The following is a 57,671-nucleotide window of genomic DNA, read 5'->3' on the forward strand; positions in this document are numbered from 1 at the left end:
TGTGCATTAGGGAAATTAAAGTGTGTAATAGAGAAAGCAGTGTGCAGTAGAGAAAGTGTGCATTAGGGAAAGTAAAGTGTGCAATAGAGAAAGTGAAGTGTGCAATAGAGAAAGTGAAGTGTGCGTTAGAGAATAAAGTGCGCAAGTGAGCCAGTTAGCGTGCGATAGAGCCAGTAGAAGAAAGGTGGGCAAGTGAGCTGATAAAGGTGGCGGCGATGGAGCAGGTAAAGGGAAAGAATGTCGAAGGAGCCGCCATTGGAGAAATAGCTCGCAGCATAGTCGTGCAGCCGCCAATGGAGATATAGCTCGGAGCATAGCCGTGCAGCATAGCTTGAAGTTCCTTTGTGAATGTGCGAAAGTGGAAGGCAGGAGGTGGGCAGTCGTGGAATTGACAAATAAAGAGGATGCGGAGCGGCTTCTCGCAGAGCATAAAGCGTATTTCCATTCCAGAGCAACGTCATCGCTGGCATTCCGGAAGGAGCAGCTCGCCAAGCTGCGCGGGGCGATTCTCGCGCATGAGAAGGAACTGGTGCAGGCGCTGCACAAGGATCTGCGCAAGAGTGAGACGGAGGCCTACGCCACCGAGATTGGCCTCGTGCTGCACAGCATTAGCCATACGATGAAGAGGCTAAGCCGCTGGATGAAGCCGGAGCGTGTGAGGACGCCCATTCACATGGCAGGGACGAAGAGCTGGATGATGCATGAGCCATATGGCACGGTGCTCATCATAGGACCGTTCAACTACCCGGTTCAGCTTGTATTGGAGCCGTTGCTAGGTGCAATTGCGGCAGGTAATTGCGCAGTCGTGAAGCCATCCGAAAGCACGCCGCATGTATCCGCCGTTATCCGCCAACTGATCGAGCAAGCATTCGAACGGAAGTATATCCGCGTCGTGGAAGGAGAGAAGGAGACGACCTCCCTGCTCGTCAATACGCGATTCGATTACATATTTTTCACAGGCAGTGTAGCCGTTGGTCGCATTGTTATGGAGGCGGCCGCGCGTCATCTCGTACCCGTCACGCTGGAGCTGGGAGGGAAGAGCCCGGTCATCGTAGACTGTACAGCTAACGTCGAGCTGGCTGCGAAGCGCATTATATGGGGGAAGCTGATGAATGCGGGACAGACCTGCATCGCCCCGGATTACTTGCTTGTGCATCACGACGTGAAGGATAAGCTGAAGGAGGAGATGCGAAGGGCAGTTGCTGCGTTCTACGGGGACAATCCCGCTGTCAGCGAGGATTATGGGAGGATTGTTAACGAGCGGCAATTCGACCGGTTGGCCGCCATTGTAGAAGAGGATCGGGAACGCATCATATGGGGAGGCCGAGTAGCACGGGAGGATCTGTATATCGAGCCCGTACTTCTGGATGCAGGCGAAGCAATTGGCAGAGGGGAGGGAGTGGAGGCGATGAAGGACGAACTGTTCGGGCCAGTGCTTCCTGTAATCACCTATTCACGGTTGGAGGATGCGATTGAACTGGTGCTGGATCGTCCCAAGCCGCTTGCCCTCTACCTGTTCACGGAGGATAGCGATGTGGAGCGCCAGGTGCTGGGGTGGATTTCATTCGGCGGCGGCTGCGTTAACGATACCATATCCCATGTTATTAACGGTGGCTTGCCGTTCGGCGGGGTCGGGGAATCCGGCATAGGCGGCTATCATGGCAAGCACAGCTTCGAGACGTTCTCCCATCGCAAGAGTCTGGTGAAGCGCAGCACGCGCATACGCTACGATTTCATGTTCCCGCCGTACAAGGGCAAGCTGAAGTGGCTGCGGAAAGTGCTGAAATGAGCAAAAGTATGAAAAATATGAAACTTTTTGGCCAGTAAAAACGTTATAGAGATTGGTACATATTGGATAGATTGGGAGAGGGGTTAGAGGCAATGTGGAAACAAACGAAAAAAATTGTACCCGCTGCCGTATTGGCTTCAATGGTTGCGGTAACGGGCTGCAGCACCGGGGGGAACAGTGAAAGCGGTAACGAGCAGGCTACTGTAAAAGTCATGTACTATGATGAGGGAAGCTTCTTCAGGGAGTACGGCATGTTGTTCAGCGCTTTGTTCCCCGAGATTGAGATTGAAGTTGTCTCGACGCAGAGCCTCTATCGCAGCCGTGGCGAAGGAGACGAAGAATTTGATTACGAGAAGGCGCAGCAGGAGTTCATCGAGCGGGAGCAGCCGGATATCCTCATGCTGGATAGCGGCCAATTCGAGAAGATGGCCCAAGATGGCAAGCTGTACGATATCGAAGCCTTAATGACCAAGGATAAGTTCGATACGGAAGGACTTGTGCCCGGCATGGTTGATTACATGAAGGAAATGGGCGGCGGTCAGCTCTACGGCTTGCCTACCTCGTTCACCAGCCAGGTTATTTATTATAACAAGGACTTGTTCGACAAATATAACCTGCAGCCTCCGACAGACGGCATGACATGGGAGCAGGTCATCCAGCTTGCCCAGCTGTTCCCGACTGACGGCGAAGGAGAAGACCGCGTCTATGGCTTGAACTTGGGTTATCGGAGCAGTCTGAACGATCTCGCGATGATGTTGGGCACATCGGAAGGACTGAAGTTTGTCATTCCGGCGACCAAGCAGGTTACGTTCAATACGGACGCCTGGAAGAATGTCGTGAACAAAGCTCATTCCGTTATCCAGTCGGGAGCTCTCTATGATGAAAGCAAGGATACTTTATTGCAAAATCAAGAAAACGACATGATGTACAGGCACTATGCGCTGCGCAATCCTTTCGTATCCGGCCGGGCGGCTATGACGCTTGAAGGTTCTCACTTCATTCGAGAGATGAAGGATGCGAAGGAATACGGCGGCGAAGATGCGAAGGTCGTGGAGAACTGGGATATCGTCACGATGCCGGTCAGCGTGCAGAATCCGGAGAGCAGCGACTCTACCTGGTACTCCAACATCCTGTCGATTGCGAAGGATTCTCCGAATGCGGATGCGGCGTGGAAGCTAATCTCGTATATATCCAGCGATGAGTACGCCAGGGTGAAATCGAAGGTGATCGATTACGGCGGCTTCCCGATTCGTACGAAGTATATCAAGGATGAGGAAGGGCGCAATTTCGCTGCATTCTATAAGCTGAAGCCGTCTCGTCAGGACATGTACAAGGATTACGACAAGCTTCCGCAGCAGTTCACCATGATGTTCTATGACCATATAAGAACGGAGTTCCAGGCGATTACCGACGGCACGAAGACGGTAGACGAAGCGTTGGAGCTGCTTCAGGTGAAGGGCGAGGAATTGATGGCCCAAGAGGATATGACGGAGGAAGAGATCCAGAAGTATTATGATGAGAAGTATAAAGATGAAAGGAACGCCATGAGGGAAGCGGCCGGAGAAGTTATTGTAGAAGAAGAAGCCGCAGATACGGACACAGCAGAATAGTTGTCATGAAGCAAAGCGCCTTGCTCGTTCATTTTGAATGGCAAGGCGTTATTGTTTTATTCGCTTCGAGCAGTCTCGCTATTCACTGTTATTAATGTAATATATTAACAGTTAACGCGGGGCCGAGTCATCGTTTCCGATATTCAGCAAATAAAGCAAGGATGATGCAACTTTTTGAAAAATTAGAACGTCTTAATAATGGTGCAAATTGGTTTATACAGAGAGAACATAGGATAAGGGAGAGAAATGTATGAGAAAATGGTACACGAAGGCAGCATCGGTCGCCGTTGCAGCGGCGCTTGTGACGGGCTGCAGCATGGGTGGAGAGAAGAATGATACGGCAGGGGAAGCCACATCTCTAAAGGTTATGTATTATGACGAGAGCAGCTTCTTCCAGGATTATGGCATGTTGTTCAGCGCATTGTATCCCAAAGTGGAGATTGATGTCGTCACGACGCAATCGCTGTATCGCGGCCAGGAGACGGAAGGCGAGGAATTCGATCGGGACAAGGCGATGCAGGACTTGATTGACGCCGAGAAGCCGGACGTGCTGCTGCTCAATACGAATGAATACGAGAAGATGGCTCAGGACGGCAAGCTTCAGGATCTGGAAGCGTTCATGACGAAGGATAAATTCGATACGGAAGGTCTCATTCCGGGCATGGTAGACCATATGAAGAAGCTTAGCGGCGGACAGCTCTATGGCTTGCCTACAAGCTTCTATAGCCAGGTCATTTATTATAACAAGGACTTGTTCGATAAATTCAATATTTCATATCCGACGGACAAGATGACTTGGGATCAGGTCATCAACCTGGCAAGGATGTTCCCGGTGGAAGGGGAGAAGGACGAACGAGTATATGGATTGAAAGCAGGCTACAGCGGAAATCTGTCCGATCTTACCCAGATGCTGGCGCAGTCCGAAGGACTGAAATATGTCAATCCGGCGACAAAGGAGATGTCGATTAATACCGACGGCTGGAAGAAGGCTGTGCAAACGGCTAAAGATGCGCTCGATTCGAATGCGTTATATTTTGAGGATGGGAACAATTGGTTCGGCGGCGGCAGCTATGAAGATTATATTATGAGGAAGCCGTTCATCTCCGGCAAGCTGGCGATGACGATTGAAAGCAGCTACTTCATGAACGAAATCGAAGAGGCGGCGAACTATGTGAAGGACCCCGAATCCATCGTAAGCAATTGGGATATGGTGACGGTGCCTGTCAGCACGCAATACCCGGATCAGAGCGGCAGCATCAACTATAACAACATTATAGCCATTAGCAAGGATTCGCCGAATACGGATATGGCCTGGAAGTTCGTCTCCTACATCTCCGGCGACGAATATGCGCGCGTGAAGGCGAAGGTAAGCGGATATAACGGCTTCCCGATCCGTACGAAGTACATTGAAGACGAGAATAACCGCAATGTTGCGGCATTCTATGCGCTGAAGCCAAGCGATGTTGATCCTTACAAGGACTACGACAAGCTTCCTATGCAGTTCGGCATGATGTTCAACGACTACATGCAGCAGGAATTTAACGCGATTAAGGAAGGCACGAAGTCGGTTGACGAAGCGCTTGAGCTGCTTCAAGTGAAAGGCGAAGAGCTTCTGGCGCAGGAGGAAATGACGGAAGAAGAGTTCAACAAAATGATTGACGACAAAATGCGCGAAGAGATGGGCGAGATGTCCGGCGAAGCGGGTTCTTCAGCGGGTGTAGAGGTATCGACCGAAACGGCTGAATAAGTCATCGTTGCATAAAGGGGGAGGGGGGCGCGAACGGTCTGCAAAACCGGGTGATGCCCCCTTTCTTTGTATGGTAAAATAAGCATAATTGACGAGAGAGGGTGGAAGAGGGATGAGTAGCAAGTTGGAGCTTATCATTGATGCGGGAGCCATGCTGGGAGAAGGACCATGCTGGGACAAGAGGAAGGGATTGCTATATTGGGTGGATATCATCGGGGAATGCATCCATATATACAATCCGCATGATGGCAGTGATCGCGTAATTCCTGTCGGCATGATGCCCGGGGCGGTCGTGCTTCGAGAGTCGGGCGGACTTGTCATGGCGGCGGGAAGAGGCTTGTATGGATTGGAAGCGGAAGGAGGGGAGCCGAAGGAGCTTGCGCTTCTGCAGGACGAGCCTGCAGGCAATCGATTCAATGACGGCAAGTGCGATCCTGCTGGCCGATTCTGGGCAGGCACGATGCCGATGGCGGAGTCGGAGCCGACTGGCAGTCTGTACTGTCTGGATACGGAGCATAATGTCGCCCGGCATGCCGAAGCAATCTATTGCTCGAACGGATTAGCGTGGAGCGCTGATCATGCAACTATGTATTATATCGATTCTCCCACCAAGAAAGTAGTGGCATATGAGTACCATAAGCAAGCCGGTACGATTGCCAATCCCAGGACGGCCGTTGTCATCCCTGAAGGCGAAGGGGTGCCTGACGGCATGACGATCGATGCTGAAGGCATGCTGTGGATTGCGCAGTGGGACGGCTGGAAGGTTAGCCGATGGAATCCGTCCGATGGCACGAAGATCGGAGAGGTGGCGGTGCCGGCGTCGCAGGTGTCATCTTGTACATTCGGCGGAGACAGGATGGACGAGCTGTATATTACGACTGCGAGAGTAGGGCTTGATGAGGCAGCACTGGCAGAACAACCCCATGCGGGAGGGCTGTTCCGCATCAAGCTTGGTGCGACAGGGACGGAGAGTTATCTTTATAAAGGGTAACTGGGGAGATCCGGAAGGAGGATGGCTCATCGCTTGAAGCTCCAGCCGAACACCTTCACATGAACGAGCAGCTTGGTTACCCAATGCGTCGCGACATACAACGCTAGGAACAGAAGGATGAGCGGCTTGAACAGAAACCATGCCAGCAGCCAGCCAAGAAGGATCTGCCAAGGCTTGAACCGCTTGATGGCATTGGCGGGGGCGAGCACGATGCGGTACAGCTTGTAGCTCTTCTGCAGCGCGCTCAAATATTCATCCCGAATCTGCTTGTCTGTCGGTTCGAGCCGAATGGCATTGGCCAGCATCTGCAGTTGTTCATCGTAATCGCCGCGTTGCTCCGCCGCCCAACCCAAATACATAAACACCGTATAGGATTCCACTTCAAGTCGCAGCGCTTGCCGGGTGCATTGCTTGGACAGCTCCCGCTCTCCGAGCAATGCTTCTGTATAGCTTAAAGCCGCAAGCAGCAAGGCGTGGTCAGGCGATATCGCCAATCCTTCCGACAAGCGCTGCTTCGCCTGCTGGAACTTGCCATCCTTGTTGTACAGATTGGCATGAAGGAAATAGTAATAGGGCTCGTAAGGGTCGATCCGCTGCGCATCGACGAGTGCCTCCTCAAGTTCTTTCCACCGTTTGCTTTCATAGAAAACGACGCTTCTCACGAACCAGGCGAGATGATTGTCGGGATCTTTCCGCAGCGCTTCCTCGGTCCATTGCTTCGCTTCGTCATGTCTGTCCATTCGCAGACAGATCTGAGCAAGCACAGCGTAGCCGTTGGCGTCCTCCGGTTCTTCGCGAATGACAGCCATCGCTTCCTCCGAAGCTTCTTGATATTTTCTCCACTCCAGCAGCTTATAGATGCGTTCATACCGCACTTCCGAGGCTTCTTTGTACATGGAGCATCCAATCCTCTTCTATGATTTCACTTCAAGCCGTTGTTCTTCATATAGTCGAGCACATGCTGATAGTCATTGTTCATATCGCTGAAGGTGGCGTAGTTCTTCGCAGTGGCGAACCACTCCAGCGTGGTAGCCTTCCGCTTGCGGGCGGCGGTCCGCAGATCGTCTTGCGTGATGGGCTCGATATTGCCGGATTGCAGCGACCGTTCCAGCGCCTGCTCTACGGCATCCTTGACCGTCTGCTCCAGGTCCGCTCCCGAGAAGTGGCGTGTCTCCTTGGCAATCTTGGGCAATTGGAGCCGATCGACAGGCTTGTTCGCGAGCTTAAGCTGCAAGATCGCCTCACGCTCCAGCTCCTCCGGCGGAGGAACGAATACGAGATGGTTGAAGCGGCCGGGACGGCGCAAGGCGGAGTCCAGATACCACGGCGTATTGGTGGCGCCGATGACGAATACGCCCTCGTTCAGCGACTGCAGACCGTCCAGCTCAAGGAGCAACTGGTTGACCAGCATGCGGTCATGGTGCTGGCGCATACTGTTGCGGCTTCCGCCCATCGCATCCAGCTCATCGATGAAGATGACGCAAGGCTTGTTTTGCCGCGCCTGCTGGAACAGGTCGTGCAGGTTGCTCTCGCTTTGGCCTACATACATGGATAGAATCGCCTGAAGCTCGATATGAATGAAGTTCGCGTCTATTTCCCCGGCAATAGCGCGGGCCAGGAAGGTTTTGCCGCAGCCTGGAGGTCCGAACAGGAGCAGGCTGCCGCCGGCATCCTTGCCGTATGCCGCGAACAACTCCGGCTGCTGCAGAGGGAAGATGAAGTTCATGCGGATTTTCTTCTTCACGTCCTCCAATCCGCCGACGTCTTCCAATGTCTCCTTCGGTTTCTCCGTCTCTACCAGCTCATTGCCGTCCTTGCCATCGAAATGCAGCACTCTCAGCTTGTTTCTACGCCGTTCCGCCAGTTCGTCGCGATCATTGTAATCAGACACCGCTATCACCCTTTGGCTTACAGTATTTTGTTTTATTATAGCAGAAAGTGACAATTGGGGGCAGTGAAGCGATAGATTGATAGGAATGAAGGTTAGCGGGGGAGAGGTCGGATCGTTCATCAGAATCCGGAACGGATAGCGGAGTAATACATGACCGGGCTGACATGGGATGATTCACGCCGATACGATTGTTCGCTTCAAGGAGAAAATGCGGGACAAGTGCATGGAAGCGGCACTCGCCCCGCATTTCAACGTGGTTGTATGGCATTTCTTAGCGGTTACTTGGCACGACAGTTTCCGATTCCACGACTTCCGGCTCGACGGTAATCGGGGATAATTTAATGTTTCCTTTGATTGTCGGTTTGGACAGTGACGGAGCAGGATAGATGACCGATCCTCGATCGTCGAGCTCACTCATCGTGCTGGCTTTCACTTGCGATTCGGACAACGTATACAGCGTATCTCCGGAATAGAGAATCCGCTTCACTTTCTTCCTGTAATCATATCCGTATTGCCCGCTCTTCTTGTAGTCATCGTCAGTCATGTGGGTGATGCGTCCCTGCAGCTGGAAGCCGCTATCCAGATCGACGCTATAAATATATGCGCCTTGATAAGTGAAGTCGCCGTATGCGGGGAAGCCGCCTGCAGCGGCCTCATCCTTGCTCTGCAATTCGTGCAGTTCCACCGGGAAAGCCATCAGCCCCTTCTGCCGCGAGAAGAGCAACGCCTTGTGATCATTCAGCAGATCGGAGTGCGTACCTCTATCGCCAATAATCTCCTTGAATTTCTCTTTCGGATTGTTCACGTCCGTAATATCGAATAAGGCGATCTTCATGCCTTGGTAATAAGCTACCGTATCATCCGGCGACATGCCCTTGGAAGGCACTTCAATTGTATCCTTGCCGAATCCGATCAGATGATTCTCGTCATAGGGATGCAGGTAATCGCTGTATCCCGGAATTTTCAGCTTGCCCAGCAATGTCGGATTGTCCGGCTGTGTCAGGTCGATAGCGAATAAGGGATCGACATTGCGGAAGGTGACCATATAGGCACGGTCTCCCATGAAGCGGGCGGAATAGATTCTCTCGCCGGGAGCGAGTCCCTCCAGCTTGCCAACCGTCTTCATCCGTTCGTCCAGCACATACAGATTGTTGGTCGACTGTGCTTCACCCGTTGCCCACATATTGCCATTGGTTATGGCTGCTCGGAAGAATCCGCGGTGCTCATCCATGGAAAATTGATTGAGCAGCGCTCCCGGTACAGTCCCCTCTCCGATATAGACCACTTGTCCCTGATCCAGACGGAATTTATGGAATTGGGTTTGCTGCACATAAGCTTCGCCATTGAATTCGTGCCTCGACTGAGCGACGTACAGATTTTTCTTGGAGGCATAGATGTTCTCTCCTGCGCCCAGATAAGACGAAATTTGCATACCGGTATCCGTATCGTCCAGATTAACGGCACCGACAAGCAGCATGCTCTGTTCGACGGGGTTCGGGAAGTAACGGATCTGATCAAGCGGAATAGTCTGCACTTTCTTCGCGATGGCGGTATCGCCATAGACCGGCTGAAAGCTTAAGGCTAGTTGTTCCATATCGGTGGGTTCTTGAGACCGCTTCTTGTTCACATTCGCTTCCGGTTGGACAACCATTGTATCGAAGGTGCGGTAATAGTGCGCATATTTGTTCGTGATGACATACAGGGCGCTGTCCACCTTCCGCGAGGAGAGATAGCTGCCTTCCTGGAACAGCTCGCGCTTCAATGTGGGCCGCCCATTATCGTCCAGCTCGTACTGCAGCGTTTTGACCGTGCTGCGGCTGTCGCCCATAGGTGGAGGCAAGCTAACCTCGGGCGATGGAGCCACATCTGTTGCAGCGGGTGTGCTCTGATTATCGCTATTCGAATCGGCTAATGGATAGGGGACGAATGTATGACTCTCGCCAAGGACGATTAACGTATTTCCGTCCACATACAACGCCACGGGAGTGAATCCGTCCTCACTGTCATATTGCAAGGTGGCGGCCAACTGAGGCTTCTCTTCATCCGAGATGCTGGAGATGTAGACGTTTCTGCCGGATATTTGATAAATAAAATTGCCGTCCGTTTTCGCCCAATCCCCTTCATCTACACCGGCAACCTGCACGTTAGTCGTCGAATAGTCGTCTCCGGCCGTCGCTTCGGTAGTTATGTCGACGGATTCTTTGGCAGCTACCGATTCAAATTCTCCTGCAACGCTTATTATTCGCGTCTTGTACTCCAATGCCGGCGATTGCTGCAGCAGCTCTTGCAGCTTATCTACAGAGCCTATTGTGGGCAGCTGAAGAGGCTCATCGATGAAAATGGTACGCGTGGCGTTGTCCCAAGCGACGATAGAGCCGAACGACTCCGTGATCGCTCGCAGCGGTACCATTGTTACCCCGTTCACGAGGCGCGGCGCTGCTTCAAGCCGAATCGACGTATCTCTTGCCGTCATAACCGTGGAGCCGATCGTAAGGATAGCTTCTCTGTCGCCACGGATCAGACGGACTTGCTTCGTACCGCCATTGATGGATTCCTCGAACGTGACTTCTGCGCCAAGCGCTTCTGCGATATCGCGGGCAGGTGCGAGCGTGACGCCGTCTTCAATGAATGCGGGCTCGGATAACGCCAATTCGGTGCCATTCACTTGAATTTGGATCGGTCTCTGCGCTGCTTCACTCTGTTGTGGCGGGCTTGCCACCAGCGGGATGATGGATAGCAGAATGGCCAGTGCGACAGCTACCATTCCTTTCTTCTTCACAATCGTCTTCCTCCTTCTCGATATGGATTGAACTATGGATTGAACATCTCCATAGGGTTGAGACTTGGTTATTACGTTAGACGAAGCAGAATTGGAATAGGTTGCGCTTTCACAAGTTCTTAACAACGTGTCGAAAGTGTGCGCTATCGCTCAAAGTGATCACATAGTCCCATCATGTGTGCCTCGTCCCGCCGAAAGTCGCCGTCTATCGCTCAAAATGCTCACATAGCGACCGGAAATAAGCCGAAAGTGTCCGCTATCGCTCAAAATGCTCACATAGCCCCATCATAAGTGCCTCGCCCCGCTGAAAGTCGCCGTCTATCGCTCATATTGCTCACATAGCGACCGGAAATAAGCCGAAAGTGTGCGCTATCGCTCAAAATGCTCACATAGCCCCATCATAAGTGCCTCGCCCCGCCGAAAGTCGCCGTCTATCGCTCATATTGCTCACATAGCGACCGGAAATAAGCCGAAAGTGTCCGCTATCGCTCAAAATGCTCACATAGCCCCATCATAAGTGCCTCGTCCCGCCGAAAGTCGCCGTCTATCGCTCATATTGCTCACATAGCGACCGGAAATAAGCCGAAAGTGTGCGCTATCGCTCATATTGCTCACATAGCCCCATCATAAGTGCCTCGCCCCGCCGAAAGTCGCCGTCTATCGCTCAAAATGCTCACATAGCGACCGGAAATAAGCCGAAAGTGTGCGCTATCGCTCAAAGTGCTCACATAGCCCCATCATAAGTGCCTCGCCCCGCCGAAAGTCGCCGTCTATCGCTCATATTGCTCACATAGCCGCCGGAAATGAGCCGAAAGTGTGCGCTATCGCTCAAAATGCTCACATAGCCCCATCATAAGTGCCTCGCCCCGCCGAAAGTTGCCGTCTATCGCTCATATTGCTCACATAACCGCTGGAAATGAGCCGAAAGTGTCCGCTATCGCTCAAAATGCTCACATAGCCCCATCATAAGTGCCTCGCCCCGCCGAAAGTCGCCGTCTATCGCTCATATTGCTCACATAGCCGCCGGAAATGAGCCGAAAGTGTCCGCTATCGCTCAAAATGCTCACATAGCCCCATCATAAGTGCCTCGCCCCGCCGAAGTCGCCGTCTATCGCTCATATTGCTCACATAGCCGCCGGAAATGAGCCGAAAGTGTGCGCTATCGCTCAAAATGCTCACATAGCCCATCATAAGTGCCTCGTCCCGCCGAAAGTTGCCGTCTATCGCTCATATTGCTCACATAACCGCTGGAAATGAGCCGAAAGTGTCCGCTATCGCTCAAAATGCTCACATAGCCCCATCATAAGTGCCTCGCCCCGCCGAAAGTTGCCGTCTATCGCTCATATTGCTCACATAGCCGCTGGAAATGAGCCGAAAGTGTCCGCTATCGCTCAAAATGCTCACATAGCTCCATCATAAGTGCCTCGTCCCGCCGAAAGTCGCCGTCTATCGCTCATATTGCTCACATAGCGACCGGAAATAAGCCGAAAGTGTGCGCTATCGCTCAAAATGCTCACATAGCCGTCCCGGAGGAAATAGAGGCTATCCATTGGTATGTCTAGTGAAGCTGCAGTCGTGCCCCACGCACAGTCAGACGGTATCGCCGAATATAAGCTGCTTGTGTAGCAGAAGCTCCTTCTAATAAACCGACAGAAACAAGTTGTTTCATATTTCGACGAACGGTAGAAGGGTGCAGGCTTAATGATGTTGCAATTTGCATAGGTGAGCAAATTTGGTTCCCAGTTTGTCTGCTAATAAAGCGCAGAATTTCTCGCTGAACAGGAAGAATATGCCCCATAATGGGGTCGGATTTATTGGATCCATATAATTTGCCAAGCAATTGCTGAACATACTGTTGACACAGTCGGGGGTTGTCTTTCACATCATCGTACGAGAATCGGATCATAATCCAACCGTCCATAATCAGATCGTTTTGTCTGAAAAGATCGTCAGAAAACTGCCTGCGGGAAATATTGCGATTGTGCCAGCTATATCCGTCAATTTCAATGCATATGCGATATGGCGGGCGAATGTAAGCAAAGTCCAGGAATCTGCTGCGATCGCGATAGTCGCATACTTCGTATTCAGGATGCAAATAACTAAAATCTTCAACGGCTTCCAGCCATATCTTCTTGGCGAAATCTGACTCTGCATGACCGTGTCCTTCCTTCAATCTTCTCCAACGTTCGCTGGTTTTAGCTCGCTGCTGCAAATGTTCGTTGATCCAATTACCATACATCTCCTCATACTTCATCACCATCATAATCTCCTCCTTAAAAAATAACACCGCTCGTTCCTGAACGATAATCGTTCAAAAACAAGCGGTGTGCTTCACCGATACAATTATTGTACAGAACTTGCAAACAACTGTCACTCTCTTGATGCTGTACGCTCAGGTCTGAATATATAAGGTTGAGCTGACAGGCTAAAGTCTTCTAAGGATGAGACACCAGAAACCCCACTTCAACCGAGGCAATTGCATCGATAAGTGGTGGGAGTATTCATGTACTTCGGCCCGATTCACATCCACTCTGAATGTGAACGACAGTAGGCAAGTCAGCGGGAGCCCATTCCAATTCATGAAGCCGCTCGGCTGGCAGCCACAACAATTGCTCGTGTTCATTAGCCCGAGGCTTACCTTCCACGACGACCGCCCAATAGGTAAGCAGCCTGACCCGAACAGAGGGATAGTCGTGTACGACATCCTCAATCATTTCCCCTACGTTAATTGTACATCCCAACTCTTCACGAATCTCTCTTACAAGCGTCTCTTCCGGGGATTCCCCAGCCTCCAGTTTTCCGCCCGGGAACTCCCATAGACCCGGCATGGACATGCTTCCGGAACGCAGCGCGCAGAGCACCAACTGCTCATTATTCCTGATTACCGCTCCAGCCACCGTTATTGCCTTCATATCGTAGCTCCTCGTAAACTTGTCTGTTCTTGTCATCTATCGTACAAAAAGCCCGGCATGCATGCAAATCTGCTGAAAAAGGTGGCAGAAGTCGTAATGGAAGGTGTGGATAAGTAGGCTAGAAGTGGAAGTGTGGATAAGTAGGATAGAAGTGGAAGAGTGCAGAAGTGTGGATAAGTAGGATAGAAGTGGAAGAGTGCAGAAGTGTGGATAAGTAGGCTAGAAGTGGAAGAGTCCAGAAGTTAGATGGTGACAACAATCGCAGATAGAGGAGGGGATAAAGGGAGGGAGAATTCAAAGAACCGAAGACGGCTACGTGGCAAGTCGGCAGTTGAGGCAGTCATGTTGCGCCATCGAATTTGCAAAGTAAAGGTTTGACAGCACACGTACCGGTCATGCGATTTTATAAATTAAGCTTGACGGAAAAATGTGAATGTTATATGGTTAGTTACATAAGTAATGAACCATGTAAGTGATGAGGTGATGAAATGTTTCATGACCAGAGCCCGATATACCAGCAGATTGCTGAAGGAATTAAAAACGATATCGTAAGCGGAGCTTTGAAGGAAGAGGAACAGGTCATGTCGACGAACCAATATGCGGCGTTCTACCGGATTAATCCCGCCACTGCGGCGAAGGGATTCCAATTACTGACGGATGAAGGGATCTTGTACAAGAAAAGAGGGATTGGCATGTTTGTAAGTCCGAACGCAAGAGAAACCTTGCTGGAGCAGCGGCGAGAGCGATTTTTCGAGGAAGTGGTGGATCGGATGCTGACGGAGGCGAATCAGATCGGCATTCCGCTCGAGGATATTGTGTTACGCATTCAGAATCGCAGGGGGGATCGGCCATGACATTGGACATTGAGGTACGCAGGCTGACGTTGAAGTACGGGAGACAGAGAGCGCTGGAGGACATTTCGTTCAAGCTGCAAGGCGGCAAAATATATGGGCTTCTGGGACGCAACGGCTCAGGCAAGACGAGTCTGCTCTCCGTTCTGGCGTCTCTGCGCAAGCAATCGGGCGGCGAAGTGTTCATAGGCGGACAGCATCCTTATGAAAATGCGGCTATTACCAGTCAGGTATGCATGGTGGGAGAAAGCGTCCATTTCGCAGACTCTTCTTCTATTAAAGACGTTCTTAGATTGGCCGAGATTTGCTGGCCGAATTGGGATGGCGAATATGCAAGCCGGTTGCTGGATACGTACGAGCTACCCTTGAAGAAACGAATTGATGGATTGTCGCGCGGAATGAAGTCGGCGCTGAGTGTTACGATCGGGCTTTCCAGCCGGGCTCCGGTTACGATTTTCGACGAAGCTTATATCGGTATGGATGCCCCGTCCCGATACGCATTCTACGATGAGGTGCTGAAGGATTACATGGAGCATCCGCGTACGATCATCTTGTCCTCTCATCTGATTGAAGAGATTGAGAATCTATTTGAAGAAGTGCTTATACTGGATCGGGGCAAGCTGCTCATTCATGAGGAGTCGGAGGCCTTCCGCACTCGGGGGGCGTCAATAACCGGTCCTGAGCATCAGATTGACGCTATAGCCTCGGAGCTGCAAGTGCTGAACGAACAGAAGCTGGGAAGTACGAAGTCGGTAACGGTGTACGGAGAGCTTCCGGCCCGGCTGTTGGAGCGGATCGAAAGGGAGGGGCTGGCTGTTGGCCCGGTGTCCCTGCAGGACTTGTTCGTTCATATGACGAAGAAAGGAGCGAAGGAACGATGAATCGAAAAGGTCAATCTCCGGTTTCCCGTGTCGCAAAACATCTATGCGCTTCGCATATACGGATAATGCTGTGGTACTGGGCCATATTTATAATCGCTTTCGTCATTGTCAGCATATTGCTGAATAACTTCGGTGTTATTGATGCAGAGGAAGATATGCTTCAGAGCATTAGCTATTCCCCCAAGATTTTTCTGCTTGTATTGGGAATTCTGTTGATAGCCTTATCGATGCCTTCCTATGTAACCAACGGCATTACGCGCAAGCACTTTGCTATGGGAACCATGCTCACCATATTGATTCTGTCCGTAGTCTGTGCGATTATTCAAAGTGTCGGAGTATACGCAGGAGCGTGGATCTATGATCTTTTGAACATGGAGCAGAATTGGGCGGAAACGGCTTTATTTCCGTCGCTCATCAATAGTATACTGATGTATGTGTTGTACTTTACTTATGGCTGGTTGATCGGCTCCAGTTACTATCGATTCGGATGGATGCCCGGGACGGGGATTACCATTGTTGCCGGAATAGTCGTCATTGCCATGGAGAAGCTGCTGGAGGCATCCTATGCAGGCGGTCAGCAAGCCAATATTACGATTGCGGGACTCGGGAAGATGAGCTTCTATATTGCGGACTTGGGCTTCGCGGTCGTGCATGTTATTATTCTGGTAGCGGCGTTGCTGCTTGGAGCTGCGAACTATTATGTGCTTCGCAATGCGGCGATTCGACGCAAGATTATTTAGAGTCAATATTCGACAATATCCAACAATCATATAATGTAGAAAAAGCTGTAGCGAAAAGGTTTTTTAACCTTTGCTGCAGCTTTTTTGATATTTCGATAGTAATCTACAAAGACTGGTATTATGATAAGAGTTAAGGGAGAAGTTTCTAGGGATTCATGACGAATAATGTCGAATTATGGATAATGATGATAGATGAAAATAAAGATGAATAAAAGGATGGTTTGAGAAGGATATGGGACGAATCGGTATCAAAATGGTCGTATGGATGATGGCTTATCTGTTCCTGGCTTCGGGAGCGCTTGCTTATGCCCAGCCCGGGGATCAGAAGGAATCCGTCATCATCAGTCAGTGGGAAATGCTGTGGGAAGCACCAGGACAGAAGCAGACGATTGAAGAAGTGATGCAATTGGAGGACGAGCATTGGTTCGACGTTATGGCAGATGAGGAGTATCCGACGGTGCCTGACGAAGTTTCTTCCGCTTGGCTCAAGATTCAGCTGCCGGAGCTGACTGACATGCGCCCCGCGATTTTGTTCGAGAAGCTATACGCCAAAGATGTGGTGATGTATATAGATGGTGAAGTGGTGTTTGAGAGGTATAAAGATTATAAATACAATTTGAATGAGATTGTAATTCCATTGTTTGAAACGGAAAGTAATCAGGAAATCTATATTAACATTAATAAAGGCGGATATAAATTAGGATTATTTAAAGAAGTGAACGTTGGGTATTTCGATAGTATATTTAAAAAATTCACAAAAACTGATTTGGTAGATGTCATATTGGGAGCAGCACTTATTATTATTTCTTTCTTTATGCTTATAAGTGCATTGTTTGTGAATAGGAATTTCTTACCAGGATGGAATTCTCTTTTTACAATCATGTTTTGTATTGGAATAATGATATTAACTTATTCTACATTGATTGAAAAAATCTATCCTCAACTTGGGTTAATTTCTTACTATGCATTCGATGTGGCATCAACTATATTAATACCGGCATTCTTCTTCTTTTTTGAAAAAGTATTCGGTAACGGTCCGTATCGATTGATTTCTATGTTTAAAAAAGTCCAGTTTGCGGTGGCATTTTTTTCGATATTTTTGTTGTCAGGAAGTTTTATTTTTGATTCTATGTTAAACATCTATAGTTCAGTGGGGATGTTCGTTTTTTCATCGGCTGCACTAATAGGTAATGTAATTCTGTTAGGCGCACTTGTTTATCAGTGCTGGTATGGGAATAAGGATGCCATTATTTTGAGTAGTGGTCTTGGCATATTTTTAGTGGTCGGTATAGGGGAAATGGTTTGGTATTATGTAAAGGACAGGCAGTATGAAATGTTTTATTGGAAGATTAGTCTATTATTTTTTCTCGCAGGGTTAATTATTATTATGGTTCGAAAAGTAATGAGAAATTATGAGCAAGCTATATTGTATTCGAAACAGATTGAAGTTTTCAATAACGAATTGCAGAGAGCAGAAAGAATAGAAACGATCAGTCAATTAGCAGCTTCTGTTGCGCACGAAGTGAGGAACCCATTGCAGGTAACCAGAGGGTTCCTACAGTTACTTGGCGGGCGAATGAACGATAGTCATCAAAAATATATGCATTTGGCTATTAATGAACTTGATCGAGCATCGGAAATCATAACAGATTTTTTAACATTCGCTAAACCAGATTTAGGGGAAGAACAATATTTAAATATCGGAGAAGAAGTTCGTCAAATTGAAGTCATTCTTGGGCCTTTAGCCACATTACATGGTGGTGTGTTACAATTAAATATTATTGACGATGTGTATATTCAAGGGAACTCATCTAAGTTCAAACAGGCACTGATCAATTTAATAAAAAATAGTATTGAAGCATTTAACGAAGAAGGAATTGTCTCAATTACCGTTAAACTGAGTAAGGAACCAGATGAAATTATCATCTCAATTAAAGATAATGGGGAAGGAATAGCTGAGGAAGATATTGCTCGTCTTGGTGAGCCCTACTATTCTAAAAAGACAAAAGGTACGGGACTTGGTTTGATGGTTACCTATAGAATAATTGAAGCAATGCAAGGAAAGCTACATTTTAAAAGCAAGGTTGGGGTGGGAACGGAAGTGTTGTTAATATTTCCTTGTATGCAAAAAGCCGATGAAGGTTAGGTCTCATCGGCTAATTTTTTTAATCCCACATAGGCCCTTTAACACTTCCGTCATCGACAGAAGCCGGGTTTTGAGGAAGTACCAAATAGTAGGAATCTTCTGTCTCTTCTAGTACTTGAAGATTGATGTTTGCTGGTACATCGACATTGAAAGCGTCTTTAATTGCGGCTTTTGGATCAGCCAAGAGCTGCTGTTTGAATTGTGCGTCAGCCCAGGCTTTCTCGATAATTTGCTGACCTAGTTCTTGTTTAGTAGGCACACTAATCATCCTCTCAAATATGTATAATGTTACCATGACTAGTGTACCATTCAATTTCGACAAAATCTACAAAATGTTTCGTTTTTCCTACAAATTTATACATTACTTCACTTGTGAGTGGAAATGATAGTTCAAACCGCCTAGTAGCAAAGCCGACTTTTTGGAAGCTATATGATCGGCCGTCTCCGTCAAACATGCCACCATATAGGACTGGAAGCCAATAAGAGGAGACGGTATGCCTTCCAAGAGCAGAAGCTTCTCATAGTTGTCTTTAGCAAATGCGGCATATCGGTTCATGCAGCAGTGGACGTAGATGGCCGTCTCTACTTGCTCCTTCGTTAAGCGGGTTATCGAACCTTCTTCAGATGAACGTCCATTGACTCCGCCTGCTTGAGAAGCAAAGTCGGATGCAATCATCGCCAGCAGCCCGTTATAGCTGCCCTCTTTCATGTCCTCCTCCCAATCGGCCCAGTCGTCCAGCATTTGCAAGGTCATGAGTGCGATATCGACGGCTTGTTCTGATTTTGCGATGTTATGCGGCTGTCCCGCCAGCAGCCAGGCGGCTACGCATGAGACTTTGACGGGACCGGCCTTTCCCGCGGTACGCAACGGGTCGTTCAGGAAGTAGTTCGCATCGCCCTCATTCACGACACAATCCGCCCATACGCTTACATACTGTTCATAATGCTGCCAGAACGGGCTGTCGGATGGGAATAAGGAACGGAATACGGCGAACATCTCCAAATAAAAAAGATTGCCCAGGGCAAGCTGCTGCTTCAAGCCGGAAGCGTCCATGGGACCATCGTCCATGACATCATCCTGAATAAAAAAGTACAGCATGCCATATACATTGGCTAATGACAGTTGTCCGCATTGCTCGTTCGTCAGTCCGGCTTGATCTTGCAGCCAGTAGGGGAGCAATGTGCATATATAATCTTTGCCTTTGTCCTGCTTGACGGGATTGAACTTCTCTGCATATTGCAGGCCGATCTCGTTGAGCGGAGGCGGAAACTTTGCAATACGTTCTGACGCAGCACGATAAACTTCAGTCAATTGCTCGATGTAGCTTTCATACCAGATCATAGCCTATTCCCCTTTTTTAGCGTGTAACCTATGTCTTTGCTACTAATCATAATATAGCATGAAAGAGCATCCGGAATAGAAGAAGTTTACAGGAATTGAAATATGTTTGAAGCTCAGGAGACAACAATAGGTTGAGTAAAGGAGAAAAATCCAGTAGAATGGAGGGAGATTGATAGACGTTCAAGTTTTGTACACAATTTCGCCTGAGAGGCGAATCCGAAAAACTAGACTTAAGTCGGGGGATCATCTATACCTGCAGCAGGTTAAAATTATCCGTCTCCTGCATTAAAGTTAATACTTAGACGAGAGTTCTTTAATGTGGAGGTATACGCATGAATAGAGATAAAGATATATACATTTTGTTGACAGATACAGGAACAGTGCTTACGAAAATTATAAGATCTTTTACCAAGGACCCTCTCAATCATGCGTCCATTGCCTTCGATGCGGATTTGAATGAAGTCTACAGCTTCGGGCGCAAAAATCCAAGCAATCCTTTCATAGCCGGATTTGTTCGGGAGGATGTCCGCAATACGTTCTTCGAGGACTCTATGTGCGCGATCTACCGAATTCGGGTAGGCTACAACACCTATAACAGCATCAGAGCCGAGATTCAGCATTTCATGCGCAATCAAGAGAAATACCGTTATAATTTGATCGGCATGCTTGGCGTCGTATTCAATGTCGAATGGGAAAGAAAGAATCGCTACTTCTGTTCCCAATTCGTAACGACCGTCTTCGCGCGCAGCGGAGTGAATCTGGTGAGCAAATCGCCGCTGCTCGTGACCCCGGGCGATCTGCAGAAGACTTCGGTAATGGAGCTAGTATACCACGGAAGACTGCATGCTTATGCAGGATGCGACCAGCTTTCCTCCTCAACCAGCTCGTTCCGAACCGCATAAGGAAGAAGACCTCCATTGCAAAGATCAATGCAGAGGTCTTTTTTTTGTTCAGGCGGATTTGTCGACCCGTGGTGGAGGAGCGGATGTATCGGTTGCCATAGCGCTTAATCGGCTTGGAATGGGTGATGAGCAGGTTAATCCACTGCTTCTTCCATCATGCTTTTCAACAGCAAGACGGCTTTCGTCCGATCGTTGGTGCCGATTTTGGCATATATATCGCTTAAATAGTTTTTCACCGTGCCTTGCGTCAACCGTAGTTTTTCGGCGATTTCCCGGGTGTCATCCCCCTCCACAAGCAGCCTCGCCAAGTCGAGCTCGCGTGGGGTGAAGTCCAATTTTTCGCCCGCTTTTTCATAGCGGTTGTTCGTATTCCGAATATTGAGGGCGAGCTTGCGCGCCACTTTGCCGGTTAACATCAAATTGCCGGATAGCGCCTCGTGAATGGACTGCGCCAGCTTCTCCCCATCGATGTCTTTGAGCAAATAACCGGAAGCTCCGTTGCTCAAAGCTTCTATGATATACTCATCATCGTCGAAGGTAGTCAGGATGAGGATGACCGCCTGCGGGTGGCGTTCTTTGATGGCCCCGGTAGCCTTGACGCCTCCCATTCCCGGCATCCGGATATCCATCAGGATGATGTCAGGCGTAACCGAGCGAAGCTGTTCGAGTGCTTCTTCGCCGCTTTGCGCTGTCCCGACGACCACAATATCCGGCCTTATCGACAGCAATGTTTCCAGACCTTCCAGCATGATCTTCTGATCGTCAACAAGCATGACGCCGATCGTGCGATCGTTATTCATTCGGTAACCCCCTTGCGACAGGCATTCGGATCTCGACAACAAATCCCTTCCCGGATTCGCTGCTCACGCTGAATTGTCCGCCGATCGCTTCGATTCGGTTCGCCATCGTATTCAGGCCGAACCCATACACGATGGGATCGCTGCCTTCGCCATTGTCTTTAACCGTCATATGAATCGTCTCTTCGCGCTCACGGATCGAGATCTCGATCCGGGTTGCTATGCCGTGCTTCAGCGCATTGGTTATGGATTCCTTGATCGCGCTTGACATCACGTACTCCTGCAGCGATATGAGCGGAGCAGCCACCTCGTAATAAAATGCGAATTGAACGCCCGTCTGCTTCGACGTATCGGCGATAAGCAGTTTAATTCCTTCCTCTAGCCCCAATCCGCTACCGCCGATTCCTTTCTCGGCTTTCAATGCTTTGACAACTTGCCGGATATCTCCGAGTCCCTGCTTCATCTGCTGGCGAGCGACCAGAATTTTCCAATAGACCTCTTCCGGCTTCTTATCGAACAGCAATTGGGCTCCCTCCAGGGCGACGATCGCTGTCGTCAGCGTATGGCCCACCGTATCGTGCACCTCTTCTGCGATTCTGCTTCGCTCTTTCAACGCCGCCATCTCTTCTCTCATTCTTGCCTCCTGCACCAAGGCTTCGTTCAAGCGCAGGCTCATCTCTCTCTGATTCAGCAGCAGCTTGGTGGCCCAGATCGGAACGACCAGACACGAGAAGCTCAATATATCGAATACGTTGCCCCATATTTCTCCGTCTGCCGACCAGATGAAAATATAGGTTAAATAGCCGCCGTAGACAAGGGGCAAAGCATACCACGCCTTATAATGCAGAATAATGTCCGCGGCAAAAATAATCAGCGCAATGCCTTCGATCTCGGTACCGCTTTGCAGGAACAGCATAAAGAGCAGCACGATTTCCGTGACTGGCGATACGGCGGCAACGAGACGGTATTTGGGCTGGCTTAACACCGGTTTCGAATGCCTGAAAAAATAAAGTCCGATCAAAAGCGCGACAATCGCCAGGCCTTTAAAATGAGAGAGAACGTTGAAGAGCAGCAACAGAATCACGTAGGAGCATGCCAGCCCATAGAAAAAGAGTCTGGATACTTTCGTATTGCTTAGCGTATTGACGGTGGAAATCGACATGAGACGCACTTCCCCTGAAAATTAATCACTTCAAGCAAGTCCCAGTATGCCAATAAAAACGCCCAATAGCAACGGGATGGCTTCGACGCCATGAATAATGACGGACGGCCAAAAGCTGCGATACTTGGCATTCAAAAAGCCATAAAAAAGCGAGCCAATGACAAGCAGCGGCATTTCCGCTATTTTATGCAGGTGATAGGCCCCGAACAAAATGCCGTTCACGGCCCAATCCCAGTTGCCGAAGGCTCCCCGCATCTTCGGCAGCAGAACTCCCCGGAAGAACAGCTCCTCCCCCAATACATAATTGAAAATGCAGCTGACCAGCGCAATGCCGAGCAGATACCAATCGCCGACAAACTCGGGGCTCACCAGATTCTGGATCATTGTGTAATCTTCAGGTGCCATGAACGGGAAAAGCCGTATCATCGCTTCGCTCATGAATTCAAACCATCCCGAGCTTTCAAAGAAAAAGGCATACATGATGATTGGGACCGTGAATGCGTATGCGAGCTTGTAGACTCGGTGCGATCTGGGATGAAGCGGGTGGTTCAGCCACAATCTCGTCTTCAGCTTCTGCCAGCTCAGATCGCCCAGTTCCCGTTTCAAAACAATGACGGAGAGGACAAACTGCCAGATCATGCCGACAATCATAAGCAGCCAATACAGGATGCCGGGGTGCAAATCGACGACAGGCGCCAATACCGGCATCACTCCGAATCGAAGAATGAACATCGGCACCGCCACCAACGCCCATAATCCCATTATTTTGCTCACGCTGTACTGCTTTATTTCCATTTCGTTGCGCAATCTTTCCACTCCTTCTTCGAAGACGATTTAAGTTCCCAATTAACGATATAAAAAAAGGGCGTCATATGATAAGTGACGATCGTCATACAGAACCGGATCGATTCAATCGTCTTCGTTGAAGGCTATGTCGAGCTAGGCGTTTCCGCCTAGCAGCTGCTCCGCTTGGCTCAGAAGCACAGCCGCGGCGTTCTCTGTAATGTGCTTGCCGCTTTGAGCGCGTACCTGGTTCATAAACGCCCGCAGCTCGCCATGCTCTACTTTTGTCCGCAATGCGTTCGCTATGCCATGATTGCCTATACCGCCTTGAGAGGCGAAGATGTCCAGGTGGGTCAGGAGAGACTGCTCGCTGGCCGGCGGCGTATACTTCCATAAGTCCGAACTGTTGTCGGAGAAGTAGAGATTGCCGAATGCATCGCTGGTCAAGTAATTGCCGTAGGTGCCGTTAAGGACGACGAACTCCATCGTATCCGGCTTCACCATGAACAACTGTCCGCGTGAAGTGCCGTACATGTTGCCGTCCGCTCCGATCGCCATGAAGCCGTATGTCCATGTTGTGCCTGTCGTCTTGTACCGCCGCAGCTTGGATGCCTTGTATGGGTAAGTAAAGGTATCCGGATCGAATTTGAACAGATAGTCTTCGGCGATGCCCCATATCATCCCGTCCGGACCGATGCTAAGTCCCGTTACCCCTTTCCGTCCGGATGCCGGAATACCTTCGTACACCTTTTGCTTCGTGGCCAGATCGAATACGAACAGCTTGGCATGCTGCTCTGTCGGGCCATCCGTTCCCAAGCCTCCGTATACGGTCGTTCCTACATAGGCGAATCCATCCTTATAGACGACGGAGATGATGCTTTGATTCGGTACGATATTTTTGAACACGTCCAGCTGCTCCGTCTGAAAGTCATACAGCGCAAGAGCGCCTTCCAGAGAATCCGGGCTTGGCACCGTGCCTACGATAAGCGTATCCCGGTCTTCAGCATAAGCCATAGCGAAAGGCCGGTCTTGCCCATGAGCCCGCAGGTCGAACAACTGCTTCGGATTCTGGCTGGACCATGGGAGAGCGGGATCGTATTCCAGAATGCGCGAGCCTGCGTATGCTCCGATAATCATTTTCCCGTTGCGGTTAACGGAAGCTTCCACCTGACCGAGCGTATGCGTGTCCGAGACTGCTCCGGTAACCGGATCATAGGACGTGAATCCCGACATATAACCTGCTGCATATATCTTGCCGTCCGGGCCTTGATGAATGCTCTGGATGAGGATAGGAGCGCCGCTATAAAGCGACGGGAGCACTTCCGCACGGTCTAATGCGGGATTGTAGTACAAGATATGGCCGTACCGGCCGACTGCCACGAAGGTATGTCCGGGCCATGCAGGATCGTTCAAGCTCACGAAGGCGCCGGAGTAGAAGTTCATGCCATCTTGTACACCTTTCAACAAAGATGAGCTCTGCGTAGCGGAATCGTACACGTAGTAATCGCCGCTGTACGTGAAGAGCGCTTTCCCCGGTTCGCCCGGAATCGGCGATACCTTCTCGGAGTGGATGTCCATGCCGCTTGGGTCGTAATACTCCACCGTATCGTCCTCCGCCCGCATAACAAGCAGATCCCCGTTCGAAAATTTCACAAACAGCCGGTCGTTGGCGAAATCCAATCCGTACGTGAACGTATACTGGTCGCCGCCTCCGGGAATGCGGGATGCCAACAACTCGGTGAAAGAGCCGTCCTGTTCCAGGTATTTGAATACGCGGGCTTTCGTCCCGCTTAATCCCACGTAGAGTACGCCGCGTGTCGCATCGTAAGCCAGTGAACGAACATATCTCTGAGTAGGATCGAATTGCCCTATTTCCAAGATGGAGTCGGAAACGGGATCGAATTTATACAGCTTGCCGCTAGGATAAGTGCCGGTATACATCTCACCGTTCGATCCGGCCACAAGCGAGAACACATGCGTCTCTTCACCGAATCGCCCCAGATACTGGAACGAATTGTCGGCCGGCGTATAGCGGTACAGTCCGCCATCGTAATGAGTGCCGATATATACTCTGCCGTCGGTTGCGATCTTGACGCCCCAGGCGGCTTCGACGCCCGGCATAGGATGAGTGCGAAGCACTTCCCGGGTAAGCACGTCGATTACGGCGAAGGCAGTAGGCACTTCTCCGCGCCCCTTGAATACCGTGTACATGACCGTACGGCCATTCTCCGTGCCGATTGCTCCGTCCTCGTTAATCATGCCTTTCACAATACCGCCGATTCGCTCGAACGTGCCGATGGGATTGAGGGCGATGCGTACATCGTCTGCATAACCGCGAGTAATGCCTGCTCCCGAGGAATAGATGAGCACGGTGGCGTTGGAGGCGTTCGCAGGCACGATGGAAGAAGTGCCATTCTTGACCCATTGTCCGTTCGTAGGAGTCAGCCAGTTGCTGGACTCTCCGACCTTGGTCCCCGTACTGTCAAAATACCGCATATAGAGCGCCATGGAACCGTTTTCAATATTCATCATGGAAGTGAGGGAGTAGCTCGCTCCCGGCGTCACCGGGAAGGGATCGCTCTCGATGCCCAGCGGACGCACTGCATTCTGGTCATCCAGCAATAAGCTGTGTGTGCCTTCCTCTGCTTGAGCGGGAGTGACTTCATAGAACAGACTGTCGTATCCATTGCCGAACGTCTGGCTCCAGCCGGGGATGCCGCTGCTTGCTACAGGGTCTTCGAACCCTGCGTTGAGGACGGTTGGAGGCGGAGCTGCTGCTTCGAGCGCTTCAGGCGCTGTTCCCGCCGCGGCGACGGCATGTGGTGCGGAACCGGCCGACCACAGCAAGGTTGAAGTTAAGGCGGCAGCGAGCAGAATTTTCGTCATGTGTTGAGCATGCTTCAATGCACATCATCTCCTTTAATTGGCATACATCGCATTTGTTGACTCACAACTGACTCACAAATGCAATATCATCGTAATAATAGATAGCGCATCTGTCAATAGGTCTACTGTAGCGGTCAGGCTATTGCCTGAGCAGAGGGATTCGGTTATGCTGTGAGCAAGCAGTGGTGAAGGCGTGAAAGCGTCACTAAAATTGATGCCAAAGGTGTTTTTATGTCATTAAATGAACAAAACGAGAATGGTCGTAAGCATTTTCGAAAAAAATTGGAGCATATGATTCATACGCTGCGCGATGATATGCTGGCGGGACGGAGGCGGCCTGGCGAATTTCTGCCTTCGGAACGGGAGTTGGTCAAGCAGTTCCATCTGAGCAACAAGCTGGTTCGTGTCGGGCTGGAGAAGCTGGTGGAGGAGCAATTGCTGGAGAAAATCCCGCGCGTTGGCAATCGGGTCGCCGATCCGCTTCCGCGCCTGCCTGTTACGTTGAAGCTCGGCTATCATGCTTCCCTTCAGCGGGAGGCGTGCTTGCTGGATGCGATTGAGGCCTTCCAGCAAGAATATCCGCATATAAGGGTACAATCCGTGCCGATTGCTTTCGACCGATATTCTGAATACGCTCAGGAATATTTGGAGTCCGGCATGCTTGATATCGTTTCCATGAACTACAATAATTTTTATGACTTTCAATCCCGCGGGCAGTTGGAACGGCTGGAGCCTCTTCAGCAGCGGGGCGGGCTGTATCCCGGATTGAGCGAGCTGTTCCAGGCCGATGGCCGGCAGTATGTCCTTCCGCTTGTCTTCTCTCCGCTTGTGCTCTGCTACAATCGCGATCATCTGGCGGAAGCGGGCATTGCGGAGCCCTTTCGTCCTCAGAGCTGGGACGAGTTGATCGCTGCCGCCGCTTCCCTGACGATTGAGAATGTCCGGTTCGGTTTCTACTTCTTCCTGCATTCCAAAAATCGGTGGCCGGTATTTCTTCTGCAGAACGGAAGCGGCCAAGCCGAGGGGGAAGACGAGATTCACTTGAAGGTGGAGAGGATCGTACGTGCTCTGAGCAAGTTAAGGGAAATGATTTATGCCCCGCAATCGTTCCCGACTTTCCTGGCGGAAAGTGAAGCGGATGCGGAAGCGTTGTTCAAGCAAGGCAAGCTGTCGATCATTATGACGTCATATTTGGCCATGAACGCTCTTGTATCGGAGGAGAGAGAGGGCGGCCAGCGATTTGCCATTGCGCCGCTGCCGACTTTAAGCGTCCCGGCCAATATTCTGATGTCGGTAGGATTGGCCATATCCCGTGCGTCTGAGCAGAAGGCGGCCGCTGGGTTGTTCCTGGACTTTATGACGTCGAGCCGTATGCAGATGATGATCCGGCAGCGTACGACGAGCATCCCTGCCTTGCAGGAAGCGGCAGAATGGCAAGGGGAGGTTGAGCAGTCGCCTGTTGGATATGCGCTTTTCCGGCAAGCTGCGCCTTTTATGAAGGCCTTTACGGAGACGGGACTGAGCGTGGATGAGCTGGATATTATTTTCCAGGAGGCGCGCATTTACTGGTCCAAGCTTCAGAGCGAAGATGATATGCGGGACAAGCTGTATCGGATATTGGACAATGGGTCAACGCAGAGTAGAGGGCTGTGAATCTGAAGTTGGGAGGCGAGAAGCATGTTGAAAGGGAAGAGTCCGGCTCAAAATGTGAACACTCTGCTGGTCTTATCCAGTGTGTATCAATCGTTGACGAAGACGGAGAAGAAGATTGCCGATGTCATCTTGAAGGACCCTGAAGCCACAGTCTATGTCACGCTGACCGATCTGGCGGTGCTGGCGGGAGTAGGCGAGACATCGGTGCTGCGATTGTGCCGGAAGATCGGCTTGGGCGGCTATCAGGAGTTCAAGCTGGCGCTTGCGCAGGATCTTGTCGTACCGGTCAGGAATGTCCATAGCGAGATTAGTGAAGGCGACAGTCTTCCGGATATCGCGGCGAAAATTACGGCGGAGAATACGAAGTCGATTGAAAATACGTTGAACTTGTTGGACATGGATCAGATGGAGCGGATAATGGATGTGCTGGGCAAGTCGCGGAAAATCATCTTTTTCGGAGTCGGCTCCTCCGCTTTCACTGCAATGGATGGGCATTATCGCTTTATGCGCATGGGATTCAATTCGATTATCGTAACCGATGCGCATCTGATGGCGATGCAGGCGTCATTGATGAGCGAAGGGGATGTGCTGTTCGCAATCTCCACCTCCGGCAGCACGAAGGATGTCGTAGATGCGGTTCAGCTTGCGAAGCAGAACAATGTCTTCTCCGTCTGCCTCACGAGCCATCTCCGTTCGCCGTTGACGCAGCATGCGGATGCCGTACTGTTGTTCAAGTCGCGCGAGACGCCGCTGCAAGGCGGAGCCTTCTCATCCAAGCTGTCGCAGATTCATGTGCTGGACATTCTGTCCACGGCGACGGCGCTCAAGTTCCGCGAGCAATCCTATCAGGCGCTGGAGCAGACTTCCAAGTCGGTGCTGGATAAAATTTATTGATCTTCACTTGTCTGTTGGAACTGTAGGCCGGCCGTTTTTTCGCTCTTCGTTGTCCCGGTAGAAGACGAATGTGCATTGTTGCGCTTTGCATTTGTTTCGTAGCGTGTACTCTTTACGTTGTTTTGGAACATTACTCCTTATTATGTTTGTTAATTGGAGTAAATGTTTACACGATGCATCCGGGAAGGGTATAATGACAGCGAATAGTGGTTCATTACGGGGAAACGGAGTGGTGGGGATGAACGGTATGCTGAAAGCATTGAAAGGCGGAATCATCGTATCTTGTCAGGCTTACGAGGGAGAACCGCTATATGGAGCCGACATTATGGCCAGATTGGCCATTGCGGCAAAAGAGGGAGGAGCTGTGGGCATCCGTGCGAATTCGCCAGCGGACGTCAGAGCGATCAAGCAGGCGGTCTCGCTTCCGGTAATCGGGATATGGAAGGCACAGTACGAAGGCTCGGACGTCTACATTACGCCGACTATGAAGGAAGCTGCGGCAGTTGCCGAGGCAGGTGCAGATATTATAGCGCTGGATGCGACATCTCGTCCGCGGCCTCATGGGGAGCAGCTGGAAGAGATGGTGAAGCGCCTGAAGAAGGAATACGGCTGTCTGTTAATGGCGGATGTATCCACGGTGGAGGAAGGGCTGCAAGCGGAAGCAATCGGCTTCGATATGATATCGACTACCCTGTCGGGATATACTTCCTATACGCATAAGCAAGAAGGGCCGGATCTGAAGCTGGTGCAAGAGCTGGCGGTCCAATTGAGCGTTCCGGTGCTGGCGGAAGGAAGAATCGGCACGCCGGATGAAGCGATGCAGTGCGTGCGGCATGGCGCATATGCCATCGTGGTCGGCGGAGCGATTACGAGACCGGAATATATCACGAAGAAGTTCGTTGACGCTCTCGGCGCTGCGGTGGCAACGGGTGCAGACGACGGTCATGCCGTGCCGGGAGGACATCACTCATGAATCGGGCAGCGCTGGGAATCGATCTGGGCGGTACCAATATTAAGGTAGGCATTGTCACAGAGCAAGGAGAACTGCTCCATGAGGCGAAGGTAGCTACGGAATCCTGGCAAGGTCCGGATGCGCTGCTGGCGAAGCTGGCAGGAATAGCATCGGAAAGCGTTCCATTGGCTGGTACGCTGGGTGTGCGACTGGACGGTGTCGGAATTGGAACTGCGGGTCAGGTTCACCGCGCCAGCGGTCAGGTGCTTGGAGCTACAGCAACGCTTCCGGGATGGGCCGGCATGCCATTAGGTGCTAAAATTCGTGAAGAGACGGGCTTGCCGGTTGCTGTGGATAATGACGTGAATATGATTGCGCTGGGCGAAGCCTGGCATGGTGCAGGGCGGGAATGGGCTGACTTCCTGTGCATCGCGCTTGGAACAGGCGTAGGCGGCTGCTGGATTGCGGACCGCTCTGTCTACGGAGGAAGGGACGGGTATGCCGGAGAGTTCGGTCATGGGATCATCCATATGGACGGAAAACTCTGCAGCTGCGGCAACAAGGGCTGCTGGGAGGCTTATGCCTCCGTTACGGCGTTGCAGTCGCTTGCCCGGGAGAGAGGGATGCAAGAGCAGCAGCTAAGCCCGGAGGAATTGTTCCGAAGCGCCCGTGCGAACGATATGGAAGCATTAGAGGTTGTAGATCGATATTGCGGTTATATCGCAGCAGGGCTGACCGGTCTTGTTCATACGTTTAATCCCGCCGCCATTGTGCTGGGAGGAGCTATCGTGGCAGGGCAAGGCGATTTCTTGCTGGATAAAGTAAGGAGCGCGCTGGAGCATAGTGTCATGCCCGCGTTCCGCTCGCCGGAACCGATCCGCCTGGTGGCCGCTGAATTGGGCGGGCATGCCGGGGTGATTGGTGCGGCGATGGCTGCGTTAAAGACAGCGGAGTGAATTCAGATATGACAAGATTGGCTATATGGGACAGATGTGAGGGGAACAGATAATCAAAGAGAGGAATGTGAAGCTGCAATGCCGGATATGCTGGTGAAGTTATATGATCTCCCGGAACATGAGAATGCGCGGGAATACGAACGGAGAACAGGAGTTGCCGTACGCCGCGCCATAGCGCCGGAGAAGCATGTCATAACGGAGTGGGTGCGGAATCATTTCAACGCAGCGTGGGCCAGCGAATGCGAAGCCGGCATGGCCAGATGTCCCGTTACATGCCTGGTCGCTGTTGAAGACGGGAAGCTGCTTGGCTTTTCGTGCTACGATGCCACGATGCGGGGCTTTTTCGGCCCTACCGGGGTGGCTGAAGGAGAACGGGGCAGAGGTGTAGGGAAAATGCTGTTCTTGCATGCAATGGAGCTTATGCGTCTTGACGGCTACGGCTACGCCATTATAGGCGCAGCCGGACCTACTGCGTTCTATGAGGGAGTTGCCGGGGCAACCGTTATCGAAGGATCGGTGCCCGGCATTTACCGGGGGATGCTGAGGCAGCAATAGCAACTGAGCACAAGACATTTGATCGTTCAGGTTTGAGGGGCTAACCAAAGACAAAATCAGGATTTCGCCATGGGCATCTCGCAATCGCCGGGATGTCCTATCTGTGTTGGCAGTATTGCGGTGATTAATTTCCAATAGAAATTTTGACTTCGTTTCACCTAAATTGAAAACGCTTAATTTTATCATTTTCCACTAGTTTATCATTTTCCCTATGGTAAAAATCCTTGTCACATAAGGGTTTTTGAGGTTTTGAAAACGATTGCAAAGAAATATAAAACAAGAATGAAAAAGCAGCCTATACAAATTCGTTTCACTGGATTATCGTAAATTTGTGCTTTGGAGGAAGCCGTTCTCACTCACCTCTTCTTTGCGGGGTTGCCACGAGAGAGAAAGGTCAGGGCGCACGAGCAAGCGATATATAAAAGAGGAGGAAAAAACAATGTCTCGAAAACTGGTACCGCTTCTTCTCGCTTTGACGCTGATCGTCGGAATACTGGCGGCATGCAGCGGCGGCAACAATGATGGAAACAAAAATGGGGGCACGAACGAACCGCCGAAACAATCGACGGGAAACAACAATCCGGGTGAAACGAAAGAACCGGAAGCTGATCCGAACAAGTATGGCGATACGGGCGGGCTAAAGCTGCCGATCGTCGACAAGCCGACTACAATCTCGATGTATGTAGCTAGCGATGCGCAAGATTTGAATGAGAAGTGGGTCGCCAAGGAATTGGAAGAGAGAACCGGCATCAAAGTTGACTTCCAGTTTTTCTCGACAGCGACATACAAAGACAAAATGAAAGTGACATTAGCGTCCGGCAAGCTTCCGGATATTATTCATGGCTTAACGGTTCCGGAAATAAATGAAATGGGCGGAGCGGGCGCATTCGTCGCAATCAACGACTACATTGATGAACTGCCGAATTTCAAGAAGCTTTATGTAGAAGAGAATGGCTGGGTCATGAAGTCGTATTCCGATGATGAAGGGAAAATGTATACGTGGCCAATCTACGGATTGAACCGCGAAGTAAATCATGGGTTCTTGTATCGGAAAGATATATTCGATAAAAATAACATCCCGATGTGGACCAATACGGAAGAGTTTTATCAAGCGCTGAAGCAACTGAAGGAGATATATCCCGATTCATTCCCGTTTGCATCCAAAACAAAAGAATTTATCTTTAGAGACTGGGGCTATGGATGGGGAGTGACGGGTGATAACTATCCGATGAATTTCGACGAGGCGGCACATCAATGGGAATACTCCTTTACTCAGCCGGAATATAGAGAGATGCTGGATTTCATGAAGAAGCTGTATCAGGAAGGCTTGCTTGATCCTGAATTCCTTACCGATACGTCCGCTTCCTGGTCTGCGAAGATGACAGCGAATGATAAAGCGTTCGTTACGTTTGACTGGATTGGGCGACTTGATTTGTTCTACAACCAGATTAAGGAACAGAGCCCTGACTATAATTTGCGCTATGCCAACCCGGTAGGGCCGGAGAACACGATTCGCAGCCTGCCGCAGATTACCATGTTCGGTCATGCTGTCGCGAACAATAAGAATAAGGAAGTCGCCTTGAAGCTGCTTGATTACTTGACGAGTCCTTCCGGCGCCGAATTGATGACGATGGGCGAACAAGGCGACAACTATGAATTTGATGCGAACGGCAAAGTGAGCTATCCGGAATTGAAGGATGTCGAATTGATTGAAATAAAAGCACTTGAGGAGAAATACGGCATGTGGGTGCAAGGAGCCTATGTGCGTACTGACCACCGCAGCGTCTATTATAATTTCACTGAAAAAGAGCAAGAGGCTCAGGATATGATGAAGGATATGAAGCAGCCACTCGATCCGGTGCTTAAGTTCACCGATGAGGAGAACTCCACCATTGCGGATGTAACAACAGAGCTGTTGAAAGCGGGAGAAGAATTCAGCTCGAAATATATCTTCACGGCATCCTACGGCGATAAGGAGTGGGAAGAATGGAAGGCCAAAGCGAAGAGCTTGGGCGAGGATGATTATGTCGGCGCCTATAACGACGCGCAGGCAAGATTCGACAGTGAATAATATAGCATTCGCATAGTTGCCGAGGCAGGACACTTGAAGCTTCTTCGGGTGTCCTGTTCATCATCAGGATAGGAGGAAGAGATTGTGCCTAAGTCAGAATTGAATGCAGGGCAGCTACCGCCCGCTTCCAAATCGCCGTCGAAATGGACTTCCACGCTGCGTCATATCAAAAAAGATCGCCAATTGCTGATGTTATTGGTTCCTTGTATTGTATTCTTTATTCTTTTTCGTTACGGACCGATTTATGGCCTGATTATTGCTTTCAAGGATTATAAGGTTTTTACAGGCATCTTGGCCAGCGAGTGGGTAGGACTAGAGAATTTTATCAAGTTTTTTTCAAGCCCGGATTTTTGGCTTTTGTTCCGAAACACGTTTTTACTGGGTTTATATACCCTATTATGGTCTTTTCCTTTTCCGATTATATTCGCAGTATTATTGAATGAGGTTCGCCTGATTTGGTTTAAGAAGTGGGTGCAGACGCTCAGCTACTTGCCTGCTTTCTTATCCGTTGTTATCGTCTCCAGTATGATTATCGATTTCTTGTCTCCGGGGCGCGGGTTGATGAATCAGCTCATTGCTTGGCTCGGGTTTGAGAAGATTTACTTCCTTTCCATGCCGGAGTGGTTTCGTACGATATATATTTCTTCAGACATTTGGTCTTCCATGGGTTATGAAGCGATTATCTTCTTGGCGGCGATTGCCGGGATTAGTCCGACTCTGTATGAAGCGGCGAAAGTGGACGGCTGCAAGCGATGGCATATGATGCGTTACATTACCATTCCCTCGCTGATGCCGACCATCCTGATTTTGTTCATCATCAAGTCCGGCGCGATGTTCCGGATCGGCTATGAGAAAGTGCTGTTGTTGTACAATTCGTTAACTTATGAGGTTGCGGATGTCTTTTCTACTTATGTTTACCGTAAAGGGCTGCTGGAATATGATTACAGCTATGCTTCTGCAGTTGGATTATTCGAGTCCCTGATCGCATTGGTCATGCTTCTCATCACCAATCTGATTAGCAGAAGATTGGGAGGTAGAAGTTTATGGTAGGAGAAAGAAGACTTACGCCGTTTACCATCTTCAATACGATTATTCTTTTGCTCGTAGCGATGGCAACCTTATATCCGGTCATTTATATTGTAGCCATTTCTTTTAGCGACAGTTCTTACATTGTCCAAGGCAAAGTATTTCTATGGCCAAAAGGATTCACGCTGGATGCATATAAGGAAATTCTGTCGGAAGACAGAGTGCCGAGAGCGTATTTGAATACGCTTCTATATACCGGAGTCGGTACGTTCATCAACCTGTTGATGACAGCGGTTGCTGCCTATCCGTTATCGCGGCCGGGCATGTTCGGAAGGAAATTTTTCATCGTTGCTATTGTGCTGACCATGTTTATTAACGGGGGGATGATTCCTACCTATATCGTCGTACAGAAGCTTGGTCTGCTTAATACGATGTGGGCGCTCGTTATTCCGAATGCGATCTGGACGCTTGAGCTGTTGATTTTGAAGAGTTTCTATGAGAATATGTCAGATTCGCTGCGGGAATCCGCCGTAATCGACGGCGCCTCGGAATTCCGCATATTGTTCAGCATTATAATTCCTTTGTCGAAGCCTGCACTCGCTTCAATCGGCCTGTTCTATTTCATGGGTCACTGGAACAGCTTCTTTATTCCGATGATCTATTTGAACGATATGGAGAAGTTCCCGCTACAGGTTGTGCTGAGGGAAATGTTGATATACCAGCATGGTGCGGAAAATCAACTATCGGAAGAAAAGCTGTTAACGCCGGAAGCATTGAAAAATGCGACGATCTTCATCTCGATGATTCCGATGTTGATGATTTATCCGTTTGCCCAGAGATATTTTGCCAAAGGGGTTATGCTCGGTTCCGAGAAAGGATGAGGCTTGTCCACGTGGTATCGTTCATACTACCGAGGCCTTGCGGCTTATTTGCGCGTAAGGCCTGTTTGGATTTTATATTATGTGGATAATAGATAGACAAGGTTGTTGGATTGGCTATACCATATAGGATATACAACATGAAATGAGGGGGATGATAGAGAAAATGAAGCGCTTACTTCAAAATCAAGGCATTATCCAGATATTTCTGGCCATGCTTGTGGTCATTGGAACTATGCTCATTTCGATGTACGCGATCTATCGGATTTCAATCTCCAGCATTTATGAGAAGGTGACTCAAAATAATTCATTGGTTGTGAAATCGCTGATTCAATCTTACGATAATCAATTCCGTACGATCAATAACTTAATTCATTCGATACATGGACTGCCTTATGACTTTCAGGAGAAGGGTGAGGATGGTCGGATTGATATGATCGGCGCATACAAAATGCAGGAGCAGATGGCAACTCTTGTATCCTCCATCGATTACATTGAAGAAGCCGTTGTCTTCTACGATAATTTGGATATCGCCGTTACGTCCATGGGAACAAGCAATCTTTCACTCATATTGAACAATAAATATGAACATAATCGCTTTAATGCAAATTATTGGCGCACCTTCATGAATTCCGACAACTCATTGAAAATATTTCCTGGCGAAAGATACAATATTACAAACGTCAATATGATGAAGGTGTCGAAAAAGTTGATCGTTGTCGCTGGTGGCAATAAAGTAAGAATGTCCAGCAAAAACATACTGATTTATATTGATGAACCCGCTTTCCTAAAGCATGTCAATCAAGGAGGCATGATTCCAGGCTCTTCGCTGGCAGTGCTGGACCAGAATGAGCAGCTTATCTTCAGTACGGAAGATGGGTTTGATATAGGCAGCATACTGGAGCAGGTGTATCTTCAATCCAGCGATGAAACGTCATTAACGAAAGGCAATTACGAATATCATGTGTACCGCTCAAACTTTAACGGGTTTTATTATATCGAGAAAGTGCCTTATCAATTCAGCAACATTGCATCGGTCGGCAAGTCGAATCGAATTATTATGGTGACTGCTGTGCTCGGAGCTGTTCTGTTGTCTATCCTGCTCAGTATCTACTTGTATCGTCCGGTGAAACGGATTATGAGTCAGCTTGGCGGCAGGCATAGCGGCAATGATTTTAAAAAGATACTTAGCGGAATCATTCATTTGCAGACAGAAAACGGTGAGATCAAGAAACAGCTTCAAACTGCGGAGAACGAAGCGAAACGAGGCGTGCTGCTGCAAGCGATTGACGAGTTCGCCAGCGGTTCCGAACAAAATCCGGCTTTTAACCGTTATGACGCTGATTTTTTTGTTCATCGGTTGTTCGTGATGGCTGTCGTGCAATGGAGAAGCCCTGGTGATGATCCGGCGCGGTCATTGGATTTTATGACAGAATGGCTTAAGAGCGCATTGCGGGAGAAGCAAATTATGGCCAGCGTCTATTATGATAAGGATCTGCAATTTATCGTATTGATGAGTATCCGCGAAGTGAAAGAACGCGACCATCTTTTCCAAAGCTTGAATGAGGTATTGCAGAAGCTGGAGCAGGATGAGCTAACCGGTTACAGCGCCCGCGCCAGCATAAGCAAAGTATACGCTTCGGAGCTGGCTAACTGCAGGCAGGCGTACAGCAATGCCGTTCAAGCGCTTGAGTACCGCCTTGTGAATACGAATAGTAAAGTATTGGATGCCGGTAAGCTGAAAGGCGATTGGAATATGTATTATCCTTTCGATAAGGTTGAGAAGCTGTCCAATTATATATTGAACAGGAAAGTAAAGGAAGGGAAGCAGATCATTAGCGAGACACTAGGCAACGCCGTAGAACGCAATGTCCATCATTATCAGCTTATCCACATAGCCGAGACGATGTTCTATTTCATGCTTCGTCATGCTGGGAACGCGGCGAAGGACAATGAAGAGCTGATTAAGCTGGAACGTACATTTCATGCTGCGGCCAGTCAATCCTTTGATGGCAAGGACGTGGAATCGGTGCTGCATCAAGCGGCGGAGCTTATTGTCAAGCATATCGGCAGCGGTCAGCAGGAGGCCAGCAAGCTGAACCCGACCTACATCACGCAGTATATCGAGCTGAATTATATGCGCAATCTGTACCTCGATCATATTGCGGAAGTAACCGAGACTTCCCCGAAATATTTTTCCAGCTACTTCAAGAAGACGTTCGGCGTCAATTATGTGGAATACTTGAACAAGGTGCGTCTCTCACACGCGCGCGAGCTGCTGCAGAACACCAATTACAGCGTATCGGAGGTTGGCGAGAAGACGGGGTACTTGAACAGTTCTACCTTTACGACGACTTTCAAAAAATATTACGGCATCTCGCCGAGCGAATACCGCAAGCAGCAAATCAGCTGATGTGGACTGGATGAGGAAACTTCACCTATTTGGGGTGGAGTTTCTTGTTGTAAGACAAATCTTGGATACGGAAAGATTGCGCTGTACCCCCGATTGGGTTAGACTAATGGCACAAGCTGGACAATTTATGGCAGGAGGGATGCGAATGAAAGGACAAGGCATGCTTATATCGGCTTTTGCATTCGCTTTGGTCATTGCAATATTCGCCGTTATTAATGTAGAGACGGTTCAAGTCAATTTCCTGTTCACGAAGACGTCTACGCCGCTTATTCTCGTTATTCTGGTGTCCACCTTGCTTGGCGGTCTGACGGTTGGCTTATTCGGCATGATTCGAATCTATCGTCTGCAGCGCCAGGTGAAGGGGCTGGAGAAGCAATTGGCTGCCGGAGCGGCGGACAATGCCGGGGAACGCGCGTGGGAGGAAGCTCATGACGAGAACGCTGGTCATATGGAACTGCTGCAGCATGACGAGACATCGGATGAAGTGAAGCCGCTCGAGGACGCAACCGCAGACAGACGGGATGATGCGGCGGATGACAAGAAGCGATAGGAGCGGCGAGGGTATCAGTGGTCCCATCCGATATGTGTACACCTATGCCAGCCATGAAGATGAATCAGAGTTGTGCGAGCTGGAACTGTCCACCCTGTTCGGCTGTGCCGTGACGGGAAAAAACGGAATTGTGGCTTGCCGTGATGAGCAGCCGCTGGATGCAGATCGCAGCCCGTTCATTAAGCGCCGCATAGATGTTATGCATCAAGCTGACGAGCTGCCTCAATTAATGGAGAGGTTGCGGGGGATGGATACGGCGGGAGATACGTTCAAGGTGCTGTACACAGAAGGCGACGAGCCGCACGCTTACGAGGCGCGAAGGGCGATGGAACGACAGATTGGCGCATCTATTGGTGGGGTGGCGGATATGCGTCAGCCACAGCGCTTGTACGGGCTGATGCGATATGGCGGCCAGTGGCTGTTCGGACCTTGCCGGGACAGTGAAGCCGTATGGCTCCGCCACCAGCGCAAACCGTGCAATTATTCCACGGCGCTGCCGGTCAGAGCGGCCAGAGCGATCGTCAACATTGCCGCTGGGCGGCTCACAGAGGGCAAGCGGCTTATCGATCCTTGCTGCGGAATGGGGAGCGTGCTGATCGAGGCATTGTCCATGGGCGTAACAATAGAAGGAATGGACAAAAATCCGCTTGCCGTTCGCGGCGCGAGGGAGAACCTGACGCATTTCGGCTATCCCGATGTCGTCCGGCTGGGGGATATGACAGAGCGGGATGGTCGTTATGACGCGGCTATTGTGGATCTTCCCTACAATCTCTGCTCCGTGCTGACAGACGAGGCGCAATTGTCGATGCTTCGCGCGGTAAGGCGAATGTCCGATAGAGCTGTTATTGTTGCAACTGCGGATATAGGCATGCAGCTTGAGGCTGCCGGCATGCATGTCGCGAGCGGCATTCTTCTCAGGAAAGGATCTTTCGCAAGGCACGTAAGTGTAGTAAAATAACAGTGACGGAGTACAAAGAGAGGTGAACCTACCTTATGACGAATCATGAGTCGAACGAAGCGGCGGAGCAGCCGAAGAAGCTGACGCAAGCTGAGCGTGCCAAGCAGCTGCTGGCACAGAAGAAGGGGCAAGCTGGCATGCCGGGACAGCAGCATTTCTCGACTGGGACGAAGGAAATGAAGAGCCAGAATACGAAAAAAGTAAACAACCAGCGGAAGAAGATGGGCGTATAGGCCCGTCCGACTACTGACCATTCTTCAATCGGTGAGAAATGCCGACTAGCGCCAGCTGCTTAGCTGGCGTTTTTTAGTTGCTTGCGGAGACGCATGAATTGCGGCGATACCCCGCATAATGAGGGTAGATAAATCTCAGCTTTCTCAGCTTAGAGTGACAAGGAGGTACTGGCCGATGGCAGTTAAGACGTCTTCGCTTCATGTATACTTGCTGGCGGGTGTGAAAACATCGCCAAGCGTATTCCACGCCTGCTCAAAAAAGTTGGATGAAGAGCTTCAAAATAGAGGCATGAAACCTGCAATTCATGTTTTATTTCCATATGGGGATGCCAGCCGCAGCCTATTCCGTCAAGTGATGGAGGTGAGGAGCGATCTTAGCAACCGAATGAATGCGGGAAGAGTCGGAGGGCGAAAGGTGTGGAAGAACATCAGGGATAGCTTCGCAGGCGGCGAACGGATGTTGCTGATCGGCCACAGCGGCGGAGGGGCGGCCGCGTATCAAGCAGCAAGATTGCTGAAGGAAGCCGATTCCGCCATCGATCTGCGCGTCGTGCAGGTTGGCTCGCCCAAGACGCCTATCGTCCCGGAGATGCAGGAGAACGTCAGCTATTTCCACTCGGTGGATCATCTCGGCAAGCTGAACGATCCCATCAGCAAGCTTGGCAGTTGGGGCGGATGGACGCGATACAAGCGCACTGTGCCTGTATGGAACCGGCACAAGTACGCTCCCGGCTATGTGGAAGGGATTCCCGTTATGGGAGGCCATGCGGATTATTTCCGGCACGATCATCCTTATATCGATCAGGAAATGATCTGCAATCTGGACAAGACGCTTGGACGCGTGAAGGAATGGTTGAAAGGGTGGATGTAACCCTTTAATATTGAGTGTATAGCATATGCTTCCGAAGGAGTAGATACAATGGCTAACACTCATACGTTTACAAAACGAGAGGAGGTTGCCAATGCGATCACACATGGCATTGGCGCTCTCCTCAGCATTGCGGCCCTGGTGCTGCTTATTGTTTTCTCTGCATTGGATGGAACCGCCTGGCATGTGGTGAGCTTTACGATTTACGGCACTACGATGCTGCTGCTGTACATGGCCTCCACGCTTGTCCATAGCTTCCCCCAAGGCAAGGCCAAGCGGGTATTCGAATCACTTGACCACTCCTTTATTTATGTGTTTATTGCCGGAACGTATACGCCAATCCTCTTCCACATTATCGGGGGAGCTTTGGGGTGGGTGCTGTTCGGCGTCGTATGGGGAGCGGCTCTTGTTGGCGTTCTTTTCAAATCCTTCTTCCCGTCCCGATTTCTGTTTACTTCCACGATCGTATACATTGCAATGGGCTGGCTTATCGTCTTCGCCTGGAAGCCGCTTGTTACGCATCTGGCTCCGGGAGGGCTCCTGCTCCTTATAGCCGGAGGCGTTCTATATACGGTTGGCACGATATTTTATATGTGGAGAAGCTTTCCTTATCATCATGCCGTATGGCATTTATTCGTGCTGGCGGGGTCGATCGTTCACTTTTTTGCCATACTGTTCTATGTTCTGCCTGCATAAGCGTTATTCCGACAGGGGGCACCAGCCGGGCGGGTCGGCGCACATAAGGGCGGCAGCGGCGGGCTCTTCCTTGGACAGATCGGCGAAGTAGCTGGGCAGCACGTGATTGCCCGATACAGATCCCATGCGGAAGGAGCGCATCACCTCCCCTTTTACATGAAGGTAGTAATAGGTTCCTTTCGTACGGGGCGACTGGTAGACGAGCGGCGGCAGATGCGGCACGATATCGAATTCGTTCTGGAAGCGCCAATGGGTGTGTACGGTATAGTTGTAAGTCTGGACGAATGTGGGGTCTCCTACCCGCGGCGCTGCGAAGGTATAGACAATAGGGGATGAGAATACGGTGTTTCTTGCAACATCAAGCGCAGCGAGCGTCGCAAGCGCACCTCCCAGACTATGCCCGGTTATAAATAACGGCTTGTCTGCGGGAAGCTGATTGAGAAGCATATGAATGCTGTTCCTGGCAGACATATAAATATCGGTAAATCCCTTGTGGGTGAGCCCGGAATTCGGGACTGGTGTGTACGAGTTCTGCTGCGCAATGAAATCGGATACCCAGTCGACTGCGGAACCGCTGCCCCGGAAAGCAAGAATGGAGCATTGTTCGGAAGTTATCACGAAGCCGAACGGTTCCGGGCGGTTGTCATAGGAGGAAGCCTTGAACCCTCCGACGAGACTGTAGGTTCTTGGGACGAGGAATAACCCATCCTCTTTATTGTTGTATTGTACATAGGTTTGTCCGCATACAGCGGCCAGGAACAGCGCTGTTTCCATATCGGGTCTGTGCATGCGTGCAAAGTTCTTGAACGTCTTCATCTCTCCATCCCTCCACTCTGCGCATTCTGGTTCTGCATTATATGTTCGCAGTGTGCAATGGGTACCGGCGGAGAGCGGAATCGGGACAAGAATCGGGCGCTAGTTGCCGGGCGCCAAGTAAAGAAGCCTCCTACCCGCTTGCAAGCGCGGATGTGGAGGCTTCTTCAATTGCCGGACATAAGAATCGGAGAGGGGAGTTATCCTTTCCGGACAGCGTTCTTCCTTCTTGCTCGCGGTTGCAGCGGCTGCTCTCTGTTCCCGGCATCATTCGGCTTGGGCCGTTCGGCAACCGAGGGATGCCCCGGCTTGCCCGCATGACGGCGGGATCGGCTGACGCTTATGCCGGCTTCTTCGTAATCTGGAGCATCGGAAGGAATCGTCGAATGTCTCGACTGCTTCCGCTTGCGGTAGTGTAGAATATCGCCGGTCCACCCCTTCTTCCACAGCCACAAATACAGGCCTCCGGTAATGACCGCGATGACGGCAATCATAAGGACGAAGCCCCAAGGCTTGTCTCTAAGCGGCAACCAGTGGAAATTGCTGCCCATCAGCGTTCCCGCTAACGTGCCAGGCAAGCACAGTACGGTGAATATGGTCAGTGTCCGAATAATATCATTGCCCTTGAAGCTGGACATAGCGTCATCCATGGAGATTAGCGTATCGATCTCCAGGGAGTAGTGCTTCAGTAAGGTATCTATACGATCCAGCTTATGCGTTATGCGCTGGAAGGCGTCTTTGGCAGTCAGTTCCTCCATGAACGCCTCCTTGGCGGCGCCGTGCACTTCTCTGACGGGAATGAACAGATGACTCCAATGCAGCAGGTCGTAACGTCTGTCGAAGATCGTATCGATCAAGCCGCTGCGATTGCGGTGACGCATCGCCTTCTCCAGTTCGCCCAGCCGCCGTTCGAAGCCGTCCAGTCCGGCATGGAACGCTTCCAGAATAACGCCGATCATGATGAAGAAGGCTTCCGGCGCACTGCCGCATTGTTCGTACTTTTGGGTATGAAGAGGAGATTGCAGGCGCAGCGGCAGTCTCATATCGCCGTGCATCGTCACTAGCGTGGCTGCCGACAGCCAGAAGTGGAAGGGCTGAATATCCGACTGTTCTTCCGATGCTTGTACCATTAATGTACCGCTGATGACCGCTCCTTCATCCGTTAAGGAATCAACTGATATATGATTGCTGCTTCTTTCCTTCGCTTCTTCCAGCCAGGAAGAGCATGCCGGCAGCATACGCATTAATTCCAACATATCCGGTTCGGCATGTAGGGATGGGGTTCCGGCTGCGGTGTCCTGAATTTGCTGTTCTTTTTCCGGCTGCTTGGACAGCTGCAGAATATGCCAATCCCATTTTGCTGGATAGCGCAGCATTCGATGAATCATCGCTTGGCCATCCTCCCTTACGTCATCCATATTTTCACACATCTATCCCTCATCATAACCTGAACGGCAATGGAGTACAACCATCTACCGCAATTCTGCCACAATCCGTCATGTATGGCCATTATTCGACAGGCATGATTGTTCCGGGGACTGTTAGGGCATACCAAGAGGGAGTGTCAGTTGACAAGCAAGAATGGAGGCGGCAGGCAATGGCCAAAAAATTCGCTATCTTTCACAATCAGCAAGGGGTAATTGATGCAATCGAGCAATTGGAGCAAGCAGGCTTCTCGCCTGGGGAGATGAAGGTGCTGGCCAAGGATTGGGAGCATTCCCGGCGTATCGAGTCGGAGACGGATGTGCATGCGGATGAGATGAGAGAGCTGGAGCTGACGCAGGAGGCGACGGCTCCGTTCGGAGACAACCCTTCCACGAGAGTAGGTGTAGCAACGGCCGGGGCGATAAGCGTTGCCGGAATGGGAGGGTTCACGACATTGGCCGGCGGTCTTCCGGTTGCGCTGGGGGCGGTAACGGGGGATTGGGATGAAGATCATCAGGCCGCCTATGCGAAGTCGGGTCTGGACAGCAAGGAGTCGGAGCTGTGCTCGCAGGCTGTCGAGAGCGGCTCTGTCATCTTGTATGTGGAGACGGACGAAAGCAAGGCATTGCTGGACAAGGATGGCGGACCCGATCTGTCCAAGCTGGGCATTGCGGAAGCGGTCTTCCGCCGATGCGGCGCCGATCGTATCGTCGACGGCAGCTGATGCGACGCATCGCGCTGCATGGGCTTGAAAGCTACGAGCGTGCGACTGTTCACTTCCAGCGTATGCGGCATACACACTCGAGACGCGAGTACCAGCGTGCGCGCCCCGAGTGTATGCCACATACGCTGGAGCAGCGAAACGGCCAGTGTGCGTGCCCCGAGTGTATGCCACATACGCTGGAGCGGCGAAACGGCCTACGTGCGCGCCTCGAGTGTATGCCACATACGCTGGAGCGGCGAAACGGCCTACGTGCGCGCCCCGAGTGTATGCCACATACGCTGGAGCAGCGAAACGGCCTACGTGCGCGCCCCGAGTGTATGCCACATACGCTGGAGCAGCGAAACGGCCTACGTGCGCGCCCCGAGTGTATGCCACATACGCTGGAGCGGCGAAACGGCCTACGTGCGCGCCCCGAGTGTATGCCACATACGCTGGAGCAGCGAAACGGCCTAAGTGCGCGCCCCGAGTGTATGCCACATACGCTGGAGCAGCGAAACGGCCTACGTGCGCGCCCCGAGTGTATGCCACATACGCTGGAGTGGCGAGCGAGCCAATGAGTGTGCCACCTTCAAAGGTTAAGAGTTCGCAAGCGTCGTCCGCTTCAAGGAGAGGATGTTCAGAAGCAGCCGATCATCGTCGGTGCTGCTGCCTTGAATCAAGCCAAGCAGCAGGTGTGCTGCCACCATGCTGTAGACAGTGCCGTTGCCGCCGTAGCCCAGACTATAATAGACATTCGGCCAGGCAGGGTCCTCCCCGATGAACGGCAGATTGTCCCGGGACTCCCCGAAGGTGGCATTCCACTCATACTCCGCTTCCAGCTTCAGCGCCGGGAACAAGGCTTGCAGCTGCTCCAGCAGCTTGCCGCTGCGGTTCGATTGGGTATGGCGGTTATGCGTAGGCCGCTCCTCCTCCTCGTCCAATCCTCCTAAGACGATACGATTGTCCAGTGTAGTGCGCAAGTACAAGTAGGGTCTGGCCGTCTCCCACAGCATATACTTACCGTGCCATGCCGCGAGATCCATCTCCGGCTGCACATTCGTTACGATCGCATAGGAGCGGTTCAAGGCGGCTTTGTTCAAGCGGCCGCGAAGCTCTTCCGGCTCGTATCCGACGGCATAGACGACATGCTCCGCTTCAATTGGATGTCCTTCAGAGGAATGGAGCCGGTGGCTGCCGTCAGGCGAAGTATCGTGCCGCACGATATCGGTTCCCTCATATATGCGGAGCCCCTGGCGTACCGCGGAAGCCGCGAGCGTGTGGACGAACTGATAGGGATTCACCTCGGCGTCCCCATGCGTAACAATAGCGCCCGGCTTGCGGAAAGGGAAGCGGGCGGCGATGTCCTCCGGCTCCCAGTATTCCACGCGGAAGCCGCAAGCTGCCAATGCTTCGTATTCCCGCCTAAGCTTGGGAAGATCCTGCTCGCTCGACGCGAAATACAAGCTGGATCGCTTCCGAAAGCCTACATCGGCCGGCAAGCTATCCGCTGCTGCAGTGAGCTGGCCCACCGCATTCTCGCACCTTTTGTAGAACAGCTCCGCATCCGCTTCCCCGATCTGGCCGATCAGTTCGGAGAGCATGACATCGTTGCAGAACTGCAGCAAGCCTGTGTTCGCGGAAGTGCTTCCCCCGGCAATTTCTCCTCTTTCCACTACAATCGTATCCACGCCAGCCGATGACAGTACGAAACCGCATATAATGCCGGACATCCCTCCTCCGATGATGACGGCCTTCGCTTTTGCGGACGAAGCAAGGGAGGGATAGCCGGGGACTTGCGCCAGTGTTGTCGGCCAATACAATCGGCCAGTGTGCAATTCTTTCATTTTCATCGTCACCCCGACCTCTAGTATGTCCTTAATCAGGGGTGTTTAGCATGTCTTGGCGGTAGGAAGTTGGCGATTGGCCGTGAATATTTCGGAACTGCTTGGAGAAGTACAAGGCGTCCTGAATGCCGACGGAGGCGGCGACCTGCTCAATCGTCAGCTCCGGACGCTCCCGCAGCATGTGCCTGGCTTTGTCGAGCCGGAGCCTGAGCAGGAACGTGACGGGGGACAAGCCTGTCTGGCGCTTGAACAAGCGCGACAGATAAGCGCGATTATAGCCCAGCGTCTCCGCCATCGCTTCAATCGATACGGGATGTGTATATTGGGTGCTGAGATAATGGACGACTTGCTGGTAGAGGCGGTCGCTCTCCTTCTGCTTGGAGTGCCGTGCGGCGGGGCTGACGGGGAGCAGCGCTTCGCTGTAGCTGGCGAGCAGCATATGAAGCGAACCCGTCGCTTGCAGGGAAGCCGACGGCCTGCCATGGCGAAACACTTCATAGATACGATGGAATAGCAGGGCGGCCTTGCGGATGTCTGGCAAATATGCGATTTCCCGCTCAGGCGCGAAGCCCGCTTGCTGGAGCAAAAGAGGGATATGGTCCCCTCGGAACGCCACCCAGCGGTATCGCCATGGCGAAGCGCCGTCGGATTCATAGCTGATTAGCTGCTCCGGGCGGATAAGGAAAGTGTGTCCCGGTCCCAGCCTGTGCTGCTCGCCGCCTGCGGAGTAGGTACCGTGTCCGGACAGCACGATATGCATCAAGTAGAAGTCGTATACTTTCGGCCCCAGACGATGAGCTGGCTTGGTCTGGCTTTCCCCTGCGAACAGCACTTGCATGGGGACCGGCTCGGAATCGGTATCCGGTATGAACGGATTGGATGCGACTTTATAGTACTCCTGTTCCATGGTTTCACCTGCTTCCATCCCAAGAATGGCTCTCTGGTCTTATTCCCTTCATCATAGCATGTGCATCCCGAGAAGGAAAAGTCACATAAATCCATATGCAATTCACATGCCGCCATTTCGCTTCTCCACTCTATGATCTATACTGGAGCTATACTATTTGACGAAAAGGAATGTGATCGACGATGGCGAATTTGAATGCGTTGAAGAAGCAATTTATCGATTTGTACGGCGGTGACGAGCAAGGAATCTCTGTATTCCACGCACCGGGCAGAGTGAATCTGATCGGCGAGCATACCGATTACAATGGCGGCTACGTGTTCCCGGCGGCGCTCACCTTCGGCACGACGCTGCTCATTCGCAAGCGGGAGGATAATGGGCTGGGTCTTGCATCCACCAATTTCCCCGACAGCAAGACGCTGTCTATAGAAGCGGTTCAGTACGATGAAGCGGACGACTGGATGAATTATCCGAAGGGGATCGTGAACGAGCTGCACGATGAAGGCATCGTCTTTACAAGCGGTTACGACCTGCTCTACCACGGCGAAATCCCGAACGGAGCAGGCTTGTCCTCGTCGGCCTCGATCGAGGTCGTTACCGCCTATGCGTTGCTTTCCTTGGAGAAGCAGCCGCTGGATACAGTGAAGATCGCCTTGCTGGCCCAGAAGTCGGAGAATGAGTTCAATGGCGTGAAATGCGGCATTATGGATCAGTTCGCCGTTGCGAACGGCAAGAAGGATCACGCCATCCTGCTCATGTGCGATACGCTGGCCTATGAGCTGGTGCCGTTCAATTCGGGCAGCTACAAGCTGATTATCGGCAATACGAACAAGCGCCGCGGTCTGGTCGATTCCAAGTACAACGAGCGTCGAAGCCAGTGCGAGCTGGCCGTTGACGAGCTCCGCGAGGCGTATCCGAAGCTTAAGCTGCTGGGTGAGCTGAACGTAGAGCAGTTCAATGCCGCGAAGCACCACATCGCGGATGAGGTCGTGCGCAACCGGGCACAGCATGTCGTGGAGGAGATTGACCGTGTGCTGCAATCGATCGAAGCCTTGAGGAACAACGACCTGGAACGCTTCGGAGCGCTGATGAACGGCTCACACGACTCCTTGCGCGACCTGTATGAGGTGACGGGGGCGGAGCTGGATGCAATGGTGGATGCTGCGCGCGAAGTGGAAGGCGTGCTGGGCTCCCGGATGACGGGTGCGGGCTTCGGCGGCTGCACCGTCTCCCTTGTCCATGAGGACAGCGTAGAGGCATTCATTGCAGAGGTTGGTCAGCGCTATATGGAAGCTACGGGACTTACGGCCGACTTCTATGTGTGCAGCATCGGCAACGGCGTAGAGCAGCTGCAATAGATTGTGCAATCATCCAGTGCGATAAGTGGCGGTTAACGCAATTTTCATCCAAGCATAGAGAGGGGAACGAGGAAAATGGCGGTATTGGTAACAGGAGGAGCGGGGTATATCGGCTCCCATACGGTAGCGGCGCTCAAGGAGCGCGGAGAAGAGATTATCATTGTGGACAATATGCAGCAAGGGCATCGGGAGGCGCTCTTGGCCGGCAAGCTGTACGAGGGGGACTTGCGCGACGGTGACTTCATGGACGCCGTATTCGGTGAGAATCGCATCGACGCCGTTATCCACTTCGCAGCCAACTCTCTGGTAGGAGAGAGCATGAAGGAGCCGGGCAAGTACTATCATAACAACGTCTACGGGACATTGTGCCTGCTGGAGAAGATGAAGCAATACAACGTGGGCAGTATCGTCTTCTCCTCCACGGCGGCAACCTATGGCGAGCCGGAGAACGTGCCGATCGACGAGTACGACCGCACACTTCCGACGAACGCTTACGGCGAGACGAAGCTGGCTATGGAAAAAATGATGAAGTGGTACGATGTCGCGCATGGCATCAAGTATATATCGCTGCGCTACTTCAACGCCGCAGGCGCGCATAACAGCGGGGCAATCGGGGAAGATCACAGCCCGGAGACGCATCTGATCCCGATCGTGCTGGAGGCTGCGCTGGGCAAGCGCCCTCATATCTCTGTATTCGGCGAAGACTATGATACTCCCGACGGCACATGCATTCGCGACTATATCCATGTAAGCGATCTGGCCGACGCTCATGTGCTCGCGGTGGAGCGGCTGCGCGGCGGTGCGGACAGTTCCGTCTACAACCTGGGCAACGGCAAAGGCTTCTCTGTGAAGGAGGTCATCGACATTGCCCGTTCCGTGACCGGACGAGACATTCCGGCCGTCATGGAGCCGCGCCGCGCGGGAGATCCCGCGGTGCTGGTCGCATCTTCCGAGCGCGCTCGCAAGGAGCTGGGCTGGAACCCAAGCCGCAATACGCTGGAGCAAATTATCGCGAGCGCATGGCAATGGCATAGCGCGCATCCCGAAGGCTACAGGAAATAAGCGGGAAGCGGAGCACGGAAGAAGGAGCGAGAGGAGATGCAACAGATGCAAGAGATAACAAGCGAAGTCCGTACGATTCCTTCCGCGCCGGAAGCGCAGCTGCTGATCGAGAGGCTGCTTCAATTCGCGCAACAGAGAGAGCTGCTTCATGAGCTGGATGTCAGCTTCGCCCGCAATGCGCTGCTGGACTTGTTCCGGTTCACGGAGCCGCATGGGGGAGACGTGCCGAACGAGGAGCTGGATAGCGCAGGAGAGCTGCTGGAAGCGCTGCTGGATTACGGCTGCTCCATCGGACTCATTCCGGACGATACGACGACGCAGCGCGATCTGCTGGATGCCCGTCTGATGGGGCTGCTGATGCCGCGGCCGGCGGAGACGGTCCGAGCATTCCACGACACGGCTGCCAGCGATGGCATCGCCGCGGCGACGAGCGCCTTCTATCGCGCCAATATCGATAGCAATTATATCCGCATGGACCGGATTCGGAAGAATAAATATTGGCTTCACGACACCCCTTACGGGAAGCTGGAGATGACGATCAATCTGTCCAAGCCGGAGAAGGACCCCAGGGAGATTGCCCGGCTGAAGAGTATGCCGCAGGCGCATTATCCGAAGTGTCTGCTGTGTGCGGACAATGTCGGCTATGCGGGGCGCGCGGATCACCCCGCCCGCCAGAATTTGAGGGTTATCCCGATGAAGCTTCAGGGAGAGCAGTGGTTATTCCAATACTCGCCTTATGTGTACTACAACGAGCACAGCATCGTGTTCAAGGGCGAGCATGAGCCGATGGTCGTCTCCCATGCTTCATTCCTGCGGCTGCTGGACTTCGTGGAGCAATTCCCGCATTACTTCATCGGCTCCAATGCGGATCTGCCGATCGTCGGCGGCTCCATCCTGAGCCATGACCACTTCCAGGCGGGGCGGCACGTCTTCCCGATGGAGGAAGCGGCCGTGGAGGAGGCGTACCGCTGGAGCGGCGAGCTTGCTGGGGTACGGGCGGGTATCGTCAAGTGGCCGATGTCCGTCATCCGCTTGAACGGAACGTCGAAGACGGCCGTGCATGAGGCGGCATGCCGCCTACTGGATGCGTGGCGGGCATACAGCGATCCTGCGGCCGACATTCTGGCCTATACGGAGCAATCGGATGGAACGCGCACGCCGCACAATACGATTACTCCGATTGCCCGCTTGCGTGAAGACGGCGAATATGAGCTTGATCTGGTGCTGCGCAACAACCGTACCAGCGAAGAGCATCCCGATGGCATATTCCATCCCCATGCGGAGCTGCATCATATTAAGAAAGAGAATATCGGCTTGATCGAAGTGATGGGGCTGGCCGTATTGCCGGGCAGGCTGAAGGATGAGCTGGAAGCGGTCGCGGCATTGCTGACCGAGGCGGGCGGCACGGGGGCGAAGAGGCTGGAGGATTCCGTACATCCGCTTCACAACCACGCCGATTGGACGAAGGAGCTGATCCGGAGACATGGTGCCGGCATAAGTCTGGAGCAGGCAAGAGACATCGTACGCGCAGAGACGGGAGACAAGTTCCTGCAAGTGCTGATGGATGCCGGCGTGTATAAGCGCTCGTCCGAAGGGATGGAGGGCTTCCGCCGCTTCCTGTCCGCCATCTCCTTGGCCCCGATATCATAATGCTGTAGTGCCGACTGTAAGAGCCTCCTATTCCCACAGGTGTAATTGGATTAGTTTCTGTGAGAAAAAGGAGGTTCTTTATTGTGTTTCAGTAAAAGTTATGGTATTTTTTATATAATATTTATTGAATTTATATATTTTTTTTAATTTTTATATGGAGGGGTCAGTATGCCGGAAAAAATGCTTCCGCTCGACGAATTTTTGAAGCTAGACGCTGACGAGCAAGTAGAAAAGTTGAAAAGATGGAAGATGGACTATACGTTGAAGGATATACGGGAAGCTTGGAATTTCAAGCATTCTGCGCAGTATTACATGCTGCTTAAGAAGCTGCGCATCTACGAGCGCGTGGTGAACAAATCGGACAAATTCTATCCCGTGCAGGAGCAGCTGCAACAGCGTCCCGGCGCGATGGAGGAGCGGGGCTGGCGTAGCGGCGGTTACCAAGCGATGAAGTCGGACGCCTTCGATTACCAATTGAATACGACGTTGAAGGGGCCGGATCTTGCGGACAAGCTGGAGCGTCTTGCGCACTTCTTGAAAGGGGAGCAGAAGGATATCTCCATTAAATTGTCCATTGTGGCGCTGGAGCCGCAAGAACAGCAAGCACAATCGGACGAAGGCTCCCAGCAGCCCGAATAGTTGAAAAAGCAGACACCTTGCCATAAGGTGTCTGCTTTTTTGCCTCTCCTTGCATGTTGTACAATGGGAAAAATGTCGAAATATAAAAGTTAATTGAAATTTGTGGAAATTCAAAGCGGGCCAGCTTATTTCCGCAGCTTGCCCAGCTCGGAGACGAGCGCTTCCACTTCGCTGATGCTGAAGTTGTTCTTGGACTGAACGACTTCATAAATGTCTCTGATGTCCTCGTATTGCTCGATCTTGAAGTTCGAAGCCTGCATCGCTGCGGCTGACGCCATCTTCAGCTTGACTTTGATCGCTTCGATCATGTAGACGATATTGTCCTCTGTATGCTGTTCCAAATTCACGACTTCACCTTCCCCTCTCGTCCTTGTCAGATTCAATCATTGTAACATGTTTCGCCGGGACACGCTTTAATCAAATTGATGATCGTAGGAAAATTGGCTACAATGAATGGATGGGATAGCCTTCATCAAAGCCATTCCATAATAGTACGGTTCAAAAAACCCGGTTTTCAGCACTGAGAAGGACAACCTCTATAAAGAGATCGGAAGTAAAGGCAGGAATATAAATGTTGGATATGCGCGCATATGCGGCAACGAGCGAGGAGCTTCGCCGGCTGCTGAACGATATTGCGGTCCGGCATCCGGATTGCGACCAAATCACCTTTCTGTGCATCGGAAGCGACTGCTCGACAGGAGACGCTTACGGTCCGTTGGTCGGCTCGGAGCTTGCCGCGAGAGGATTTCCTCATATTATAGGCACGCTGGATACGCCATGCGATGCAAGAAGCGTTGCAGCCGCTGCAGCGGCTGCAAGGGAGCGCGAGGCTGCCGGAGCGATTACGATCGCCATTGACGCATGCCTGGGCAAGCCAGAGGCTGTCGGGAGCATGCTGGCGGCAAGCGGTCCGCTGGAGCCGGGTGAAGCGTTAAATAGAGGCTTGCCCCCGCTGGGACATTATCATATTAAGGGGATCGTCAACCGGTTCGGCCCCAAGGCTTACTGGATGCTTCAGACGACCTCGCTGCGTCTGGTAATGAAGATGGCGGCGGAGACGGCAAGCGCCATTGGGCAAGCGTGGCCGGCTTCAGCCGGTTCGGATAGGGAATAGAAGGAGTGAGAGCACATGCAGGAAGCATGGCAGCAGGACATTATCGGATGGATGGGTGAGGGGGCGCTGCGAGGTGCTACTCTGAGCGGCTTGCGCCGCAAGGACAAGGAGTTGCCGACGCGTATCGTCGTCAGGCCTATCATATTGAAGAATGGATTTCACTATCAGTTCGAGTCCCACTTCGCCAGGAAAGTGACGCATATGAACGTGGAGGCGGAGAGAGCGGGGGAGCAGCTGCTGGAGGCGCTTATGCGGGATTACAAGCAGGCTCTCTTGAAGACGCCCGAAGCGGACGTGCAGATTCTGTTGAACAAGAAGGGGAAAGCGTCAATCCGCAAGTCTTCCCCTACCGGCAACGCCAATGCCGAAGATATGCAGCACAATCGCCAGAAGCAAAGAGTTCTCCAGGAGGGAGATGCGGCTCCGTTCCTTGTAGAGCTGGGTATCATGACGCCGGACGGGCACGTGAAATCCCAGAAGCAGGATAAATATCGTCAGATCAATCGGTTCCTCGAGATGGTCGGCGATGTGATGCATGCGCTTCCGCAAAATCGAACGATTCAGATTGTAGATTTCGGCTGCGGCAAGTCCTACCTGACCTTTGCCCTCTATCATTTGCTCAAAGTCGTTCACGGCTTTGACGTCAACATCGCAGGTTTGGATCTGAAAGCGGATGTGATCAGTTTTTGTTCAGACTTGTCTGCTAAGCTGGGATATGAGGGACTTGCGTTCCAGGTAGGCGATATTGCGGAGTATGAAGAGACGCGGAAGGCGGACATGGTCGTGACGCTGCATGCATGCGATACGGCGACGGATGCGGCGCTGGCGAAGGCGGTTCATTGGGGGGCCTCCGTCATCATGTCTGTACCTTGCTGCCAGCATGAGCTGTTCAGGCAAGTCCGGAACGACACGCTGGCGCCTATATTGTCGCATGGGCTGCTTAAGGAGCGTTTTGCCGCGCTCGCCACGGATGCGGCGCGAGGGAGCCTGCTTGAAGTGCTGGGCTACAAGGTGCAGATGTTGGAATTTGTCGATCCGGAGCATACGCCCAAAAATTTGCTGATTCGAGCAGTGAAGGGTGAGCAAAAAGAACTATCCCGGCAAAAGTGGGAAGAATATAAAAGCTTTAAGCACTTTCTTCATCTATCGCCTGCATTGGAGAGAGCGCTTGCGGAGAAGTGGCCGGACTGATCGGGAAAATGCCGGTCATTTCTTGCAAATTCGCTAATTGTCGTTACCGGTAACATTTGCTACAATGGAAGAAGATGGCTAACAAACGAAGTGGTGAACCTTATTGGATTGGATAATATGGCTCGACTTGGCGATATTCCTGGGATTATTAGGCTTGCTGCTGTACATATATATCACAAGCGCGTTCACGGTTTTGCACCGCATCTATTTGCTGCTGCATGTCTTGTTCATGTTCTGGCCGTTGTTTCAATTCGCCGCACATACTGCGGACGGATCGCAGTTTAGGCTATTTTACCTATCCGCATCTTATGTTGCGCTATCGTTATTGGGGCTGGGCTGGTTTGTGTTTATTCTGTTTTTGACGGCCAGATCCTATTTCATCATCAGGAAGAGCGTGTTGTTTCTATTATCGTTGCCGGCACTTGTGTCGGTTCTTATTATTGTATGGAATCACGATCATCAATTTCTGGACGTGTACGAGACATTGGAGTCCGGCATTCAGCAGCAGCATGGCTCGTTGTTCTGGATCATGGTGGCTCAGCTTGCTCTGTATATGTCCGTGTCCATCGTTATACTGCTCTACAAGCTGAAGAACGGGGAGGAGTCCCCCAAGCACCGCGACATGATCTGGACGGCGTTCAACGGCGTGTTTTTGCTGTCTTTTTCCGCGTTGCTTGACTTTGCGTTGAACATCGTGCTCATTGCATACATCGGCCGATTCATTCCGGTTATATCGATCGGGCTTATGCTGACCGCCCTCTATATCGTCCATGCGATTATTCGCAGCAAGGTGTTCGATATTATTCAGATTGCGCAGCAGGATGTCATGAATACGATGTCTACCGGCATTATCGTATTGGACGAGAACAACCGGATCATTGAAGTGAACAAGGCGATCAAGCACATCTTCCGGTTCCACTTCGGAGATGTGTTCAATCCTGCCATGCTGAGCGGACAGTTCAAGGGAGAGACGAAGCGGAAGTTCCGGCGGATATTCGATGAGATGGAAGCCCGGCCGCTGGAGCGTCTGGAGTTCGAGATTATGCTGAAGGTAGATGCGGAGCGGCATATTATTATGCAGTCGGCTCCCATCCTGGACAGGAAGAAGAAGATGCTGGGGAAGGTGCTTACCTTCCAGGATGTAACCGAACTGCGCCGGCTCGTCATGGAGACGGATCAGCAGAACAGACAGCTTCAGGATCAGAATACGGAGCTGCTGATCATGCAGGACAAGCTGTATCAGGCGAACAAGCAGCTCGAGCAGATGGCGGTAACCGACAGCTTGACAGGCTGCTTCAATAGAAGATACTTGCTGGAGCAGCTGGAGAAGGAAGTTGCGGATAATATCCGGTACGGCATTCCGTTCTCGCTCTTCATATTCGATCTCGACTTCTTCAAGACGGTGAATGACAAGTACGGGCATCTGGCAGGCGACGAAGTACTGTGCAGTACGGTGGATACAGTACGGAGCGTGATTCGGCTGACCGACGTGCTGGCCAGGCTCGGAGGAGAGGAGTTCGCGGTCTATCTTCCCCATACGAACCGGGAGCAAGCGGAAGTGATCGCGGAGCAGGTGAAGAGCGCCGTCGAGCATAATCGGATCAGCTCCGATCAGAGCGATTCCGATATTTCGGTTACGATCAGCATGGGTGTCATATCGATTGACCGGTTCCATGAGGATTGTTTGTTCGATTCCAAGCGATTTCTTAGAAGCTTGATGGCCCAGGCCGATGCGGCCTTGTACGAGGCCAAGTATAATGGACGCAATTGCGTTGTGAAGCGAAAGCTGGCTTAATGTCTTGCCTGCACTTTTCATGGCTGATAAGATAGAACTAGTCGAAACTGGGAAGTGCAAGGGCGGGAGCAATCTAATGAGAAGAGTACAAATTGGAATGGTCAAGCCTGGGGACAAAGTAGCAAAGCCCGTTTTTCAAGAGAATGGCAACGTTCTGCTTGGCGAAGGGGTGGAGTTGAATGATCGTTATATCGAGCGGTTGCGCAATTTGGGCATTGATTATTTGTTTATTGAAGATGGACTTACCGACGATATAGATCCTGAGGATACCATTCGGGAAGAGACCAGGCAACAGGCGGTCAGCACGATCTACAAGACGATGACTTCCATTAAAGAAGACTTCGGGGACAAAGGAAGAACGATTGCTCCGGATATGGGGCGCAACTTTCGGAGCATATTCGGCAGTATAATGCAGGACTTGGCGACCAGGCCGAATATGCTTGTCAACTTGTCCAGCATCCATTCCATGGACGCCTATCTGTTCCAGCATTCCTTCAACGTGGCGGTGCTGGCCGGCATTATGGGCATTGCGAAAGGAATGAACCGCATCCAGCTGGAAGAGCTGGGCGTAGGAGCGCTGCTGTTCGACATCGGGATGACCCGTATGCCGCAGAAGATGCTGACGAGCAGCGGCCGTTATTCGCCGGAGGAGCAGGAGATGCTGCGAACGCATCCGAAGGAAGGCTTCGATATTTTACGCAAGTACCATGACATATCCATTGTATCGGCTCACTGTGCGCTGCAGCATCATGAACGGTTCAACGGCTCGGGATATCCGCGCGGACTGAAGAAGGACGAGATTCATCTGTACGGTCAGATCGTCGGGCTGGCGGATATGTACGACGCCCTCGTCTCGCCCCGGCCCCACCGCAAGCGATATACGACAAGCGAAGCGGTGGAGTTTCTATTTGCCGCGGGAGGCACTTTTTTTGATCTGGAGCTCATCAAGCTGTTCTGCAGCCATATATCCGTGTATCCGGTATCCACGACGCTGCTCTTGAATACGGGGCAGACGGTCGTCGTGACCGAGAATAATCCGCTCGCTGTCCATCGTCCCCGAGTGCGAGTGATTAAGGAAGCGGATGGTACGGAGCTGAAGTCTCCCTACGAGATGGAATTGAAGGACGAGCTGCATATTACGATCGTGAAAGAGCTGTGAACGCCCATTGTGCCTCTTCCGGACTGCTTATTTGCAGCGGAGGAGGTTTTTTGCTGCGGCTTTGAATCCGCCCTGGATTGGGTTACAATGAAACTGGCATTAGCAGGAGATGGACGGCCTGGAGGAGAATAACGTGGACGAGTTCAAAAGGATTGCGTACTGGACAAACGGCAGACAGCAGCCGGAGTGGCAGCGCGAGCGCGGAGTAGAGCTTGGCATCGGCGACGATGCAGCCGTAGTCGCGCTGCCCGCCTCCCTTAACGGCCTGTCTGGCGATGCTCATATGGTGCTCGCCGTAGATACGATGGTGGAACATGTGCACTTCAGTTCCATCACGATGGCCGATGAAGATATTGGCTACAAGGCGCTTGCTTGCAATGTAAGCGATATAGCCGCTATGGGGGCCGTTCCGCTGCATTCTCTCGTAGCGGTCAGCGTGCCGAAGTCATACAATGCAGACCGCATTCGCCGTCTGTATGACGGCATATACGCATGCGCCGACAAGTATGGCGTGGCGGTCATCGGAGGCGATACGACGTCCGCGCCGGCTCATCTGACGATAAGCGTGACAGTGACGGGAGCTGTGGAAGCGGGCCGGGCGCTGAAGCGCTCCGGAGCGCGGCCCGGCGATGCCGTGTTCGTGACGGGACCGATCGGCATGTCGGCGGCCGGTCTGCATCTGCTGCAGCATGCCGGCGAAGCGGAACGGTCGGAGTATGCCCGACTGATCGCCGCGCACCAGCGGCCGGCGCCATCCGTCAGAGCGGGCCGGCTGCTGCTTCAGCGCGGAACATGTACGTCTCTGAACGATATTAGCGACGGACTGGCCAGTGAAGTGTGGGAGATTGCGGAAGCTTCGGGCGTGCGGTTGATGGTCGACGAGCAAGCCTTGCCGAAGAGCGGCAGCATGACCGCTTACGCCGCGCTGGCAGGTGTTCGTCCCCTGGACTGGATGCTCTACGGCGGCGAGGACTACGTACTGACGGGGACAGTGGCGGGGGAGGATGCGGACGAAGTGCGTGAAGCTTTTCATCGCGAAGGGCTTCCGTTCTATATCATCGGTCAGGTCGAGGCGGGCGATCCCGGCGTGGAGCTGCTCTTG

General features: G+C 51.6%; 49 protein-coding genes (1 of these 49 running past the window's edge). 33 read left to right on the top strand and 16 right to left on the bottom strand.

Translation table 11 applies throughout. The features are described 5' to 3' along the window. Positions 1-358: 358 nt before the first annotated feature. The 4 genes from M6D81_RS23885 to M6D81_RS23900 all read left to right on the top strand — a co-directional run bounded on the left by M6D81_RS23885 (position 359) and on the right by M6D81_RS23900 (position 6,137). Complete coding sequence (locus M6D81_RS23885) at positions 359-1,789, top strand: aldehyde dehydrogenase (RefSeq protein WP_262679679.1); 1,431 nt, start codon at positions 359-361, stop codon at positions 1,787-1,789. Between the two features lie 92 nt (positions 1,790-1,881). Next, positions 1,882-3,399, top strand: a complete 1,518-nt coding sequence (locus tag M6D81_RS23890) for an ABC transporter substrate-binding protein (protein WP_262679680.1) — start codon at positions 1,882-1,884, stop codon at positions 3,397-3,399. Positions 3,400-3,649: 250 nt separating this feature from the next. Next, on the top strand, positions 3,650-5,146 hold the full coding sequence (locus tag M6D81_RS23895; RefSeq protein WP_262679681.1) for an ABC transporter substrate-binding protein: 1,497 nt from the start codon (positions 3,650-3,652) through the stop codon (positions 5,144-5,146). Positions 5,147-5,258: 112 nt separating this feature from the next. Then, the gene (locus M6D81_RS23900) at positions 5,259-6,137 is read left to right on the top strand and encodes an SMP-30/gluconolactonase/LRE family protein (RefSeq protein ID WP_262679682.1); all 879 of its coding nucleotides are present in this window, start codon (positions 5,259-5,261) and stop codon (positions 6,135-6,137) included. A gap of 26 nt (positions 6,138-6,163) precedes the next feature. On the opposite strand, the gene M6D81_RS23905 is transcribed toward M6D81_RS23900, so the two are convergent. The 5 genes from M6D81_RS23905 to M6D81_RS23925 all read right to left on the bottom strand — a co-directional run bounded on the left by M6D81_RS23905 (position 6,164) and on the right by M6D81_RS23925 (position 13,719). Further along, on the bottom strand, positions 6,164-7,033 hold the full coding sequence (locus M6D81_RS23905; RefSeq protein ID WP_262679683.1) for a tetratricopeptide repeat protein: 870 nt from the start codon (positions 7,031-7,033) through the stop codon (positions 6,164-6,166). A 26-nt stretch (positions 7,034-7,059) separates the two neighbouring features. Continuing rightward, complete coding sequence (locus M6D81_RS23910) at positions 7,060-8,028, bottom strand: ATP-binding protein (RefSeq protein WP_262679684.1); 969 nt, start codon at positions 8,026-8,028, stop codon at positions 7,060-7,062. Positions 8,029-8,299: 271 nt separating this feature from the next. Next, entirely contained in the window at positions 8,300-10,807 is a 2,508-nt protein-coding gene (locus tag M6D81_RS23915) for a beta-propeller domain-containing protein (RefSeq protein WP_262679685.1), read from the bottom strand. 1,558 nt (positions 10,808-12,365) lie between these two features. Beyond that, positions 12,366-13,070 (bottom strand): DNA-binding response regulator, encoded by a 705-nt coding sequence (locus M6D81_RS23920; protein WP_262679686.1) that lies wholly within the window; start codon positions 13,068-13,070, stop codon positions 12,366-12,368. A gap of 238 nt (positions 13,071-13,308) precedes the next feature. Continuing rightward, entirely contained in the window at positions 13,309-13,719 is a 411-nt protein-coding gene (locus tag M6D81_RS23925; RefSeq protein WP_262679687.1) for a (deoxy)nucleoside triphosphate pyrophosphohydrolase, read from the bottom strand. 488 nt (positions 13,720-14,207) lie between these two features. Between M6D81_RS23925 and M6D81_RS23930 the strand changes: the two genes are divergently transcribed. From M6D81_RS23930 to M6D81_RS23945, 4 genes are all read left to right on the top strand, one after another. After that, positions 14,208-14,573 (top strand): GntR family transcriptional regulator, encoded by a 366-nt coding sequence (locus tag M6D81_RS23930; RefSeq protein ID WP_262679688.1) that lies wholly within the window; start codon positions 14,208-14,210, stop codon positions 14,571-14,573. Next, positions 14,570-15,451, top strand: a complete 882-nt coding sequence (locus tag M6D81_RS23935; protein ID WP_262679689.1) for an ATP-binding cassette domain-containing protein — start codon at positions 14,570-14,572, stop codon at positions 15,449-15,451. The genes M6D81_RS23930 and M6D81_RS23935 overlap by 4 nt, the downstream gene beginning before the upstream one ends. Next, positions 15,448-16,191 (top strand): hypothetical protein, encoded by a 744-nt coding sequence (locus M6D81_RS23940; protein WP_262679690.1) that lies wholly within the window; start codon positions 15,448-15,450, stop codon positions 16,189-16,191. The genes M6D81_RS23935 and M6D81_RS23940 overlap by 4 nt, the downstream gene beginning before the upstream one ends. A 232-nt stretch (positions 16,192-16,423) precedes the next feature. After that, the gene (locus tag M6D81_RS23945; protein ID WP_262679691.1) at positions 16,424-18,337 is read left to right on the top strand and encodes a sensor histidine kinase; all 1,914 of its coding nucleotides are present in this window, start codon (positions 16,424-16,426) and stop codon (positions 18,335-18,337) included. 19 nt (positions 18,338-18,356) lie between these two features. On the opposite strand, the gene M6D81_RS23950 is transcribed toward M6D81_RS23945, so the two are convergent. Together M6D81_RS23950 and M6D81_RS23955 are read right to left on the bottom strand one after the other, a co-directional pair. Then, entirely contained in the window at positions 18,357-18,596 is a 240-nt protein-coding gene (locus M6D81_RS23950; RefSeq protein WP_262679692.1) for an NHLP leader peptide family RiPP precursor, read from the bottom strand. A 102-nt stretch (positions 18,597-18,698) separates the two neighbouring features. After that, positions 18,699-19,679 carry a hypothetical protein gene (locus tag M6D81_RS23955; RefSeq protein WP_262679693.1) on the bottom strand — a complete coding sequence of 327 codons (981 nt, stop codon included), beginning with the start codon at positions 19,677-19,679 and terminating at the stop codon, positions 18,699-18,701. Between the two features lie 332 nt (positions 19,680-20,011). On the opposite strand from M6D81_RS23955, the gene M6D81_RS23960 reads away from it, so the two are divergent. Beyond that, complete coding sequence (locus M6D81_RS23960) at positions 20,012-20,581, top strand: C40 family peptidase (RefSeq protein ID WP_262679694.1); 570 nt, start codon at positions 20,012-20,014, stop codon at positions 20,579-20,581. A gap of 134 nt (positions 20,582-20,715) precedes the next feature. On the opposite strand, the gene M6D81_RS23965 is transcribed toward M6D81_RS23960, so the two are convergent. The 4 genes from M6D81_RS23965 to M6D81_RS23980 form a co-directional block, all read right to left on the bottom strand. Beyond that, the gene (locus M6D81_RS23965) at positions 20,716-21,381 is read right to left on the bottom strand and encodes a response regulator transcription factor (protein ID WP_262679695.1); all 666 of its coding nucleotides are present in this window, start codon (positions 21,379-21,381) and stop codon (positions 20,716-20,718) included. Next, positions 21,374-22,540 carry a sensor histidine kinase gene (locus M6D81_RS23970; protein ID WP_262679696.1) on the bottom strand — a complete coding sequence of 389 codons (1,167 nt, stop codon included), beginning with the start codon at positions 22,538-22,540 and terminating at the stop codon, positions 21,374-21,376. Before M6D81_RS23970 ends, M6D81_RS23965 begins: the two co-directional genes overlap by 8 nt. Positions 22,541-22,570: 30 nt before the next feature. Then, positions 22,571-23,347 (bottom strand): CPBP family intramembrane glutamic endopeptidase, encoded by a 777-nt coding sequence (locus M6D81_RS23975; RefSeq protein WP_262679697.1) that lies wholly within the window; start codon positions 23,345-23,347, stop codon positions 22,571-22,573. Positions 23,348-23,479: 132 nt separating this feature from the next. Beyond that, on the bottom strand, positions 23,480-26,227 hold the full coding sequence (locus M6D81_RS23980) for a ligand-binding sensor domain-containing protein (protein WP_262679698.1): 2,748 nt from the start codon (positions 26,225-26,227) through the stop codon (positions 23,480-23,482). A 273-nt stretch (positions 26,228-26,500) separates the two neighbouring features. Between M6D81_RS23980 and M6D81_RS23985 the strand changes: the two genes are divergently transcribed. The 14 genes from M6D81_RS23985 to trhA all read left to right on the top strand — a co-directional run bounded on the left by M6D81_RS23985 (position 26,501) and on the right by trhA (position 40,912). After that, the gene (locus M6D81_RS23985) at positions 26,501-27,862 is read left to right on the top strand and encodes an extracellular solute-binding protein (RefSeq protein WP_262679699.1); all 1,362 of its coding nucleotides are present in this window, start codon (positions 26,501-26,503) and stop codon (positions 27,860-27,862) included. A 24-nt stretch (positions 27,863-27,886) separates the two neighbouring features. Further along, positions 27,887-28,756, top strand: a complete 870-nt coding sequence (locus tag M6D81_RS23990; protein ID WP_262679700.1) for a MurR/RpiR family transcriptional regulator — start codon at positions 27,887-27,889, stop codon at positions 28,754-28,756. A gap of 247 nt (positions 28,757-29,003) precedes the next feature. Continuing rightward, positions 29,004-29,729 (top strand): N-acetylmannosamine-6-phosphate 2-epimerase, encoded by a 726-nt coding sequence (locus M6D81_RS23995; protein ID WP_410795788.1) that lies wholly within the window; start codon positions 29,004-29,006, stop codon positions 29,727-29,729. After that, positions 29,726-30,664 carry an ROK family protein gene (locus tag M6D81_RS24000; RefSeq protein WP_262679701.1) on the top strand — a complete coding sequence of 313 codons (939 nt, stop codon included), beginning with the start codon at positions 29,726-29,728 and terminating at the stop codon, positions 30,662-30,664. The genes M6D81_RS23995 and M6D81_RS24000 overlap by 4 nt, the downstream gene beginning before the upstream one ends. A 78-nt stretch (positions 30,665-30,742) precedes the next feature. Beyond that, positions 30,743-31,219, top strand: a complete 477-nt coding sequence (locus M6D81_RS24005) for a GNAT family N-acetyltransferase (RefSeq protein ID WP_262679702.1) — start codon at positions 30,743-30,745, stop codon at positions 31,217-31,219. 439 nt (positions 31,220-31,658) lie between these two features. Further along, positions 31,659-33,290, top strand: coding sequence for an extracellular solute-binding protein (locus tag M6D81_RS24010; protein WP_262679703.1), 1,632 nt, complete (start codon positions 31,659-31,661; stop codon positions 33,288-33,290). Positions 33,291-33,374: 84 nt separating this feature from the next. After that, entirely contained in the window at positions 33,375-34,340 is a 966-nt protein-coding gene (locus tag M6D81_RS24015; RefSeq protein ID WP_410795786.1) for an ABC transporter permease, read from the top strand. Next, positions 34,334-35,197, top strand: a complete 864-nt coding sequence (locus M6D81_RS24020) for a carbohydrate ABC transporter permease (RefSeq protein WP_262679704.1) — start codon at positions 34,334-34,336, stop codon at positions 35,195-35,197. Before M6D81_RS24015 ends, M6D81_RS24020 begins: the two co-directional genes overlap by 7 nt. Before the next feature lie 163 nt (positions 35,198-35,360). After that, positions 35,361-37,607, top strand: a complete 2,247-nt coding sequence (locus M6D81_RS24025) for a helix-turn-helix domain-containing protein (RefSeq protein WP_262679705.1) — start codon at positions 35,361-35,363, stop codon at positions 37,605-37,607. A gap of 145 nt (positions 37,608-37,752) precedes the next feature. Then, positions 37,753-38,157, top strand: a complete 405-nt coding sequence (locus M6D81_RS24030; protein ID WP_262679706.1) for a LapA family protein — start codon at positions 37,753-37,755, stop codon at positions 38,155-38,157. Then, positions 38,141-39,115, top strand: coding sequence for a TRM11 family SAM-dependent methyltransferase (locus tag M6D81_RS24035; RefSeq protein WP_262679708.1), 975 nt, complete (start codon positions 38,141-38,143; stop codon positions 39,113-39,115). Before M6D81_RS24030 ends, M6D81_RS24035 begins: the two co-directional genes overlap by 17 nt. A 35-nt stretch (positions 39,116-39,150) precedes the next feature. Then, the gene (locus tag M6D81_RS24040) at positions 39,151-39,348 is read left to right on the top strand and encodes a hypothetical protein (protein ID WP_262679709.1); all 198 of its coding nucleotides are present in this window, start codon (positions 39,151-39,153) and stop codon (positions 39,346-39,348) included. Between the two features lie 175 nt (positions 39,349-39,523). Beyond that, complete coding sequence (locus M6D81_RS24045) at positions 39,524-40,219, top strand: hypothetical protein (RefSeq protein WP_262679710.1); 696 nt, start codon at positions 39,524-39,526, stop codon at positions 40,217-40,219. Positions 40,220-40,267: 48 nt separating this feature from the next. Beyond that, positions 40,268-40,912 (top strand): PAQR family membrane homeostasis protein TrhA, encoded by a 645-nt coding sequence (gene trhA, locus M6D81_RS24050; RefSeq protein WP_262679711.1) that lies wholly within the window; start codon positions 40,268-40,270, stop codon positions 40,910-40,912. Positions 40,913-40,915: 3 nt separating this feature from the next. Here trhA and M6D81_RS24055 read toward each other — a convergent pair whose 3' ends face one another. After that, positions 40,916-41,728, bottom strand: coding sequence for a lipase family protein (locus M6D81_RS24055; RefSeq protein ID WP_262679712.1), 813 nt, complete (start codon positions 41,726-41,728; stop codon positions 40,916-40,918). 197 nt (positions 41,729-41,925) lie between these two features. Beyond that, complete coding sequence (locus M6D81_RS24060) at positions 41,926-43,113, bottom strand: magnesium transporter CorA family protein (RefSeq protein ID WP_262679713.1); 1,188 nt, start codon at positions 43,111-43,113, stop codon at positions 41,926-41,928. A 209-nt stretch (positions 43,114-43,322) separates the two neighbouring features. On the opposite strand from M6D81_RS24060, the gene M6D81_RS24065 reads away from it, so the two are divergent. Continuing rightward, complete coding sequence (locus tag M6D81_RS24065; protein WP_262679714.1) at positions 43,323-43,874, top strand: general stress protein; 552 nt, start codon at positions 43,323-43,325, stop codon at positions 43,872-43,874. A 575-nt stretch (positions 43,875-44,449) separates the two neighbouring features. Here the strand turns inward: M6D81_RS24065 and M6D81_RS24070 are convergent. Both M6D81_RS24070 and M6D81_RS24075 read right to left on the bottom strand, forming a co-directional pair. Further along, positions 44,450-45,703, bottom strand: coding sequence for an NAD(P)/FAD-dependent oxidoreductase (locus M6D81_RS24070; protein WP_262679715.1), 1,254 nt, complete (start codon positions 45,701-45,703; stop codon positions 44,450-44,452). Positions 45,704-45,728: 25 nt separating this feature from the next. Next, complete coding sequence (locus M6D81_RS24075; protein ID WP_262679716.1) at positions 45,729-46,604, bottom strand: AraC family transcriptional regulator; 876 nt, start codon at positions 46,602-46,604, stop codon at positions 45,729-45,731. Positions 46,605-46,786: 182 nt separating this feature from the next. Between M6D81_RS24075 and M6D81_RS24080 the strand changes: the two genes are divergently transcribed. From M6D81_RS24080 to M6D81_RS24095, 4 genes are all read left to right on the top strand, one after another. Beyond that, positions 46,787-47,959 (top strand): galactokinase, encoded by a 1,173-nt coding sequence (locus tag M6D81_RS24080; RefSeq protein ID WP_262679717.1) that lies wholly within the window; start codon positions 46,787-46,789, stop codon positions 47,957-47,959. A 75-nt stretch (positions 47,960-48,034) separates the two neighbouring features. Further along, positions 48,035-49,021: a UDP-glucose 4-epimerase GalE gene (gene galE / locus M6D81_RS24085; RefSeq protein WP_262679718.1), complete on the top strand. Its 987-nt coding sequence runs from the start codon at positions 48,035-48,037 to the stop codon at positions 49,019-49,021. Positions 49,022-49,066: 45 nt separating this feature from the next. Next, the gene (locus M6D81_RS24090) at positions 49,067-50,671 is read left to right on the top strand and encodes a UDP-glucose--hexose-1-phosphate uridylyltransferase (protein ID WP_262679719.1); all 1,605 of its coding nucleotides are present in this window, start codon (positions 49,067-49,069) and stop codon (positions 50,669-50,671) included. A 168-nt stretch (positions 50,672-50,839) separates the two neighbouring features. Beyond that, positions 50,840-51,310, top strand: a complete 471-nt coding sequence (locus tag M6D81_RS24095) for a hypothetical protein (protein WP_262679720.1) — start codon at positions 50,840-50,842, stop codon at positions 51,308-51,310. A gap of 125 nt (positions 51,311-51,435) precedes the next feature. On the opposite strand, the gene M6D81_RS24100 is transcribed toward M6D81_RS24095, so the two are convergent. Next, positions 51,436-51,657: a DUF1128 domain-containing protein gene (locus M6D81_RS24100; protein WP_262679721.1), complete on the bottom strand. Its 222-nt coding sequence runs from the start codon at positions 51,655-51,657 to the stop codon at positions 51,436-51,438. A gap of 224 nt (positions 51,658-51,881) precedes the next feature. Here M6D81_RS24100 and yyaC point away from each other — a divergent pair, with 224 nt between their 5' ends. The 5 genes from yyaC to thiL all read left to right on the top strand — a co-directional run. Further along, positions 51,882-52,424, top strand: a complete 543-nt coding sequence (gene yyaC / locus M6D81_RS24105; protein WP_262679722.1) for a spore protease YyaC — start codon at positions 51,882-51,884, stop codon at positions 52,422-52,424. A gap of 15 nt (positions 52,425-52,439) precedes the next feature. After that, positions 52,440-53,615, top strand: coding sequence for a class I SAM-dependent methyltransferase (locus M6D81_RS24110; protein WP_262679723.1), 1,176 nt, complete (start codon positions 52,440-52,442; stop codon positions 53,613-53,615). Positions 53,616-53,718: 103 nt separating this feature from the next. Beyond that, the gene (locus M6D81_RS24115; RefSeq protein WP_262679724.1) at positions 53,719-55,410 is read left to right on the top strand and encodes a histidine kinase N-terminal 7TM domain-containing diguanylate cyclase; all 1,692 of its coding nucleotides are present in this window, start codon (positions 53,719-53,721) and stop codon (positions 55,408-55,410) included. 76 nt (positions 55,411-55,486) lie between these two features. Continuing rightward, positions 55,487-56,569, top strand: coding sequence for an HD-GYP domain-containing protein (locus M6D81_RS24120; RefSeq protein ID WP_262679725.1), 1,083 nt, complete (start codon positions 55,487-55,489; stop codon positions 56,567-56,569). 109 nt (positions 56,570-56,678) lie between these two features. Next, positions 56,679-57,671 carry the 5' portion of a thiamine-phosphate kinase gene (thiL, locus tag M6D81_RS24125; RefSeq protein WP_410795787.1) on the top strand. Its footprint extends 117 nt past the window's final position, so the window shows 993 of its 1,110 coding nt (coding positions 1-993); it begins with the start codon at positions 56,679-56,681; its stop codon lies off the right edge, out of view.

This window comes from Paenibacillus sp. J5C2022 (assembly GCF_025567625.1).
Lineage (GTDB): Bacteria > Bacillota > Bacilli > Paenibacillales > Paenibacillaceae > Pristimantibacillus.

Coding starts and splice junctions, on each gene's coding strand:
- M6D81_RS24070 (WP_262679715.1), bottom strand. CDS start 45,703: ATGAAAATGAAAGAATTGCACACTGGCCGATTGTATTGGCCGACAACA.
- M6D81_RS24025 (WP_262679705.1), top strand. CDS start 35,361: ATGAAGCGCTTACTTCAAAATCAAGGCATTATCCAGATATTTCTGGCC.
- M6D81_RS24095 (WP_262679720.1), top strand. CDS start 50,840: ATGCCGGAAAAAATGCTTCCGCTCGACGAATTTTTGAAGCTAGACGCT.
- M6D81_RS24080 (WP_262679717.1), top strand. CDS start 46,787: ATGGCGAATTTGAATGCGTTGAAGAAGCAATTTATCGATTTGTACGGC.
- M6D81_RS24000 (WP_262679701.1), top strand. CDS start 29,726: ATGAATCGGGCAGCGCTGGGAATCGATCTGGGCGGTACCAATATTAAG.
- M6D81_RS23895 (WP_262679681.1), top strand. CDS start 3,650: ATGAGAAAATGGTACACGAAGGCAGCATCGGTCGCCGTTGCAGCGGCG.
- M6D81_RS24060 (WP_262679713.1), bottom strand. CDS start 43,113: ATGATTCATCGAATGCTGCGCTATCCAGCAAAATGGGATTGGCATATT.
- M6D81_RS23930 (WP_262679688.1), top strand. CDS start 14,208: ATGTTTCATGACCAGAGCCCGATATACCAGCAGATTGCTGAAGGAATT.
- M6D81_RS23990 (WP_262679700.1), top strand. CDS start 27,887: ATGTTGAAAGGGAAGAGTCCGGCTCAAAATGTGAACACTCTGCTGGTC.
- galE (WP_262679718.1), top strand. CDS start 48,035: ATGGCGGTATTGGTAACAGGAGGAGCGGGGTATATCGGCTCCCATACG.
- M6D81_RS24045 (WP_262679710.1), top strand. CDS start 39,524: ATGGCAGTTAAGACGTCTTCGCTTCATGTATACTTGCTGGCGGGTGTG.
- M6D81_RS24090 (WP_262679719.1), top strand. CDS start 49,067: ATGCAAGAGATAACAAGCGAAGTCCGTACGATTCCTTCCGCGCCGGAA.
- M6D81_RS24065 (WP_262679714.1), top strand. CDS start 43,323: ATGGCCAAAAAATTCGCTATCTTTCACAATCAGCAAGGGGTAATTGAT.
- M6D81_RS23965 (WP_262679695.1), bottom strand. CDS start 21,381: ATGAATAACGATCGCACGATCGGCGTCATGCTTGTTGACGATCAGAAG.
- M6D81_RS23920 (WP_262679686.1), bottom strand. CDS start 13,070: ATGATGGTGATGAAGTATGAGGAGATGTATGGTAATTGGATCAACGAA.
- M6D81_RS23940 (WP_262679690.1), top strand. CDS start 15,448: ATGAATCGAAAAGGTCAATCTCCGGTTTCCCGTGTCGCAAAACATCTA.
- M6D81_RS23890 (WP_262679680.1), top strand. CDS start 1,882: ATGTGGAAACAAACGAAAAAAATTGTACCCGCTGCCGTATTGGCTTCA.
- M6D81_RS24010 (WP_262679703.1), top strand. CDS start 31,659: ATGTCTCGAAAACTGGTACCGCTTCTTCTCGCTTTGACGCTGATCGTC.
- M6D81_RS24055 (WP_262679712.1), bottom strand. CDS start 41,728: ATGAAGACGTTCAAGAACTTTGCACGCATGCACAGACCCGATATGGAA.
- trhA (WP_262679711.1), top strand. CDS start 40,268: ATGGCTAACACTCATACGTTTACAAAACGAGAGGAGGTTGCCAATGCG.
- M6D81_RS23935 (WP_262679689.1), top strand. CDS start 14,570: ATGACATTGGACATTGAGGTACGCAGGCTGACGTTGAAGTACGGGAGA.
- M6D81_RS24040 (WP_262679709.1), top strand. CDS start 39,151: ATGACGAATCATGAGTCGAACGAAGCGGCGGAGCAGCCGAAGAAGCTG.
- M6D81_RS23900 (WP_262679682.1), top strand. CDS start 5,259: ATGAGTAGCAAGTTGGAGCTTATCATTGATGCGGGAGCCATGCTGGGA.
- M6D81_RS23995 (WP_410795788.1), top strand. CDS start 29,004: ATGCTGAAAGCATTGAAAGGCGGAATCATCGTATCTTGTCAGGCTTAC.
- M6D81_RS23955 (WP_262679693.1), bottom strand. CDS start 19,679: ATGATCTGGTATGAAAGCTACATCGAGCAATTGACTGAAGTTTATCGT.
- M6D81_RS23970 (WP_262679696.1), bottom strand. CDS start 22,540: ATGTCGATTTCCACCGTCAATACGCTAAGCAATACGAAAGTATCCAGA.
- M6D81_RS24120 (WP_262679725.1), top strand. CDS start 55,487: ATGAGAAGAGTACAAATTGGAATGGTCAAGCCTGGGGACAAAGTAGCA.
- M6D81_RS23945 (WP_262679691.1), top strand. CDS start 16,424: ATGGGACGAATCGGTATCAAAATGGTCGTATGGATGATGGCTTATCTG.
- M6D81_RS24075 (WP_262679716.1), bottom strand. CDS start 46,604: ATGGAACAGGAGTACTATAAAGTCGCATCCAATCCGTTCATACCGGAT.
- M6D81_RS23960 (WP_262679694.1), top strand. CDS start 20,012: ATGAATAGAGATAAAGATATATACATTTTGTTGACAGATACAGGAACA.
- M6D81_RS24030 (WP_262679706.1), top strand. CDS start 37,753: ATGAAAGGACAAGGCATGCTTATATCGGCTTTTGCATTCGCTTTGGTC.
- M6D81_RS23905 (WP_262679683.1), bottom strand. CDS start 7,033: ATGTACAAAGAAGCCTCGGAAGTGCGGTATGAACGCATCTATAAGCTG.
- M6D81_RS24020 (WP_262679704.1), top strand. CDS start 34,334: ATGGTAGGAGAAAGAAGACTTACGCCGTTTACCATCTTCAATACGATT.
- M6D81_RS23925 (WP_262679687.1), bottom strand. CDS start 13,719: ATGAAGGCAATAACGGTGGCTGGAGCGGTAATCAGGAATAATGAGCAG.
- M6D81_RS24035 (WP_262679708.1), top strand. CDS start 38,141: ATGACAAGAAGCGATAGGAGCGGCGAGGGTATCAGTGGTCCCATCCGA.
- M6D81_RS24005 (WP_262679702.1), top strand. CDS start 30,743: ATGCCGGATATGCTGGTGAAGTTATATGATCTCCCGGAACATGAGAAT.
- yyaC (WP_262679722.1), top strand. CDS start 51,882: ATGTTGGATATGCGCGCATATGCGGCAACGAGCGAGGAGCTTCGCCGG.
- M6D81_RS24110 (WP_262679723.1), top strand. CDS start 52,440: ATGCAGGAAGCATGGCAGCAGGACATTATCGGATGGATGGGTGAGGGG.
- M6D81_RS23985 (WP_262679699.1), top strand. CDS start 26,501: ATGATTCATACGCTGCGCGATGATATGCTGGCGGGACGGAGGCGGCCT.